At 63.0% G+C, this 57,328-nt stretch carries 53 protein-coding genes and 3 pseudogenes (2 of these 56 running past the window's edge); 31 read left to right on the forward strand and 25 right to left on the reverse strand.

From position 1 onward, the window contains the following. On the reverse strand, positions 1–1,061 hold the 5' portion of the coding sequence (locus tag E1956_RS44535; RefSeq protein WP_134760883.1) for an FAD-dependent oxidoreductase. The gene continues 646 nt to the left of window position 1, outside the view; only the first 1,061 of its 1,707 coding nucleotides appear in the window; it begins with the start codon at positions 1,059–1,061; its stop codon lies beyond the left edge, outside the window. Positions 1,062–1,336: 275 nt separating this feature from the next. On the opposite strand from E1956_RS44535, the gene E1956_RS44540 reads away from it, so the two are divergent. Next, positions 1,337–1,567: a hypothetical protein gene (locus E1956_RS44540; protein WP_134760356.1), complete on the forward strand. Its 231-nt coding sequence runs from the start codon at positions 1,337–1,339 to the stop codon at positions 1,565–1,567. Between the two features lie 39 nt (positions 1,568–1,606). Here E1956_RS44540 and E1956_RS44545 read toward each other — a convergent pair whose 3' ends face one another. Beyond that, the gene (locus E1956_RS44545) at positions 1,607–2,293 is read right to left on the reverse strand and encodes a hydrolase (protein ID WP_134760358.1); all 687 of its coding nucleotides are present in this window, start codon (positions 2,291–2,293) and stop codon (positions 1,607–1,609) included. 501 nt (positions 2,294–2,794) lie between these two features. Here E1956_RS44545 and E1956_RS47275 point away from each other — a divergent pair. After that, positions 2,795–3,061, forward strand: a pseudogene (locus E1956_RS47275) (IS630 family transposase); the annotation flags it as partial. 895 nt (positions 3,062–3,956) lie between these two features. Here E1956_RS47275 and E1956_RS44555 read toward each other — a convergent pair. The 6 genes from E1956_RS44555 to E1956_RS44580 form a co-directional block, all read right to left on the reverse strand. Beyond that, positions 3,957–5,501, reverse strand: a complete 1,545-nt coding sequence (locus E1956_RS44555; RefSeq protein WP_134760360.1) for a methyl-accepting chemotaxis protein — start codon at positions 5,499–5,501, stop codon at positions 3,957–3,959. A 571-nt stretch (positions 5,502–6,072) separates the two neighbouring features. After that, a complete protein-coding gene (locus E1956_RS44560) occupies positions 6,073–6,417 on the reverse strand; it encodes a zinc ribbon domain-containing protein YjdM (RefSeq protein WP_134760362.1) in 345 nt (114 codons plus the stop codon). 130 nt (positions 6,418–6,547) lie between these two features. Then, positions 6,548–6,736: a ribbon-helix-helix protein, CopG family gene (locus E1956_RS44565; protein WP_134760364.1), complete on the reverse strand. Its 189-nt coding sequence runs from the start codon at positions 6,734–6,736 to the stop codon at positions 6,548–6,550. 270 nt (positions 6,737–7,006) lie between these two features. Then, the gene (locus E1956_RS44570; protein ID WP_134760366.1) at positions 7,007–7,306 is read right to left on the reverse strand and encodes a class I SAM-dependent methyltransferase; all 300 of its coding nucleotides are present in this window, start codon (positions 7,304–7,306) and stop codon (positions 7,007–7,009) included. Next, entirely contained in the window at positions 7,303–7,482 is a 180-nt protein-coding gene (locus tag E1956_RS44575; protein WP_134760368.1) for a hypothetical protein, read from the reverse strand. The genes E1956_RS44570 and E1956_RS44575 overlap by 4 nt, the downstream gene beginning before the upstream one ends. A gap of 45 nt (positions 7,483–7,527) precedes the next feature. Next, positions 7,528–7,971 (reverse strand): hypothetical protein, encoded by a 444-nt coding sequence (locus E1956_RS44580; protein WP_134760370.1) that lies wholly within the window; start codon positions 7,969–7,971, stop codon positions 7,528–7,530. A gap of 264 nt (positions 7,972–8,235) precedes the next feature. On the opposite strand from E1956_RS44580, the gene E1956_RS44585 reads away from it, so the two are divergent. The 8 genes from E1956_RS44585 (at position 8,236) to E1956_RS47910 (ending at position 16,842) form a co-directional block, all read left to right on the forward strand. Further along, positions 8,236–9,075 carry a fused MFS/spermidine synthase gene (locus E1956_RS44585; protein WP_134760372.1) on the forward strand — a complete coding sequence of 280 codons (840 nt, stop codon included), beginning with the start codon at positions 8,236–8,238 and terminating at the stop codon, positions 9,073–9,075. A 25-nt stretch (positions 9,076–9,100) separates the two neighbouring features. Then, positions 9,101–11,110 carry a hydrogenase 4 subunit B gene (gene hyfB, locus E1956_RS44590; protein ID WP_134760374.1) on the forward strand — a complete coding sequence of 670 codons (2,010 nt, stop codon included), beginning with the start codon at positions 9,101–9,103 and terminating at the stop codon, positions 11,108–11,110. Next, positions 11,107–12,057 carry a respiratory chain complex I subunit 1 family protein gene (locus E1956_RS44595; RefSeq protein ID WP_134760376.1) on the forward strand — a complete coding sequence of 317 codons (951 nt, stop codon included), beginning with the start codon at positions 11,107–11,109 and terminating at the stop codon, positions 12,055–12,057. The genes hyfB and E1956_RS44595 overlap by 4 nt, the downstream gene beginning before the upstream one ends. Continuing rightward, on the forward strand, positions 12,058–12,717 hold the full coding sequence (locus E1956_RS44600; RefSeq protein ID WP_134760378.1) for a formate hydrogenlyase: 660 nt from the start codon (positions 12,058–12,060) through the stop codon (positions 12,715–12,717). Then, positions 12,710–14,173: a hydrogenase 4 subunit F gene (locus E1956_RS44605; protein ID WP_134760380.1), complete on the forward strand. Its 1,464-nt coding sequence runs from the start codon at positions 12,710–12,712 to the stop codon at positions 14,171–14,173. Before E1956_RS44600 ends, E1956_RS44605 begins: the two co-directional genes overlap by 8 nt. A 3-nt stretch (positions 14,174–14,176) precedes the next feature. Continuing rightward, complete coding sequence (locus E1956_RS44610; RefSeq protein ID WP_134760382.1) at positions 14,177–15,739, forward strand: hydrogenase large subunit; 1,563 nt, start codon at positions 14,177–14,179, stop codon at positions 15,737–15,739. Further along, positions 15,736–16,254, forward strand: a complete 519-nt coding sequence (locus E1956_RS44615; protein ID WP_232072500.1) for an NADH-quinone oxidoreductase subunit B family protein — start codon at positions 15,736–15,738, stop codon at positions 16,252–16,254. The genes E1956_RS44610 and E1956_RS44615 overlap by 4 nt, the downstream gene beginning before the upstream one ends. A gap of 228 nt (positions 16,255–16,482) precedes the next feature. Beyond that, positions 16,483–16,842 (forward strand): response regulator transcription factor, encoded by a 360-nt coding sequence (locus E1956_RS47910; protein WP_134760386.1) that lies wholly within the window; start codon positions 16,483–16,485, stop codon positions 16,840–16,842. Positions 16,843–17,167: 325 nt separating this feature from the next. Here the strand turns inward: E1956_RS47910 and E1956_RS44625 are convergent, their stop codons facing one another. From E1956_RS44625 to pstS, 3 genes are all read right to left on the reverse strand, one after another. Then, positions 17,168–17,431 carry a hypothetical protein gene (locus tag E1956_RS44625; protein ID WP_134760388.1) on the reverse strand — a complete coding sequence of 88 codons (264 nt, stop codon included), beginning with the start codon at positions 17,429–17,431 and terminating at the stop codon, positions 17,168–17,170. A 217-nt stretch (positions 17,432–17,648) separates the two neighbouring features. Then, positions 17,649–18,329, reverse strand: coding sequence for a response regulator transcription factor (locus E1956_RS44630; protein WP_134760390.1), 681 nt, complete (start codon positions 18,327–18,329; stop codon positions 17,649–17,651). A 151-nt stretch (positions 18,330–18,480) separates the two neighbouring features. Then, entirely contained in the window at positions 18,481–19,509 is a 1,029-nt protein-coding gene (gene pstS / locus E1956_RS44635) for a phosphate ABC transporter substrate-binding protein PstS (RefSeq protein WP_134760392.1), read from the reverse strand. A 446-nt stretch (positions 19,510–19,955) separates the two neighbouring features. On the opposite strand from pstS, the gene E1956_RS44640 reads away from it, so the two are divergent. The 6 genes and pseudogenes from E1956_RS44640 to E1956_RS46605 all read left to right on the forward strand — a co-directional run bounded on the left by E1956_RS44640 (position 19,956) and on the right by E1956_RS46605 (position 23,464). After that, positions 19,956–20,453: a transposase gene (locus tag E1956_RS44640; protein ID WP_134760004.1), complete on the forward strand. Its 498-nt coding sequence runs from the start codon at positions 19,956–19,958 to the stop codon at positions 20,451–20,453. Between the two features lie 41 nt (positions 20,454–20,494). Beyond that, a pseudogene (tnpB, locus tag E1956_RS47980) lies at positions 20,495–20,784 on the forward strand (IS66 family insertion sequence element accessory protein TnpB). A gap of 80 nt (positions 20,785–20,864) precedes the next feature. Continuing rightward, positions 20,865–22,175: pseudogene (locus E1956_RS44650) on the forward strand (IS66 family transposase); the annotation flags it as partial. Between the two features lie 108 nt (positions 22,176–22,283). Further along, a complete protein-coding gene (locus E1956_RS47280) occupies positions 22,284–22,394 on the forward strand; it encodes a transposase domain-containing protein (RefSeq protein WP_232072627.1) in 111 nt (36 codons plus the stop codon). A 28-nt stretch (positions 22,395–22,422) separates the two neighbouring features. Further along, a complete protein-coding gene (locus tag E1956_RS44655; RefSeq protein ID WP_134760884.1) occupies positions 22,423–22,725 on the forward strand; it encodes a DUF4148 domain-containing protein in 303 nt (100 codons plus the stop codon). 568 nt (positions 22,726–23,293) lie between these two features. Next, positions 23,294–23,464: a hypothetical protein gene (locus E1956_RS46605; protein WP_167760357.1), complete on the forward strand. Its 171-nt coding sequence runs from the start codon at positions 23,294–23,296 to the stop codon at positions 23,462–23,464. A gap of 110 nt (positions 23,465–23,574) precedes the next feature. Here E1956_RS46605 and E1956_RS44660 read toward each other — a convergent pair whose 3' ends face one another. The 3 genes from E1956_RS44660 to E1956_RS44675 all read right to left on the reverse strand — a co-directional run bounded on the left by E1956_RS44660 (position 23,575) and on the right by E1956_RS44675 (position 26,768). Further along, positions 23,575–24,840 (reverse strand): HEPN domain-containing protein, encoded by a 1,266-nt coding sequence (locus tag E1956_RS44660; protein ID WP_134760394.1) that lies wholly within the window; start codon positions 24,838–24,840, stop codon positions 23,575–23,577. A 59-nt stretch (positions 24,841–24,899) separates the two neighbouring features. Beyond that, positions 24,900–25,616 carry a hypothetical protein gene (locus E1956_RS44665; RefSeq protein ID WP_134760396.1) on the reverse strand — a complete coding sequence of 239 codons (717 nt, stop codon included), beginning with the start codon at positions 25,614–25,616 and terminating at the stop codon, positions 24,900–24,902. A gap of 576 nt (positions 25,617–26,192) precedes the next feature. Then, complete coding sequence (locus E1956_RS44675) at positions 26,193–26,768, reverse strand: Panacea domain-containing protein (protein WP_134760400.1); 576 nt, start codon at positions 26,766–26,768, stop codon at positions 26,193–26,195. 1,251 nt (positions 26,769–28,019) lie between these two features. On the opposite strand from E1956_RS44675, the gene E1956_RS44685 reads away from it, so the two are divergent. The 3 genes from E1956_RS44685 (at position 28,020) to E1956_RS44695 (ending at position 31,607) form a co-directional block, all read left to right on the forward strand. Further along, positions 28,020–28,280, forward strand: a complete 261-nt coding sequence (locus E1956_RS44685) for a helix-turn-helix domain-containing protein (RefSeq protein ID WP_028219235.1) — start codon at positions 28,020–28,022, stop codon at positions 28,278–28,280. A gap of 2 nt (positions 28,281–28,282) precedes the next feature. Beyond that, a complete protein-coding gene (locus E1956_RS44690; protein WP_134760402.1) occupies positions 28,283–29,623 on the forward strand; it encodes a type II toxin-antitoxin system HipA family toxin in 1,341 nt (446 codons plus the stop codon). Positions 29,624–30,275: 652 nt separating this feature from the next. Further along, entirely contained in the window at positions 30,276–31,607 is a 1,332-nt protein-coding gene (locus E1956_RS44695) for an MFS transporter (RefSeq protein WP_167760358.1), read from the forward strand. A gap of 22 nt (positions 31,608–31,629) precedes the next feature. Here the strand turns inward: E1956_RS44695 and E1956_RS44700 are convergent, their stop codons facing one another. Then, entirely contained in the window at positions 31,630–32,346 is a 717-nt protein-coding gene (locus E1956_RS44700; protein WP_167760359.1) for a Crp/Fnr family transcriptional regulator, read from the reverse strand. A 70-nt stretch (positions 32,347–32,416) separates the two neighbouring features. Between E1956_RS44700 and E1956_RS44705 the strand changes: the two genes are divergently transcribed. From E1956_RS44705 to E1956_RS44740, 8 genes are all read left to right on the forward strand, one after another. Then, the gene (locus E1956_RS44705; protein WP_134760408.1) at positions 32,417–32,947 is read left to right on the forward strand and encodes a thiamine pyrophosphate-binding protein; all 531 of its coding nucleotides are present in this window, start codon (positions 32,417–32,419) and stop codon (positions 32,945–32,947) included. A gap of 14 nt (positions 32,948–32,961) precedes the next feature. Next, a complete protein-coding gene (locus tag E1956_RS44710; RefSeq protein ID WP_134760410.1) occupies positions 32,962–33,570 on the forward strand; it encodes a thiamine pyrophosphate-dependent enzyme in 609 nt (202 codons plus the stop codon). Further along, positions 33,567–35,195 carry a GMC family oxidoreductase gene (locus E1956_RS44715; RefSeq protein ID WP_134760412.1) on the forward strand — a complete coding sequence of 543 codons (1,629 nt, stop codon included), beginning with the start codon at positions 33,567–33,569 and terminating at the stop codon, positions 35,193–35,195. Before E1956_RS44710 ends, E1956_RS44715 begins: the two co-directional genes overlap by 4 nt. Positions 35,196–35,210: 15 nt before the next feature. Then, positions 35,211–35,969, forward strand: coding sequence for a Crp/Fnr family transcriptional regulator (locus E1956_RS44720; RefSeq protein ID WP_134760414.1), 759 nt, complete (start codon positions 35,211–35,213; stop codon positions 35,967–35,969). Between the two features lie 171 nt (positions 35,970–36,140). Continuing rightward, positions 36,141–36,686 carry a thiamine pyrophosphate-binding protein gene (locus tag E1956_RS44725; RefSeq protein WP_134760416.1) on the forward strand — a complete coding sequence of 182 codons (546 nt, stop codon included), beginning with the start codon at positions 36,141–36,143 and terminating at the stop codon, positions 36,684–36,686. Positions 36,687–36,700: 14 nt separating this feature from the next. Beyond that, the gene (locus E1956_RS44730) at positions 36,701–37,321 is read left to right on the forward strand and encodes a thiamine pyrophosphate-dependent enzyme (protein ID WP_134760418.1); all 621 of its coding nucleotides are present in this window, start codon (positions 36,701–36,703) and stop codon (positions 37,319–37,321) included. After that, a complete protein-coding gene (locus E1956_RS44735) occupies positions 37,314–38,933 on the forward strand; it encodes a GMC family oxidoreductase (protein WP_134760420.1) in 1,620 nt (539 codons plus the stop codon). The genes E1956_RS44730 and E1956_RS44735 overlap by 8 nt, the downstream gene beginning before the upstream one ends. A gap of 73 nt (positions 38,934–39,006) precedes the next feature. Next, complete coding sequence (locus E1956_RS44740; protein ID WP_134760422.1) at positions 39,007–39,588, forward strand: cadmium resistance transporter; 582 nt, start codon at positions 39,007–39,009, stop codon at positions 39,586–39,588. A gap of 69 nt (positions 39,589–39,657) precedes the next feature. On the opposite strand, the gene E1956_RS44745 is transcribed toward E1956_RS44740, so the two are convergent. Further along, positions 39,658–41,988, reverse strand: a complete 2,331-nt coding sequence (locus E1956_RS44745) for an arylsulfatase (RefSeq protein WP_134760424.1) — start codon at positions 41,986–41,988, stop codon at positions 39,658–39,660. A gap of 350 nt (positions 41,989–42,338) precedes the next feature. On the opposite strand from E1956_RS44745, the gene E1956_RS44750 reads away from it, so the two are divergent. The 4 genes from E1956_RS44750 to E1956_RS44765 all read left to right on the forward strand — a co-directional run bounded on the left by E1956_RS44750 (position 42,339) and on the right by E1956_RS44765 (position 47,674). Beyond that, entirely contained in the window at positions 42,339–43,445 is a 1,107-nt protein-coding gene (locus tag E1956_RS44750; protein WP_134760426.1) for a porin, read from the forward strand. Between the two features lie 101 nt (positions 43,446–43,546). Then, positions 43,547–44,881, forward strand: a complete 1,335-nt coding sequence (locus E1956_RS44755) for an MFS transporter (RefSeq protein ID WP_134760428.1) — start codon at positions 43,547–43,549, stop codon at positions 44,879–44,881. A 736-nt stretch (positions 44,882–45,617) separates the two neighbouring features. Next, the gene (locus E1956_RS44760; RefSeq protein WP_134760430.1) at positions 45,618–45,806 is read left to right on the forward strand and encodes a hypothetical protein; all 189 of its coding nucleotides are present in this window, start codon (positions 45,618–45,620) and stop codon (positions 45,804–45,806) included. 482 nt (positions 45,807–46,288) lie between these two features. Next, positions 46,289–47,674 (forward strand): hypothetical protein, encoded by a 1,386-nt coding sequence (locus E1956_RS44765; protein ID WP_134760432.1) that lies wholly within the window; start codon positions 46,289–46,291, stop codon positions 47,672–47,674. A gap of 380 nt (positions 47,675–48,054) precedes the next feature. Here the strand turns inward: E1956_RS44765 and E1956_RS44770 are convergent, their stop codons facing one another. From E1956_RS44770 to E1956_RS44810, 9 genes are all read right to left on the reverse strand, one after another. After that, positions 48,055–48,357: a hypothetical protein gene (locus tag E1956_RS44770; RefSeq protein ID WP_134760434.1), complete on the reverse strand. Its 303-nt coding sequence runs from the start codon at positions 48,355–48,357 to the stop codon at positions 48,055–48,057. A 339-nt stretch (positions 48,358–48,696) separates the two neighbouring features. Further along, positions 48,697–48,855 carry a DUF1328 domain-containing protein gene (locus E1956_RS44775; protein ID WP_134760436.1) on the reverse strand — a complete coding sequence of 53 codons (159 nt, stop codon included), beginning with the start codon at positions 48,853–48,855 and terminating at the stop codon, positions 48,697–48,699. A gap of 1,278 nt (positions 48,856–50,133) precedes the next feature. Further along, on the reverse strand, positions 50,134–50,352 hold the full coding sequence (locus E1956_RS47285) for a hypothetical protein (RefSeq protein WP_232072502.1): 219 nt from the start codon (positions 50,350–50,352) through the stop codon (positions 50,134–50,136). A 245-nt stretch (positions 50,353–50,597) separates the two neighbouring features. Further along, complete coding sequence (locus E1956_RS44785; RefSeq protein ID WP_134760438.1) at positions 50,598–53,654, reverse strand: LPD7 domain-containing protein; 3,057 nt, start codon at positions 53,652–53,654, stop codon at positions 50,598–50,600. Beyond that, complete coding sequence (locus E1956_RS44790) at positions 53,644–54,045, reverse strand: plasmid mobilization protein (protein WP_134760440.1); 402 nt, start codon at positions 54,043–54,045, stop codon at positions 53,644–53,646. The genes E1956_RS44785 and E1956_RS44790 overlap by 11 nt, the downstream gene beginning before the upstream one ends. Before the next feature lie 90 nt (positions 54,046–54,135). After that, positions 54,136–54,462 carry a TrbM/KikA/MpfK family conjugal transfer protein gene (locus E1956_RS44795; RefSeq protein ID WP_134760442.1) on the reverse strand — a complete coding sequence of 109 codons (327 nt, stop codon included), beginning with the start codon at positions 54,460–54,462 and terminating at the stop codon, positions 54,136–54,138. A gap of 200 nt (positions 54,463–54,662) precedes the next feature. After that, positions 54,663–55,154 carry a hypothetical protein gene (locus E1956_RS44800; protein WP_134760444.1) on the reverse strand — a complete coding sequence of 164 codons (492 nt, stop codon included), beginning with the start codon at positions 55,152–55,154 and terminating at the stop codon, positions 54,663–54,665. Then, positions 55,151–55,885: a StbB family protein gene (stbB, locus tag E1956_RS44805; protein ID WP_232072505.1), complete on the reverse strand. Its 735-nt coding sequence runs from the start codon at positions 55,883–55,885 to the stop codon at positions 55,151–55,153. The genes E1956_RS44800 and stbB overlap by 4 nt, the downstream gene beginning before the upstream one ends. Before the next feature lie 33 nt (positions 55,886–55,918). Continuing rightward, positions 55,919–57,328, reverse strand: the 3' portion of a protein-coding gene (locus tag E1956_RS44810; RefSeq protein ID WP_134760446.1) for a DUF5710 domain-containing protein. The gene runs 1,242 nt beyond the window's last position; the window shows 1,410 of its 2,652 coding nt (coding positions 1,243–2,652); its start codon lies off the right edge, out of view; it ends in the stop codon at positions 55,919–55,921.

A 57,328-nucleotide genomic window follows, 5' to 3' on the forward strand; every position in this document is an offset into this window, starting at 1 on the left:
GCGCCGCTCGCAGCCACAACCGTGCGCGCGCGCACGTATTGCCCATCGGACAGCTCCAGCGTGAAGCGGTCCTCTGATCGCGTGATACACGCGACTTCGGTCGGTATCGCCACGTGAGCGCCAAATTTCAACGCCTGCTGGAACGCGCGCGCCGCCAGCGCCTGCCCCGATATCCCGGTGGGAAAACCCAGGTAGTTCTCGATGCGCGCGCTCGCGCCTGCCTGGCCTCCAGGTGCGCGCCGGTCGAACACCACAACCGATAGCCCTTCCGATGCCGCGTAAACCGCTGCTGCCAGACCCGCGGGTCCAGCTCCGATGATCGCAATATCATAGCACTGCGATGGGCAGAAGGTCGGCATCAAGCCCAGTCGCGTGGCGAGTTCCGCTTCGTCCGGCGCCCTCAGCACCGACCCGTCAGGGCAAAATACCAGAGGGAAGTCGTCCGGTTTCGAGGTCAGGCTCGCGAGAAACCGTACGGCCTCCGAATCATTGCGGGAGTCGATCACCGCCGCAGGATGGGCGTTTCGGCGCAAGAATCCCTGCAGTCGAACCAGCCGCGCGTCGTCGCCATGTCCAACGATGATGGGGCCAAGGCCCTGCTCGATCAGCCCCAGCCGCCTCAGGATCAATGCGCGCATGATGTGCTCGCCAAGCTGCGCGTCCGCGATGATGAGCGAGCGTAGTTGGTCCGGCTGGAGGATCAGTGTCTCGCAATCGGTCACCGCAATGGCGTCCACGAGTGAAGGCTTGCCCGTGAGCTCCGCCATTTCGGCCATGAAATGCCCGTCGTGGTGCTCGGTCACGAGCGTCATGCGTCCTTGCGGGTCGCGCGAATAGATCCGCACGCAGCCGCGCAGCAGAACGAACAGCCCATCCGAGACGCGCCCCGTTTCGAATATCAAATCGCCGGCCTTGAACGTTTTGGGGCGTCCAAAGCGCGTCGCACTCTCTATCTCCGCACGGGAAAGTCGCGGAAACATCTGGTGTTGCCGGTGCTCGAGGGACGAAAAAGGCGCTTCGGATTCGTGCGGGCTTACGCCGGTATTGCCTGGGTCTTTCATTTGATACCTCACCGGCCGGGCGGGTAACGCTCGTGCCCGCCAGCCTTGTTCAGTTCCCGTCTCGATGGTAGCGACGTCAAGCGTGAAATGCGTCATCGAAGACTGAATTGTTGTGAAGAGAGCGTCCGTTCGATGCGAAGCGCACCGAGACGGTTCCTCGTGATGCATTGCATACCGCGCAAGGCGTAATTGCGCTCGTGTCGTCTTCCGGCGCAGCGGTTTCGCGCGTAACCTCATTCTGATTTCGGACGCGCAGATGCCGCGTCGGCGGCGCAATGGATCTGCGCGTCGATCAATACCCGCACTTTGAAAAATATGTCACTGATTCACTGACCGAATCGCGCGCCGGGCACGCCGATTCAGAGGACAGCGATATCAGCGGTCTGCCTTACCTGCTGGCCGACCGTTCCTCCCGGGCACACATGCCAGATCAATGGCCTTGCGGACATCGACAAGAACCTTGTCACGCCGCCCACCATGCCTGTCAGCGCAGCGCGTTCGCATGAAACGCGTCGCGCTGGCAGGCACGGTCCCGCGGCGCTCGATCAGCGCGCCGGCACCGGCGGCAGTGCCTCATGCGGCGTGACCGTGCGCTGCGCTGCCTTGTGGACCATCGTGTAGGCGTAGTCGACTCCCATACCGTATGCGCCCGAGTGCTGCCTGGCAATTCCCATGACTGCGTCGTAGGTTTCACGGTGAGCCCAGTCGCGTTGCCATTCGAGCATGACCTGCTGCCACGTCACAGGCACGACGCCCGCCTGGACCATGCGCTGCATCGCGTAGTCGTGCGCGTCCTTGGACGTGCCGCCCGACGCGTCGGCCACCATGTAGATCTCGTAGCCGCCTTCGAGCATCGCGCAAAGCGCGAACGTCGTATTGCAGACTTCCGTCCACAGGCCCGCCACGATCACCTTCTTGCGGCTGTTCGCAGCAAGCGCGTCGCGAACCTTCTGGTCGTCCCACGAGTTCATTGACGTGCGTTCGAGCACCCTCTGGTTCGGGAAGACGTCGAGGAGTTCGGGATACGTGAAGCCGGAGAAGCTTTCCGACTCGACCGTCGTGATCGTGGTCGGAATATTGAACACCCTGGCCGCCTTGGCCAGGCCGACCACGTTGTTCTTGAGCGCCTGGCGGTCGATCGACTGAACGCCAAAAGCCATTTGCGGCTGCTGGTCAATGATGATCAGCTGGCTGTTTTGCGGGGTGAGTACTTCAAGTTTTGGGTTGCTCATGATGCGTATATCCTTTAAATCAAAATGAGAAGAGATAGCCTTGCGGGCACGACCGGGTGGCGTCTTCCAACATGCACGGCGTTGTGGGATCGTCGTCCAGCGTCCAATACTTGGCGTTTAATCCCGGAAAAACAATGAAAAAGATGGAATAAATGACATTTCTGTGATTTGTTAATTCGCACTACTAGTCATTGTTACTTAAATCATGAAAATCGCGAGATTATTTAACAAAACCGATGTATTCGGTCACCATTCGATCATCCTTAAAGCCGTCTCTCCTTAATGTGAGCGCTCCACATACAATTCAGAATATCAACTGCGCGCAAAGCAGCGTTGCGTCGCGGGCAAGCAACGCCTACATGACGTACCAGATCAGCGACGGCTCGACGCTACGGCCAGTCCTTTCCTGCTGGATCGTTTGGCCGGGTTATAGGAACCCGTATTCTGAGGATTCATGCCCAGTGTTCTGCGTGGCACTTGATACGAGGAGGCATCGATGAGCGGGCGCTGGCATTGCTGTCGCGCATCGTGCTGGCCCGTGCCGATGGGATGGACAACGAGACGGTCGCGGCGAGACAGCGCGTCACTCAGCAAACGGTTTCGATAGGGCTGGCGCGGTTCGCAATCCATCGTCTGGACGGACTGCTCGACGCACCTCGGCCCGGCACGCCGAGAACGATTAATGACACGGGTGTCGATGCGGTCATCGCAAAAACGCTTGAGTCCGTGCCTGTCGGAGCGACGCACTGGACCACGCGCACGATGGCTCCTCCAAACGAGCCTTGGTAAACGTCGCGCGCACCGGCTTCAAGAACGACTGCGTGACTTCCCGTGCGGACGCAAAATTTTTGTGCGGCCTCATACGCCACCTGGTTTGCGCCCGCTGTCCCCCTTGTCGGCGCAGCGTGTGCCGATACCATGTACTTCCCATTTCCGGTATCCATCACGTCGCTTGCCGTCACACCGCCGGTCAAAATGATAGGTGCGAACAGCATATAAAGAGTTTTCGTGATCTTCCCCGCTTTCCGTTATCGCGCATTATGAGTGGTCGCGACCAATCACAATGAGACCTGGATCCAGCCGCCGGATAAGAAACGCCTCGATTGAGGCAGCTTCGAAAGAGCTCTCGCCATGGAGTCCTATCATACGTACCGCATGTGCTCCGTCCAGCTTCGCCCTCGGGGGTGCGAACCAGGCACCTGGTCGAAGCGATGCCGACCAGCACGATGCCAGACTTCAGTCCGAAACCAGAAATCGGTCGTGGTTTTTGGGGCCCTTGATCCAGCCGGGCATGCGGAGCGGCAGGTCGCGCCACGGGTTTGTGCACGCAACGGCAGAAGTTACCGGCAGGAACGATCCCCTGCCGGCTGCGCAGCGAAGACCTCAATCGAAGGAGGCCGGCCCTCTGCGCGCTCGCCGCGCATTGCCCGCCGCTGAGGCTAGCGAGACTATGACGTGCCTCTCGATCGTGGCAGGCCAGCAGCGCTGGTGGTCACACTGTCGAACGCGTCTTCTGGATCGCAACCGGCATCGTGCCGGTCGTGGCCGATCACCCGCTGCCAGCATGAATGACGCGCGCGCGTTGGTGCACCCTGCTCCAGCCCGGCTGCCTCGACGATGCTTTCCAGTCCCTGCGACGTCCGCAAGTTTTTGCAGTGTGGCGTCAACGAAAGACGCTTACGGCCTCTACAAGTCTCGTAGCCTGCTGCCTGAGGCTATCTGATGCAGCGGTGCTCTGCTCAACCAGCGCAGCGTTCTGTTGCGTAATGGTGTCAAGATCGCTCACCGCCTGGTCGATCTGGGAAACACCACTGTTTTGCTCTTCCGTTGCAGACCGGATCTCCGCAATCAGGTCCGATACCCGCCTGACCTGCGTCACGATTTCATCCATGGTCCGGCCAGCGTCGTCGACCAGACTGGAGCCGGTCTCGACCTTTTCGACACTGGTGGAAATCAGGTTTTTGATCTCCTTTGCAGCGTTCGCGCTACGCTGGGCGAGCGCGCGAACTTCCCCGGCAACGACCGCGAAACCGCGGCCCTGGTCGCCGGCGCGTGCGGCTTCGACGGCCGCATTCAATGCCAGAATATTGGTCTGGAACGCGATTCCGTCGATGACGCCGATAATGTCCGCAATTCTGTGCGAACTCGCGGTGATTTCATTCATCGTGCTGATCACTTCCGCTACCGCCTTCCCTCCCTTCGCAGCCGCATCGCTCGCGGAGCCCGACAGTGTGTTGGCCTGCATCGCGGTTTCCGCATTGCTCTTCACGGTAGCGGTCATCTGCGTCATCGATGACGCGGTCTGCTGCACATTCGAGGCGGCTTGCTCCGTGCGTTTGCTGAGGTCGTTGTTGCCCTGTGCGATCTCCTTGATCGCGCGCTCGACGGTCATAACCTGCTCGCTCACGTCGTCAATGAGCCACCGGAACATGAGCCCGAGCTGGCTGATCGTACGCAGCGTCATGCCGATCTCGTCGACGCGGTCCATATGAACCGCCTTCTGGCTTTCGCCCGATGCCACGCGCAGAGCCTGTTCCAGCACCTTCTCCATCGGCCGGGAGATCTGTCTTTCGAGCCACAGTGATACGAGGAGCAGACATGTCAGGGCAAATGCACAGAATGCTGCGAACGGAATCTCCCTGACCCCCGAAAGCCAGGCAGCCCCCAGGATGAACGGCGCCGTCACAAGCAACGAGGCGCGAATTCGCCAGCGGACCGTCATGGTCTTGAGGATCGAAGTCCAACCCGCCAGGCCCGTGCGAACAATCAGACCTTTGTAGAATCGCTGGCTGCCCGCCTTGTGCTCGCGGAACTGACGATAAAGGGATTCGGCAGCCTCGACTTCCTCGCGCGAGGGCTTGGTGCGCACCGACATGTAGCCGGATGTCTGACCCTTGCGCACCACTGGAATGGCATTCGCGCGTACCCAGTAGTGGTCACCATTCTTGCGCCTGTTCTTGACCAGCGCGGTCCACGGCTCTCCTCCCTTGAGCGTCGCCCACATATCAGCAAACGCCTCTTGCGGCATGTCGGGATGGCGCACAAGGTTATGGGGTTGGCCCTGAATCTCGTCCTGCGAAAAGCCGCTCGCGTGAATGAACGCGGCGTTCGCATAGTTGATGTAGCTCTGCGTGTCGGTAGTCGACATCAACGTTGCGTCGTCCGGAATTTCGAACTCTCGCTGCGTGACTGGCTGGTTGTTGCGCATACCCTTTCCCCCGAAAAGAATGATGCGGGCCGCTTTGGCCATCTCATTGTGCGAGCCGGAACACCAAATGTGTCCTGCCCGGGCTGACGTCCCCTGTTTATCGTCAGCATTTGAACGAACTTTAATGCAGCGTGGGTTTCCCTCTAACCGCATCCAGACCAATCATATAAAGAGGATAACTTATCATATTGGTTATTTCAGGCATGTGGAAAGGTAGATGCCAGAGGCAGCTACTTTCATCGCACCCCAAACGCGTCATTGCCCATTGGCCGTCGCCCGGTCATGGCTGACCCGATTGTCAATCCATGATAATGCAATGATGCCAGTATGTGAATATCATTGGTTTGCGTGAACGAAGCCACACGATCGCCGCATCTGGACGATTGCCGGCAAACGGGTGCGCGCGATTCATCCGGCATCGGCCGCGTCAACCCGGGGCTGGGCCGGCTAAAAGGAGGGAATAGTGAGGCAATCGCGCCAGCACGGCGCGAAGCATGTCAAGCAAGAGAGGGGTCCGATGGCCAGGACCGCGGTCCCGGACAGCCAGCATTCCTGCGTCACGTGACGCAGGTCACGCCTTCCGGACAAATTCCGATTTCAGGCTCATTGCGCCAAAACCGTCGATCCTGCAATCGATGTCGTGGTCGCTGTCCACGAGGCGGATGTTCTTCACCCTGGTGCCCATCTTGATCACCCCTGCCGAGCCTTTCAGCTTCAGGTCCTTGATCACCATGACTGTGTCGCCGTCCTGCAGGACATTGCCTGCCGAATCGCGATAAACCTTCGCGGCAGCCTCGGCCGGCATGGTGGCTTCTCCCACGGCCCATTCGTGGGCGCACTCCGGGCAAATATAGAGAGCCCCGTCTTCATACGTGAATTCAGAATGGCATTTGGGGCACGGCGGCACTGCGTTCATCGATCAATCCTGGCGCCAGGCGCTGGCGCACTTTAATGGCCTCGAAAACCCCGCGCCATGCGCAACCGCCCCACCACGGACTGTCCGAACGAGGCCGTGAATGCGAAGGCGGCGGAACCGGGTGAGCAAGTCAACGGCGCGTCCGCGTGCCGACAGTACTCTTTGTTTTGTAGGTAACGCCGTGCTGCGCGAGATATTCGCGGATCAATTGACGGACGACCTGCGAAGGTGTCAGATCCTGCGCTGCGCACAGTTCTTCGAATGCAGCCTTCTTTGCTGGATCGATCAGAATCGTCAGTCGGGCGCTTTTGGTTTCCATCACGCAGAGATCGGTCGTTCCAATATGTTAATCAAATTATAATCGAAACCGGACGCCAGCGGGCGACTTGTTGCGCCGCAGCCGTCAGTACGCGGCATCGCGCGGCGGCCGCGACGCACCCTGTCGCTCCCAGTCGAATGACGCGCCGCGCTCGAGCGCGGCAATGACGACAAGCAGGTCCACCCTGCGCCAGCGAATCGCCGAACACGCTGCTCAGCGCGTATAGATAGTAATGAAAGCCAGCCTCGTCCGTGACGAGATTGACCACCATCACGCCGTCGTCGCCAAGGCGCTACCAGCATGCGTGGCAGCATTCACGCGTGCCGAGGCTTGCGGGCAGCCATTGACCCCGAATCCGTCGACCAGCTGCACGTCGGGCCGGTGGCCTCGCATGGCGACATACTCCGCACCGTCCGCGCACACCACAAAGAAGCACGTGTCATCAGCCGGCAAGTGAAACACATTGCGCAGCGCGATCACGTGCGGGTTGATTTCGACGGCGGCGATAACCGACTCCGGCCGATAGCGATAGCAGTACTTCGCGAGCGAGCCGCCACCGAGGCCGATCATCGTAATGCGTCCCGGCGCTGAAAGCCCATCATCATGCGCGTGTAGCCAGGCGCGAGCGCGCAGGGGTCGCGCCGCAACATTGCGCTCGGAACGACGCGCGCATCGAAGAACAGCGAGACAACCTGATCGTTCTCCACGATCAGCGGCGTGTCGCGCGCCTTTCCCGCGTGACGCATCGCCCCGCTATGCCCAGCATAGGTCTCCAGGCAGCCTCGCACCCATCATGCCGCATCCGCGCCGGCCTTCAGCAGGAACTCACGCAGGCGCCCATCCCAGTCGCTATCCCGCACGTTAACCGCGGTGGTTTCGATGCACGCCATCTGCCGGTCAAGGCGAATTGCGCGCAGCAGGTGAACCGGCAGCGCGTCGCCAAAGAACCGTCCGGCGTCGTCGAGCAGGAGGCTCGGCTTGCGCCTGTAGCGCGCCGCGATGACCGAAAGCGAGTCCTGAACGTGACGCGCGGACTGCGCCGGATAGACGAACACCACGTTGACACCCGACGCGTCGAGCCGGTCGCACGCGGCCGCAAAGTGATGGAGCATCTCGAACCCGCGCCCACTTGCCCGGCCCACGCCCACGGCAACGAGCCCCCGCTCACCGGCCGCCTCACGCAAAGGCAAACGCTTGTGTTCGTGCGTCAGCAATGGAACATCGACGTCGATCATGGCAAATCTCTTCCCGCCTTCGCACCGAATGCCAGCACGGCGACCTCGCGACCACCGCAAAGGATAATTACATGTTAATGCTATTTGCATATAATGTAAACGTCACCGGAGCCAGGCGAGGAGCACAACGATGCCCAGCATCCGTATTGATCCGGTCTGGTCACGCGTGAACGATTTTGCTAGCATGATAAGATCATTATCATAGTGTGGTAATCATATGCGCTCTCCACGAGCAGCATGACACAAGGCGCCTGAACATCACCCATGCCTAGCTGGAAGAATCCGGCGTTCCCATCCGGTCAGGATGTGCTCGACGCCTTTTTCCCGGAGTTGCCGCGCCGGCACCTCGATGTGCCGGTGGTTCGCGAGGGACTACGCACACGCAGCCTCTGCTTTGGCGTGCTCGACGTCCAGACTGCCATGTGCAAGAGCGACCCACTCGCGCTACAGCTCCCGTACACGCGGGCCATGATGGCGTTCGAACTCTTCCAGCCGGCCCCCTCGCACATCCTCGTCGTCGGACTGGGTGGCGGATCGCTCTCGAAGTACTGCCACTGCCGTTTTCCCAGGGCCGTCGTCACCACCATCGAAATCGACGAACGCGTCATTGCATTGCGCCGACAGTTTCATATCCCCGCCGACTCCGCGCGCTTTCGCGTGATCCATGCCGATGCCGCCGCGCATCTCGCCGAACTCCACAACGATGCTGATGTCATCCTGCTCGATGGCTTTGATGCTTTTGGCCTGCCGGCTAACCTGGCGAGCCACGCTTTCTACGACGCATGTCATGCCGCCCTGCGCGAGAACGGCGTACTGGTGGCCAATCTCCTCGAGCGCGGCAGTCGCGCGGCGGCCTGTCTCGAACGGATCGGGTACGCCTTCGGGCAGCGGCCCTTCTGCACGCATGCGGTGCGCGGCGGCAATCCGGTCGCCATGGTGGTAAAGACCGCGTCTGCGCCGGACTGGCCGGCGCTGCACGCCCGGGCGCGCGACATCGCGCTTCGCGGCGGGCTCGAATACCACGCGCACGTGAAGAACATGGAACGCAACGATAGCGGCCGCCCGGCGCGCAACGCTGTGGCGTGCGTCGTCCACGGCACGTGACTGACGCAATCGGAGACCCGGCTCGATGGACCATCGCTTCGTGATCCAGCTCGCACTGCTCGTTGTCGCCGGCTGGCTGACCATCGGGGCAACGGGGTTCGCGTTTATGCGCCGCACGCGCGTGGTGGCCCACGGCCTCTTCCCCGCCGGCGCGCTGCTCGGTGCGCTGCTGTGCGGCGTCGGCCTCGCTGGCGTATCTGGAGACGCGCAAGCGGTCGTGCTGCCGCTCGGCCTGCCCGGCTTGCCCTTCCACTTCAGGCTCGACGCGCTTTCGGCGTACTTTCTCGCGGTCCTTGGCATGGTGAGCACCGGCGTGAGCGCGTTCTCGGCCGGCTATTTCCGCAAGGGCGAGGGCACGCCACCCGGCCTGCTGTGCTTCGAGTACCACGTGTGTCTCGCGAGCCTCGCGCTCGTGCTGCTCGCCGCCGACGCCTACAGCTTCATGGTCGCGTGGGAAACGCTGACGGTGTCCGCCACGTTCCTCGTCATGACCAATTACCGGATCGCCGAGATCCGCGCTGCCGCCTTCCTCTACTTCCTGATCTCGCACGTCGGCGCCCTTGCGCTCCTGCTGTGCTTCGGCCTGCTGCAGGCCAACACTGGCGACTACACGTTCGCCAACATGCGCGTGCAGCATCTGGACGCGTTCTGGGCGTCGGTCGCTTTCATGCTCGCGCTGGCAGGCTTCGGCGCGAAGGCGGGCATCTTTCCGCTGCACGTGTGGCTGCCCGATGCGCATCCGGCCGCCCCGTCGCCCGTATCGGCACTCATGAGCGGTTTCGTGCTGAAGGCCGGGCTCTACGGCCTGCTGCGCACGGTGTTCGACCTGCTGCACCTGCAGATCGCCTGGTGGGGCGTGCTGCTGCTCGCGCTCGGCCTGTTCACGGCACTTTTCGGTGTGGTGTTCAGCGCGATCCAGACGGACATGAAGCGGCTCCTCGCATACTCGTCGATCGACAACATCGGCCTGATGTTCGTGAGCATGGGGCTCGGGGTGCTGTTCCGCGCCTTCGGCATGAACGGGCTCGCGGCCCTCGCCCTCACCGCGCTGCTTTATCAGGTCGCGAGCCACGCAGCATTCAAGAGCCTGCTGTTTCTCGGCACCGGCGCCGTACTGCATGCCACCGGGGAGCGCAACCTTGGCCGCCTCGGCGGCCTGATCCGCACCATGCCCTGGACCGCCTGGACGGCGCTCGCGGGCGCCTTCGCAAGCGCGGGCCTGCCGCCGTTTTCCGGTTTCGTCTCCGAGTGGCTGCTCCTGCAAAGCTTCCTCTTCACCCCCGGGCTGCCAAACTCGTTCCTCAACATGGTGGTGCCCGTCATCGCGGCGCTGATCGCGCTTGTCGCCGCGCTGGCCGGCTACACGATGGTCAAGTTCTTCGGCATCGTCTTTCTGGGGCAGCCGCGTGAAGCCAGGCTTGCGCGCGCCCGCGACGCCGGCGCCTGGGAGCGCGCAGGCTATGTCTGGTTCGTTGCGGCGAGCGTGCTGCTCGGGCTGCTGCCCGTCCAGGTCGTCGGCGTGCTGGACCAGGTCACCCGGCAGATCGCCGGCGCCGACCTCGGCTCGGCCGCGCGGGGACACGGCTGGCTGCTGCTCGTGCCCACCAGCGTCGATCGCGCGAGCTATATGCCCGCCGTCTTTCTCGCGTTCTTCGTGTGCTCCTGCGCGCTCGCATGGGTGCTGGTGCGCCGCTTCTATCACGGCCGTGTGCGCCGCGCGGCGCCCTGGGCCTGCGGCTTTCCGTTCGTGACTGCGCGGATGCAGGACACGGCCGAAGGCTTCGGACAGCCGATCCGCGAAATCTTCACGCCGTTCTTCCGGATCGACAGGCAACTGCCCTCGCCGTTCGATACACAGCCTGTCTACCGCGTCGTCGTCACGGACCGCGTCTGGAGCGCGCTCTACGCGCCGCTCGCGCGCGCCGTCGCGCGCATCGCGCAACTCGTCGGATCGCTGCAGACCGGCCGCATCGCCATCTATCTGACCTACAGCTTTTGCGTGCTGATCGTCCTGCTCGTCGTGGTGCGCCGATGATCACGCCATCCGGACTGCTCTCGCAGGGGCTCGAAATCCTCGTGGCGCTCGCCGCCGCGCCATTGCTGTCCGGCTGGGTCGGAATCTGCCGCGCGCGGCTGCAGGGACGCCGCGCCCCCAGCCTCTGGCAGCCGTACCGGATGCTGCACAAGCTCTTCCACAAGGAGTCGGTCGTCGCGGAGCACGCCAGCCCGCTACTGCGCCTCGCGCCATATGTCGTGTGGGCCTGCATGACGCTCGCATGCGCGATCGTGCCAACGCTTTCGACCGATCTGCCACTCTCGCCAGCCGCCGACGCCATCGCCCTTGTGGGCCTCTTTGCCCTCGCGCGCGTCACGATCTCGCTGGCCGCGATGGACGTGGGCACCGCCTTCGGCACGCTCGGCGCGCGACGCGAAATGCTGGTGGGCTTCCTCGCCGAACCCGCATTGCTGATGGTGCTGTTTTCCGCCTCCCTGATTACGCAGTCGACGCTGCTCACGCGCATCGTGGACACGCTCAGTCACCGGGAACTCGCCATCTATCCGAGCCTCGCGTTCGCGGGCATCGCGTTCTCGATGGTGTCTCTCGCGGAAAACGCGCGCCTGCCGGTCGACAATCCGGCCACGCACCTCGAGCTCACCATGATCCACGAAGCGCTGATCCTCGAGTACTCGGGCCGTCATCTCGCACTGATCGAATGGGCTTCGAGCCTGAAGCTCTTTGCCTACTCGTGCATCGGCCTCGCGCTGTTCGTACCGTGGGGTATCGCCGAGGCGGGCAACCCGCTCGCGCTCTTGCTGGCCGTTCCCGCACTGTTCGCCAAGCTGTTCGCGGGCGGCGCGCTGCTCGCGCTCGTCGAGACGCTCAACGCGAAAATGCGGCTCTTTCGCGTGCCGGAGTTCCTCGCGACGGCCTATCTGCTCGCCGTCATCGGCATGCTCGTCCACTTCCTGCTGGGGGCCTGAATGCACGGCTTCGCCACGCAGATCGTCAACTTCCTCGCCGCGATCCTGCTGCTGCTCTCGTTCGCCATGCTGAGCCAGCGACGCATGCTCGCGCTGATCCACCTCTATACGCTGCAGGGTCTCGCGCTCGTCCTCGCCGAGCTCGTACTCGGCTTTGTGACGGGCGATGCGCACCTGTATGTCTCCGCTGCGCTCACGCTCGTGCTCAAGGTGGGGCTGATCCCCTGGATCCTCTACCGTCTCGTGCATCGACTGAACGTGACTAGCGACGTCGAGTCGCTGCTCAACATCCCCATCACGCTGCTCATCGGCATCGGGCTCGTGATCGTCGCGTTCAACGTTGCGCTGCCCGTGAGCCAGCTCGCCTCGTCGGTCGCGCGCGGCACGCTCGGCATCGCGCTCGCCTGCGTGCTGCTGTCGTTCATGATGATGATCACGCGCGCGAAAGCGATCCCCCAGGTGATCGGCTTTCTCTCCATGGAAAACGGCCTTTTTTTCGCCGCTGCGGCCGCCACCAACGGCATGCCGATGATCGTCGAGCTCGGCGTAGGGCTGGACGTGCTGGTGGGCATCCTGATCCTGGGCGTGTTCATGTTCCAGATCCGTGAGCAGTTCGACAGCCTCGACATACACCACCGCGAGAAACTCAAGGATGAGTGACGCCACGGTCCTGATGCTGGTTCTCGGCCTGCCGCTCGTCGCGAGCGCCAGCCTCGCGCTTGCCGGCGCGCATCGCGCCGCCTCTGGTCTGAACGTGGGGTTCAGCCTGCTGACCTTTGCCGCCACGCTGCTGCTTGCCCGGCAAACGGTCGCGCACGGTCCGGCCTTCGCGTCCGGCCACCTGTTCTTCGTCGATCCGCTGAACGTTTTTCTCGTAGCGCTCACTGCCTTCGTCGGCTGGACCACGTCGGTCTTCTCGAAGCCGTACATGCTCACCGAGCGTGACCGCGGCCGCATGAGTGCGAAGCGCATGCGGCTGTTCCACTGCATGTACCAGCTGTTCATCTTCGCGATGCTGCTCGCGCTGCTGACGAACAACATGGGCATTCTGTGGGTCGCCATGGAGGCGGCCACACTCGCGACGGTCCTGCTCGTGAGCCTGTACCGCACCGCGGCGAGCCTCGAGGCCGCGTGGAAATACTTCATCCTGTGTGGTGTCGGCATCGCCCAGGCGCTGTTTGGTACGATCCTGCTCTATCTCGCTGCCAGCCGGGTGCTGGGTGGGGGCGACGCGCTCCTGTGGAGCAGCCTGAATGCCGCGAAGGCGAGCCTCGATCCCACCATCGTCTCGCTCGCATTCGTGTTCCTGCTGGTCGGGTACGGCACCAAGGTCGGCCTCGTGCCGATGCACAACTGGCTGCCCGACGCCCATGCCGAAGGCCCAACGCCCATATCCGCAGTGCTCTCCGGCCTGTTGCTCAATGTCGCGCTCTATGCGGTGCTCCGCTGCAAGGTGCTCGCCGACGGCGCGCTCCAGAACGGCCTGCCAGGACGGCTGCTCGTCGGATTCGGGGTCGTCTCGGTGCTTGTCGCAACCTTCTCGCTGTTCCGGCAGAAAGACGTGAAGCGGCTTTTTTCTTACTCATCCATCGAGCACATGGGCCTGATGACGTTCGCGTTCGGGCTGGGCGGCCCGGTCGCCACGTTCGCGGGCCTGCTGCACATGACCGTCCATTCACTCGTGAAGTCGGCCATCTTCTTCACGGTCGGCCATGCGTCGCAGAAAGCCGGCACCCAGGCCATCGAGGGCATCCGCGGGCTGCTGCGCGTGAGCCCCGTTGTCGGCTGGGGCATGATGCTCGGCGCGCTCGCCATTCTGGGCATCCCGCCGTTCGGCGTGTTCGCGAGCGAATTCCTGATCCTCACAACGACGATGCACGCGCTGCCATGGGTGGCGCCGCTGCTGCTGATCGCGCTCGCGGTAGCGTTCGCCGCGATTTTCGTGCGCGTGCAGGGCATGGTGTTCGGCGATACCACCACGGCAAGGACGCTCGAGCATCGACCGGCACTGCTGCCGGTGTTCATTCATCTGGCCATCGGGCTGATGCTCGGGCTCTATGTTCCCCCCTGGCTGGCAGCGTGGTATCGCGAGGCCGGCGCCATGATCGCAGGATGACCCATGCGAATCGACGCTTTCGGATTGCCGGGCCTTGATCCCCTCGCCACCTTTACCGGAACGCCCGCGGCGACGCTCGCGCAGGTCGATGCTGCCGCATGGATCGGCACGGCGGCCGCCGTCCACGAAGGCGATGGACGGCTGATCACGATGTGGGGCACGCACGATCGCGATGGCGCGTTCACCATGTGCGCCGCCTATGCGCTCGAGGACGGTCTGCTGTGGGTCCGGCTGCCGCTCGGGGACGCCTCGCACGGCGTGCGCGCGTATCCGGATCTCTCGGCGCGCTTCCCGGGCGCGACCCGCATGCAGCGCGCCGTCTACGATCTGACGGGGCTGCGCGCGAGCGGCGCCGCGGACGAGCGCCCCTGGCTGAACCACGGACTCTGGCCCGCCGACTATTTCCCGCTGCAAAAGTCCGTGTCCGGCACGGAGCGCTTCGAATCGCATGAAGGCGAATACGCGTTCACGCAGGTCGCGGGAGACGGCGTGCACGAAATCGCCGTGGGACCGATTCACGCGGGCGTCATCGAGCCCGGACACTTCCGCTTCTCCGTGGTCGGTGAAAAGGTCCTGCGGCTCGAAGAGCGGCTCGGATACACGCATCGCGGCATCGAGCGCCTGTTCGAGCGCACGCCCGCCCTCGCGGGTCACCGCGTGGCCGCGCGGATAGCGGGCGACAGCGCGGTGGCGTTCACCTGGGCGTACTGCATGGCGCTCGAACGTGCACTGGGCATCGCCATTCCCCCTCGCGCGCAATGGCTGCGCGCCCTGCTCCTCGAACGCGAGCGGGTTGCCAACCATCTGGGCGACCTCGGCGCGCTCGGCAATGACGCCGGATTCGCCTTTGGACTCATGCAGTTCTCGCGGATGAAGGAGGACTGGCTGCGCATGAACGAGCGCGCCTTCGGCCATCGCTATCTCTTCGACGTGATTGCGCCCGGCGGTCTTGCGGGTGACCTCGAACCGGACACGGCCCACGCCATCTCCGACCAGTGCGAGCGCATCGAGCGCGACGTCCGCTCGTTGCGGCGCATTTACGACGACCACCCGGGTTTGCAGGATCGTTTCGCGAATACCGGCACACTCACTGCACAGGTCGCGGCGCATTTCGGCGTTTGCGGACTGGCCGCACGGGCTAGCGGCGGCACAATGGATCTGCGCGTCGATCACGGCCCGACGCCTTACCGCGAGATCGGCGCGCGCGCCGTCAGTGAAGCACGCGGCGACGTGGCGGCACGCGTCGCGCTGCGCTTTCGCGAGATCGAGGAGTCGCTCCGGCAGATCCGCGCGATCCTCGCAGGGCTGCCCGCGGGCGATATGGCCGTACCGTTGAATGCGGACGCACCGCCCTCCCATGGCGTCGGCTGGATAGAAGGCTGGCGCGGCGACGTGCTCGTTGCGCTGGAAACGGGCACGGCCGGCTCCCTGGTCCGTTGCCATTGCCACGATCCGTCATGGCAGAACTGGCCCGCGCTCGAGCACGCCATCATCGGCAACATCGTGGCCGACTTTCCGCTCATCAACAAATCGTTCAACCTGAATTACGCGGGGCACGACCTGTGACGTGGCAACTTCTCAAGCGGACCGCCAGCACGCGCGTGCCGGCCACATCGATCCCGCAGGATGGTGACGACTGGCGCACGGAGTCCCAGCGGCTGCACCAGCAAATTCTCGACGTGCTCGGGCACGCGCTGTGCATCCGGCAAATCGACGCCGGATCCTGCAACGGCTGTGAACTCGAAATTCACGCCCTCAATAATCCGTACTACAACATCGAGGGACTGGGGATCCGCTTCGTCGCAAGCCCCCGGCACGCGGACATGCTGCTGGTGACAGGACCGCTTGCGCTGAACATGCGTGATGCGCTTCGGCAGGCATACGAAGCGACGCCTGAGCCCAAGCTGGTCGTTGCCGCCGGCGAGTGTGCATGCACGGGCGGCATATTCAAGGACAGCTATGCCGTCTGCGGCCCGCTCTCGCAACTCATTCCCGTCGATGTCAGCATTCCGGGCTGTCCACCTTCGCCGGTTGATCTTCTGAGAGGCATTTTCGCTGCACTGCGCGCCGCGAAAAGCTAGCGGTGCACCTCGCCCCTGTCAAAGCCATTTTCAAATCTCCCCTTCGGGGGTGCGGCGGAATCGAGCAGTTGAACATCAGCCTCATGCATCGGCAAATTCACACTCTGGACCCGCAACGGACCATCAGATTCATGACATCGAGTGGCCTAAACTGAAGCTTGTGCAGGCTTTTGCCGTATCCACTGGCTCGGCGTAGCATTTCATTATCCAAATCAATCCCCCTGGCTCATGCAGACAATTCTTATTGTGGATAACGATCCCGCGATCATCGTTGCGTGGAGGCGCATATTGCGCTTGAAAGACTTCGAGGTCGCGACCGCTAGAGACGCTGACGCGGGTCTGGCTGCCGCGAACGATCTACTCCCGGCCCTGATCATTACAGATCGGAATATGCCTGGAATGAATGGTATTGAATTTTGCCACCGACTCAGACGTAATTCGAAGCTGACTAAAATTCCCATCATCCTGGCCAGTGCAGGCGAGAAACCAACCTTGAGCGAACCTCTATGGGATGTGTATTGGCAGAAGCCCGTGACCTCGAATGTCATGCTCGGGACGATAGAGCGGCTTCTGGCGAGACCCCGCTAGTGGCGCCGGAAACGGTCGCTCTTGCGAGACGCTACAGATGAGCGACGCTCAACAGCGGTCGTTCGCCACCCCAACATTGAATTTCCGTGGGTTGCCGAGAGCACCAGTTCGACGAGCCTCCACGGACCGGGACGTTGAAATCGTCGAAGGCAACTTTAGGGCGGTTTCTGTGAATGAGTACAGTCGGCCAAGTACGAAGAATGCCCACTTTCCCACGCGGACATTCGGACGTCGGTTCCGCCCCAGACAACGGACTTCCGCGTAGATCATGTTAGTCGAGTCGTCGGCCATTACGGTCGGTCCATTTTGGCACTGGTACACCCGCTCAGCTTAGTCGTTCGACAAGGCCAGCGCGAACGGCTGCTAATCGCATTGACGAATATACTTTCGTCCTAGCAACCGCTTCGAGGAATTCGCGAGCCACGTTGGTAACTTCATAGATTTCGACTTGCTGCTCGCCGGTGACGCCGAGCCGCGACTCGAGTCGATTTTCGACAGCTATTGAAATAGCCCGAGAGTTTATCCCCTGACGAGCCTCGATAGCTCGCCCGAGAACCTGGCCGCGCGACATGCGGCGTTCGAGCGGCATGGGTCTCTGCTACCGCCCCAATCGCATGATGCATCGTTTCGCGCGCCGACGGAATCGGTGAAGCGCGAACAAGGCATGATGCGGGCCGCTCTCAAGATTTCGAACTGTGATAAAGCAAATTCATTTTCTTCATCACTTCATTCTACCGCCGCCTCCCCATCAACCTGAAAGCGCCTTCTAACTGTATTTTCATAGGGCGCCCGCTTTTTGATCAGGATTACCGAGTGAGATGACAGGGACGCGCTGCCGGGCGCATCCGGTATCCGACGCCCCGGACCGTCACAATCTTCTGCGCACCCAGCTTGTGCCGCAAACGGTGTATCAGCACATCGACCGCGTTCCCTGCGGCTCCCTGGGGGCGTCCGTAGATTTGCGTCGCCAGTTCGGTACGTGTGAATACGCGCGTGGGCTCATTCATCAGCGCAGCCAGCAGCCGGTATTCGCTGGACCTTAATGCCACGGGCAGCCCGTCGAGCGATACCGAACAATCGAGCGGGCGCAACGCCAGATTCCCGATCGTGACTGGCTCCTTATCGTCGGGCGATCGGCGAAACAACAGGCGAACCCTCGCGCCAAGGTCTTCAGGATCCAGCGGCTTCATGAGATAGTCGTCTGCGCCGAGGTCCAGCGCCACCGCCGGGCTTTCAAAAAGACCGTGGGGAAGGATTGCGATGACCGCGGCACGGCCCCCCATTCTTCGATAGCCTCTCAGAAGGCGGAGCGGATCCAGACCCGGGGTCCCAAAATCGAGAAGCACGAGTTCATGGGTTTGATGCTGCAGGCCAAGCTCTGCCTCGTATGCGCTGCTCGCCCAGTCAAGCTCATACCCTGAGCGATGCGCCCATTCCATGACCGGCAGCGCACCCGCATCATCGTTGACAACCAGTAGCAGCCTCACACGATTCTCCAGTCACCTTGACCGGATTGTCACCGCAAGGTGCTTAAGCTCCGCTTAACGGGTTCAATCGCTTATGTATGAAATATCGCATTGACATCAACTGAAATGGAGCAGGTACGGATGCGCAAACCCGCACCTGCACAGATCAGGCTTACTGGGCAATTTCCTTGCCACTGGAATCCTTGACCTTTGCCTTCCATTGAGACTCGATTTCGCTCACGACCGAATCCGGCAGCGAGATGTAGTCGAGGCTGTCAGCGGCGGACGCGCCGTTCTTGAAGGCCCACTGGAAGAACTTGAGCGTTTCCCTGCCCTGCTCCGGCTTGTCCTGCACCGTGTGCAGCAGCACGAAGGTCGCGCCGACGACCGGCCACGCGTCCTTGCCCGGCTCGTTCGTGAGGATCTGGTAGAACGACTTCTTCCAGTCCGCGCCAGCCGCTGCGGCCTTGAACGTTTCGGTTGCCGGCTGAACGATCGCACCCGACTCGTTCTTCATGGCCGTGTAGACCATGTGATTTTGCTTCGCGTAGGCCCACTCAACGTAGCCGATCGCGCCCGGCAGACGCTGCACGAAGGCCGCGACGCCGTCGTTGCCCTTGCCGCCCGTGCCCGTCGGCCAGGACACGGTCGTGCCTTCGCCAACCTTGGCCTTCCACTCGGGATTGACCTTCGAGAGGTAGTCCGTCCATATGAAAGTGGTGCCCGAGCCATCGGCACGGCGGACCACGGCGATGTCCAGATCAGGCAGCTTGACCTTCGGGTTCAGCGCGGCGATGGCCCGATCGTTCCACTTCTTGATCTTGCCGAGGTAGATGTCGCCGAGCACCGGGCCCGAGAGCGTGATTTCGCCGGCCTTGATGCCCGGCACGTTGATCGCCGGCACGACGCCGCCGACCACCGTCGGGAACTGGAACAGGCCGTCCCTGGCGAGTTGATCGTCCTTTAGCGGCGCATCCGAGCCCGCGAAGTCGACCGTCTTCGCCTGAATCTGCTTGATGCCGCCCGACGAGCCGATGCCCTGATAGTTGACCTTGCCGCCGCCCGACTTCTGATAGGCATCCGCCCATTTCGTGTAGATCGGCAGCGCGAAGGTACTACCTGCGCCTGTGATATCTGCAGCATGGACGGTCGATACCGACAGCAACGCAAGCATCAAAGCTGGAATAGATTTCAGTTTCATTCTGGCACCTCATTTGGATGACTAAGTAAGTGCCGCCGGACGATAGTCCCAATGTGTGACTTTCCAGTGAACCTGGAATCGTTCTAAGTTTTGCTCAAGCTCAAGCAATTGGCGAAGCCAGGGTGAAATCCGGTGCCATCAAGTGCAGGCCGGTTGCGGGCCGTTTCGTGATGAAGCTGGCTGATTCACGCTCGCCAGGACGTCACGGCCGTTAACGTTGACATAAGTATTCCGTCCCAGAATTGGACACAGATTCGCCCGGTACGACCCGAAAGTAAGGAGGCTTATATGAACGCGACAATCATCAGGATCGCCTTTACCGGCGCTCTGATCACACCACTGGCTTCGTTTGCTCAACGGTATGCGGTCGAGGAACAACGTCCTTCCAATGAGTGGCTGAAGGTCTGAACCTAAGTGTCCGCGTGGACACATGCACTCAGACCGCAATGAACGAGAATCGAGACCTTCGCAGCAGGCTGGTCGTTGGCCAGAAACGGGATGGCCGGCGCGAATTCAATGAGGACGCTGTACGGGAACTGGTCGCACTGTGCCTGAAGCCGGGCGTGTCGATCGCGCGCGCGGCCATGGATCACGACGTCAACCCGAACCAGTTACGTCGGTGGATCGCGCGCTATCAGCCGCAGATCCTGCACGATCCGCGAGAGCCAGACTCAATGGTTATCGATGGCGTCTCGATCGACATTTCTGCGCCGACGGTCAGAAGCGCCGGCAACGCAAATGCCTTCCCGGCGTTTGTTCCCGTCATCCCTGCGCCTGTGTCGCCGTCGACACCGTCTACGCCGGTTCGGTCGATGGCGCTCGCGCTACATGTTCGGTTGCCCAACGGCGTCGAACTCGACTTCGGCGAGGCGGGCGTCGAAGAGATCACGACGATCATCCATGTGCTCGGGAGGCTGGCGTGTTCCGGTTCGACGAAGGTCTGAACGTCTATCTGCACCGCGATCCGGTTGATTTCCGCTACGGAATGAACAGCCTGTCGATTCTCGTGGAACAGGCGATGGGCCTGAACCCGATGGATTCGTCGCTCTACGTGTTCACGAACCGGCGATGTGATCGTATCAAGATCCCGGCTGGGACAACAACGGGTTCTGGCTATTGCTCAAGAGACTCGAAGCGAAGGACCGCTTCGTCTGGCCCGACAGTAGTACCGGAGTCGTCGCGCTGGACGTCGAACGGTTGCAGTGGCTGCTCAAGGGTGCTGACATTGCCGCGCTTCGGCACCATCCAAAACGACATTATGCTCGTGTGAGTTGAACACGACATTGGCGTGCCGGTCTAACCGACATGCCGATCAACGTCACCCTCTCTGCCGACGAGCTCAAGGCACTCCGGCGATGCGCGAGGAGCACGCTGCGCTTCAGCGGGAACGTGACGAGCTGCGCAGCACGCTGCGACTCGTGACAGCAGAGCGTGACCTCGCCGAAGAGCGCTTACGCGCTTACCGCCGCGAGCTGTTCGGTGCAAAGAGCGAAGCGCGGGATTCTGATCAATACGGCTTGTTCAACGAAGCTGAAGCGCTTGGTGCAAACTCCACGCCCGCGCAGGAAGACACACCGGAAACGAAGGTTGGCGCACACACGCGCAAGAAGCGTGGTCACCGCAAGCCGCTCGATCCCAGTCTGCCGCGCGATGTCGTACGGCACGAACTGCCCGAAGCCGATCGCTTCTGCGCCAACGACGGACACGCGCTTGTGGAGATCGGAGTCGAAACCAGCGAACAGCTCGACGTGATCCCGGAGCAGCTCCGGGTCATCCAGCACCAGCGCGTCAAGTATGCCTGCCCGTGCTGCGATCTTGGCATCAAGGTCACGCCAGCGCCGCCGCGCATCATCCCGCGTGGACTCCTGAGCGAATCGGCGCTTGCGTGGATCGCTGCCGGCAAGTATCAGTTCGGGATGCCACTCTACCGTCAGGCCGGCCTGCTGCGACGCTTCGGCGGCGATACCTCGTCGAACACCATCGCCGCGAGCATCGTCCGTGTCGGGCTCGCGACGCAACCCGTGATCAACCTGATGCGCGATGCGTTGCTCGATGCCGATCTGATCTACTGCGACGAGACGACATTCCAGGTCCTGAAGGAGAAGGGGCGCAAGCCACAAACAAAGAGCTATCTCTGGTCGCAGATGACCGGTTCGGGCACGCCGATCTGCTGCTTCACCTACACGCCCGGAAGAGGTGCAAAGCTAGCTGACAAACTGTTCACGGGGATCCGTAGGGCGCGGTCCTGATGACCGATGGCTATGAGCCCTATAACGGTATCGCCGAGCGATACCAGCTCGTGCACCTCGGATGCTGGGTTCAGTTGCCGACGCTACTTCGTCAAGGCAGAAGACAATGTGCCCAAGGCAGCGCGCTCGCCCGATCTGCTCGCGACGCGCTTCATCAAGCTGATCGGAAAGTTGTTCGTTGCCGAGGCGCGTAGCGCGGAGTGGGTGGCCGAACGTCGACAGCGATTGCGACGACGGTACAGTACACGCGTGCTCGATGTCATCGAAAAGCTGATGCTCGAGCAGTCGCCTGGCGTCGTGCCGCAAAGCTTACTCGGCAAAGCGCTAACCTACCTGCGCGAACAGTGGCCGAAGCTGGTCCGCTACATCGAGAATGGCGACTGGCCTATCTCGAACAACCCGTGCGAAAACTCAATCCGCCCCTTCTGCGTCGGGCGCCGCGGATGGCTGTTCTCGGACACCGTCGACGGTGCGAACGCTAGCGCCAACCTGTACTCCCTCGTCGAGTCGTGCAAGGCGAATCGCATCGACCCATACCGATATCTCACCTGGCTGTTCCAGCGGTTACCTCTGGCGAAGACTGTCGACGACTACGACGCGCTGCTTCCCTGGAAAATGCCTGCCCACTTCCGCTGACCCACACCGCTACCACACATCACGCGCTCTGCCACCTCGCTCTGAGGGGCGTCCTTCGTGGACCGCATACGCTCAAACGACCACGCCACTGACCCATGCGCAGGTACGCGCCCAGCTCGTGCAGCTTGAAAGCTCGGGTTATACCCCCGCCCGGCGCAACGACGCCACCTATCCCGCGGATATTCAGGCAGCCGAGGAACGTGTCCAGGCGCGGGAATCGGCCGGCACGCTGGTCGCGTCAGGCATGGGCAGCGGCACCGGGAGCACTTCGCAAGCCGGCGGACACGACAGTGCGTACCGTGGCACGTCGAAGCTCTTCGAGCACCACTAACAGTTCTGGGTCCAGGTGCCATGCGCCGATCGTGAGTCCGTCCCGAACCTCATACACAGCACGCGCCGTACACTAAGGCGGAATGTCTGGAATGTGCCAATGACCGCGGCCACGCGACACCTGCCGCCGTGGCCGCAGCCAGTGCCGAGCGCTCCCGGAATGTTCGCCTTCGCCGATTGCCACCACGTAACCGGGGTTGTCACGGCGGCAGGTTGGGCGCCGCCGCGCATCGAGAAATTCGACATGGACCTCGATTTTGGCGCCGGCCGCCTGCTGAGTGAAGCGGTGGTTCAGCCAACCCAAATCGGCACCGTGAACAGTGGGTCGCGCAACCAGCCCGCAGAGGTCGTCTCCACCGCCACCGCCCGGGCATGCGTCCGCGAGACATCCGGACTGATGGCTGCACTCGTGCTAGGATTTTCCCGACAACGGAGGAAACGCGATGGCAGTGCACGCTATTACGGCGGTTCGGATGGACGGGAGTTCGCAAAGGATCACACACGTGCTTTGGGGGCAGGTGTCCGTGAGCGGAAGGGCAAGCCCGCCTCGAATTACAAGAGGAAGTTGTTTGAAACGTTCCCTCTTCGTCATTGCCTTCGCGCTCGCAGCCCGCGCGCAAGCCCCGCAGACCGAAACCAGCACCAACACCAACATGGCGTGGCAGCTTTGCAGCATGCAGGCTGTCAGCGCCCAGACCGGCCATCACGACGCCGTCATGGATGCCCTCAAGCAGGATTAGCATCACTGCCCGGACAGCAAATGACGGCGCCCATTCGCCACAGCCCGATAAAGACGTGTTTCAAGGCGGCCTCCAAACATCCAGTGTGGCCGAAGCGATATTGCTCGGCGCTACGTCGCCGCTTCTGTGTCGATTGTGTAGTCGGCGCCCACGAGTAATCTGCTCCAGTCCGGATAGCCGCTGGAATCAATCACGCGTCGAATTGCCGAGGCACATAGGCGCAAGCCGTCCTTCAGCGTGGCCTCAACCTCTGCGGCCGGCGTCTTCGATGGTTCCACGGCGCCGCTGTGAGCAGCGAGCGACCGGTAGGTGTATAGGGTCTCGAGTTGCTTGTACAGTGCGGTGCGTTCGTTGCCGTCTTTCCCCAGTAGCCACGCACCGCGCAGGCGGAACTGCAGGCTAAGTTGATCCTTCGATTGTTGCTGTGAAAGCAATAAAGACTCCAGTGCAATGCCAAGGTCCAGTGCACGGTCAACGCTATTGCGATGTCTAACCGCCTCGTTCAGTCGATGTAGCGGCACTTGCAGCTGTTTTTCTATGCGCTCGGGCAGAGCCAGGTAAGAACGAATGGTGGGAAGGAGATCCCGAATTTCCTCGGTAGACACTGCCACGTTTTCGACGATGCGGGTCTCTTCGGGGGGATTATTCCAGCTGAATCCCGTACGCCCCTTGAGCAGTTCCCCGTCCGCCAGCTCTGTATACGCACTCACAATGAACGGGGAAGACGGCCCAATGAGCGTTAGCAGGTTCGCAACCGCAGTCAGAGAGATGGCATCCTGCACAAACGGAAGGGGCTCACCGTTCACCGGCTGCCGAAACCATTTCGGCCTGACCTCCTTCAGTCGGTACAGTGCGGCCTCCAGAGGCGGACGCTTCTCGTCAACTTGAACGGGCGTCATCCCGGGGATGACAGCGGCCCCCATACTGCGGCGAGCGATGAATTGCTGCAGGGAATCTGAGGGGACGGCCGCCAATGGGCCAAGAAATATTTCATTCGAAAGCTCGATTTGCTCCTTTACGCTGATGCCCCGCAAGAGACAGACCTCGACGCACCGGGAGTAATCTTGCTCGAAAAACCGGTAAAGGTCCGCAACGGCGTCCGCTGGGCTCGTTTGAATTGCCCTATGCACCAACCCCTCCGCGATCGCACCAGGTTGCACTGTGGCTGCCATCGACCCGTGATTTAGCATGTGCCCTTCTCGCTCTTTTACCTCCGGTATGGCGGCCACTGCTTCTCGAAACTCTTCGGGAACGTGGATACGCATATAGCCTAGCGAATCGCCGGGAAAGGCGAACCTAAGCGATGTGGGGTCTTTGGTAAGCAACAATTCGGTGAGGACGCGAACTAGATCTTCTCTGGGCATAAGTGAACTCATGATCGGAAGAGGTTTCTTTCACCCACAACCGCAGACCCGACGTTGGGTCTGGGCGTCATTTACATGGCCGCTTGCACGGCGTCGACAACCTGCCCGAATTGCGGCTTGTAAATCAGGATGCGTTCGAAGGGCGATTTCGCAAGCGCGACCCCGTCAGGCCATTCGATGAACTGATCCTGCGCAGGGTCCATGAAATCGACCACCAGCAGAAGCCAGAACGCCTGGCAGCCCTTGTCATAGTCGGCGACTTTCGCCGTCTTCTCCACTACCAGTTGGCGCACACGTTCCACCGAGACGAACGGAACGGCATAGCTTTGCACACTGCGCCACCTGGCGCCTGCATATTCCTTGCCGCTGTGATAGAGAAAGGTCAACTCGGGCACGTGGTCGAACGTGAGCGAATCTACCTGCCCTGAGGAGCCTTGGACGCGCATTGCGATTTCAGCAAGCTTGCGTGCGAGTGGGTCGATTTCAAGAATCGGCACGCCAGGATCAAACGCGGCTGACAGCTCGATACGTCGGCCACCTGACGCCAGATGAAGCGATTGCGCGCGCTCAAGGACCTGCTCCCTGCGGCGCCGTTGAACCTGCTCGCTTGCCGGATCGCTGCCATCAGCAAGGTACAGATTCGCGATCTCGATGCCGAGCCGACGTTCGCCGTGCAGGATTACGTCCGGCTTGTCCGCGTATTCAATCCGTCCGGCCGGTAAAGCGTAGTGTGACCTGAACAAGTCGAAGTAGTACTGCTCGATCTCGCTGTTGGTAGGACGAGGCATGCAGCACCCAGGCGCGGTCAGAGCGGACAACTATAGCGCAGCGCCCCGTTGAAGGCATGATCCACAGAATGCCGGTGAGAATGCCAGCGCATTCGCGTCAAGGTCGAATGCCCTGCGCCCCTCCTCCCGAAGAAGCCCGTCGTGAAGAGGGTGAAGGTGTTGCACGCTAAATCTTGAGACTCTTCAGATACCTCGAAGTGTGCTGCGAGGCAAAGAGCCCATCCTTCAATCGCTTGACTTGGTTCGCATCAAAATCCGGCGGCTTCGGGGTCCATATTCCCGATGCGATGTTCTTTTCAACGTCGCCGGCGAACAGGGCTTGCGCATACCTGTAGTAGGCGAAGCTCGCATGAACGATAAATGGATGGTCGCTAGCTTGAAAGACGCACGTGGTGTCATACGTCGTGGACGACGACGGCACACTGGAGAACCCAACGACGCACACACAGCCCTGCGCACCCATTGATGGGAACGGCATTGGGTCGTTCAGAATGACGAATAGATGCGAGTGGTTGCCCGGCCCAGACGGCGCAAGGTACGCCGCCCCGGCATGCGCCGTCCAGGAGGGGGTAGAGCTCACGCGTGGCTGAAAGTAGCCCGGATATGGTCAGCCTCTTCAAGACGAGACAAAAGCTCGTTAATGGCTGGCTGATCATAGTTGAGTGCCTTGAATAGCCGCTGGTAAGTGACCTCCGACGGTACGCCTTTGCTGTCCGTCCATTCGAGGCACTTCGAATGGATGTAGTCTGCGAGAGTCCAGTGGTTCATCCCGCCAAACTCATCCCAGATTGCATCAAGCACTGCGATATCGGCGTCGCTGAGTTGCGTGGAGTGCTCAAAGTATGCTTCGGGCTCTTCCGAAAGGATCGGCCGTCGCACGTTGAGTTCGTGGTTGGCAAGATTCTCGATGCGGTCTTCCCAGCCTGGCACATCGCCAGCCAATCGCTGATACGTGCCATACAGCACCGGGCTCTTTTCGAAGACAAGCAATTGATCACCGGTCAACGGCTCGCCGTACTTAGCAAACGACGCCCGCTCGGCAAGGTACAACAAGCGATTCAGCTTTGCCGCGTTCATCGGCGCACGGGCACGGACGAGCAGATACATCGCGGCATCGGCTGCTTTCCTTTCGTCGTACAGGTGCGTGAACATAATTGCCTCCAAAACCCGGCCGTCTCTGCTTTCCACGAGGCTATCTGGGCCAGAAACACGTGTCCATAGGGATAACGGCCGCGCCCTCGTAAAACTTGTGTCGTCGTGTCTCGTAGACCACATATGAGACACAAGCTACCCTGAATCCATGCATCGGGCATGCCAGCACGCCATTTCAGACACGGATTCGTTGTTCGACCGGCAGATTTTCGCATCCACTTGGAAAACGCGTACGAGACCCAAAAAATTCCACGCCCGCTCGAATCAGCGCGCATGCAATCCGTTGCTGGACAGCCAACAGTCTTAATTCTGTGAGTCCGGATTTTTTCTTTTTGGGGGGAAACATTGGGGAGCCCCAACATTCGATAGCACCAGTCCCATCAGGAGTCCCACGCGACGGGGTCGGAACGTCTGTGTGCAGCCGCGTCGTGTGCCGGATGTTAGGAAACGAGACATCACGCCAGAATGCCTCGTGAACATCTGCAACGCCGTGCTACATAGTCCAGGAGGTCGCGCTGCATACACCGCTGACGTGTCCGCATTCACCGGGAATGCCTACACAGTGCCTACACGACCGCCAGAAAGCAAAAAGCCCGACTAGCAATACCGGGCTAAGTGCGTGATTCATTGGCGCGACAGGAGGGGCTCGAACGCCCGACCCTCAGCTCAGAAGGCCGCTGCCCGACTCGCAAGGCGAACTGGCGCATAGCACACAACGGCTAGGGTGCTGCGTGAGCGCCTTTCCTCCCGTGTTCCCTCGCCGCCATTTCCACTTCACATCGTGGGATTTGACATTACACCCCGAATGTTTGGGATTTAAACCGCCGTGCGGACTGTTTTCCCGGCTTGCCGGCGAAGGGAGTCGCGAAGTTCATGCGCACAGGAGAAGTGGAGTCACGAGAAAGAGTACACCTCTCTTCCAGGTTCATTCTTTGTCGACCTGGTCCGTATAACGCAACTTCGCCATGCTTCATCCTCGTGGAACCGCGCAAGAACTTTAAGAGTTGGCAGCACGGGCGCGCTGCGACCGTGACTGCAGCGGGACTGCCTACCGACCAACCGGGCAACGGTCTTTCGGAGGGGGCTGGTGTGAGCCCACGTAGCGGCAATGCCTTTGTAGCCCTTGGGCTACAAAACAGACCAGTTCTCCGATTTTTGTAGCCCAAGGGGCACAATCGCACCTTGCCGTCTTGTAGCCGCTGGGCTACAATTTCCTCGTTTTTAGCCAATTGTGACGCCCCGGGGCTACAAGTGACGAATCTGGCAGACGTTGGAGAGATGCTCAAGCAGGCGCGCAGCGACGCGGGCCTCTCGCAAAAAGACCTTGCTGAACGCGCAGGCGTCGCTCGCACCACGCTCGCGCGCATGGAGACGCTCGCGCGTGGCGACATGAGTGTGGCGGTGCTCGTCCGGCTTCTCGAAGCGGCCGGCTACGACCTGCGGGTCGTCAAGCGCGGTCACGCCCGCACGCTCGACGACGTGCTCACAGAACAGAAACAGTCCGGAGCCTGAGCATGCGCCTTCACGTCTACGTCAAGGGCAAGCCCGTCGCGCAGTTGTACCGCCATCAAGACAACTATGCGCTTCGGTACAGCACTGACGCGTCACCCGAGGACTTCGTCAGCCTGACCATGCCTGTTCGCGAAGAGCCGTGGGTGTGGCCACGCGATTTGCACCCATTCTTTCGCCAGAACCTGCCCGAAGGATTCCTTCTTGAGGTCATTCGTGAGGAATTCGGCCCCCTCCTCGACGGAACGGACCTGTCGTTGCTCGCTGTTATAGGCGGCGCCGGCATTGGCCGCGTGACAGTGGCGCCTGAGGGCGGCCAGCCCGGTGGTGAGCTCGACCCGCTTGACCTCAATACCCTGCTTCATCAGGACGTCTCGACCCAGCACTTCGCGGAGCTGGTGAGGTACTACGCGCGCGCCGCCATCTCGGGGGCGGTGCCGAAGTTCCTGGCGCCGGAGGTTTCCTCCGCGCAAACGCCAGTCGGCAAGCAGACGCTGCGCACCAGCCGGCACATCATCAAGGGTTCCGACGAGCAGACGCCGTACCTTGGGTTCAATGAGCATTACACAATGCGGGTGCTCGCAAGGCTCGACGTCGCTCGAGTGGCAAAAACAACCATGTCTGACGACGGGCGTGTGCTGGTCGTCGACCGCTTCGATGTCGATGAAAATGGCATGCCTGCATACGGCGTCGAGGACGCATGCAGTCTCCTCGGTCTCCCACCGCATGAGAAGTATCGGCCCTCGACAGAGCAGGTGCTGAACGCAACGAAGCCCTACATCAGCAGCGCGAACTGGAGACAGCAGGCCGAACATTGTGGCTGGCTGATACTGACCAACTACGTTGTTCGCAACGCGGACTGCCACTCGAAGAACGTTGCTCTTCTCTACTCGAACATCGACGACGTCGTGTACACACCCGTGTACGACATCGTGACCACCCAGGCTTACCCCCGCTTTGCAAGCAATCCACCCGGGCTTAGCGTCGACGGGCGCAAGACCTGGGCGCCGGGCAAAACGCTGGAGCGATTCTTTAACACGCGGCTGGGCATCCCGCCGCGGCGCTATCGCGAGATGGTCGAGGCACTCTGCAATTCGGCCGTATCAACAGGGAAAGAGGTTGTCGAAGCCGCGAAGAACGAACCCCGATGGCACTGGATAGCGAAGCAGATGCTGCACGCGTGGAACGAGGGCATGGCGACGGTGCGAAGCGCCAAGCCACAAGCAGAGCTCAAGGGCCTCACACCCATTCTTGAGGCGGCCGGATTCTCGGATTCAGACAAGCCGGAGAGCACGAGAGACGTGATTGGACGTTCCGAGCTTCTCGCTCCTGCGAGAAAGAGCTGACCCCTGCAGATCCGGGTTCTGCACCGGGTTGCATTTCGGAATGTTTTTGAATGGCAGCTTACGGCGAAGTCGGCGAGCGCGTACAGTCGGCCACAACCGGTCAATGACTCGCTGCCCTGATATGACTGAAAACGTGCGCAAAGCGGTCATATTTTTTTAGGGACGAACCATACACCGATGGGTCGGACTCGCCCCGTCGCTCGCATTCGCGAAACCTTGGCATCGCCCTGCGGTCGATAACGAAATACGAATCGAGCCAGCATTCGTCGGCCACTAACGCGGGCTGTCCATCGGCGAAGGCAGCCTCGTGGGGTTCAGCTTCGCGCGCGCCCACCTTGTACGTCCGGCCGGCGCGAACAAGGTGCCAAAGCGCGTGACACGACAAGAAAGACGCACGCGTTCTACTGGTAAGAACGATACTTTCCACGTCAACGCCGAGAGCGGTGCCTAAATGCTTCAAATGGACCGCGGATGATGGAAATCGCCGCACCTTGAATGTGTTCGCTTTTTTACAGAATTTCCTCGCCGGCAAATGGACGATACAAATGGCCGCGAGTCTATCCGGACAGCCTGCGTGGTCCACGCGGACGGGCCAGTTCGCGTGCGATCGAGCCGCGCGCCGTCGCGGCCGGACACAAATCAAGGAGACACCATGGGGGCACCCCACGATGCACGCAAAGCCTGGCAGGTCACGGTCTTCCTGTTCTTGTTCATGGTAGTCAACTTCATCGACAAGATCGCGCTCGGCATGCTGGCTGTGCCGATGATGACTGAAATGAAGATCACGCCAACGCAGTTCGGCCTGATCGGCAGCAGCTTCTTCTGGCTGTTCGCCGTCTCGGGCGTGGCAGGCGGTTTTGCGACGACACGCTGGTCAACGACACGGCTGTTGCTCGTCATGGGCGTGGTCTGGTCTTTACTGCAAATCCCCATGGCCGTATCGGCCAGCCTGGTGTCACTCGTGCTGTGCCGCGTGCTGCTCGGCGTTGCGGAGGGTCCCGCTTTCCCGATCGCGGTGCATGCCTGCTATAAGTGGTTCCCGGACAGCAAGCGCGACCTGCCGGTTTCCATCTTCGCTCAGGGTGGTGGTGTCGGTTTGCTATTGGCGGGTGTCTCGATTCCGCAGATCTCGGCGCACTGGGGGTGGCGCGCCAACTTTTATGTGCTGGCCGCGATTGGCGCCGCATGGTGCCTGCTGTGGCTGCTCTTCGGTCGCGAAGGTCCGCTCGAAACTCACACCACACGCACTGCGGATGCGCTGCGCCCCGGATATGGCCGCCAGGAGAAGGGGGCGTCCTTTCGCACGCTGCTGTGCACACCCACCGTGCTCGCGTGCTTCCTGTTGCATTTCGTCGCCTACTGGAGCCTAGCCCTTTCGCTGACCTGGCTGCCTGCCTATCTGCAACTGGGGCTCGGCTATAACGGCGTGACGTCCGGCCGTCTGTACGCGCTGATCGTCGGCGGAGGCATTCCGCTGTCTATCGCCGTCTCGTGGCTGGTCGGCCGGCTCTTGGCCCGGGGCGTTTCTTCGCGCATCGCGCGCGGATTCATGTCCGGCGCTGTGCTCACGGTCGCGGGAATTTGCCTGATCGCGCTGGTATTGGGCGATTTCGCTCCCTCGCTGCACGTCGGCCTGATGTGCATTGCACTCGGCCTGGTGCCAACCGTCTATGCACTGGTGCCGGCTCTATTGGCCGAAATTGCGCCGCCGTGGCGTCGTGGCGCGTTGCTCGCGATCGATAACTCCATTGCTTCGATTGCCGCGGTCATGGCGCCGGTGCTGACCGGCATGCTGGTTGAGCACGCAGGCGCCCGCGGCAGTGCGGGCTATGCGGCGGGATTCGCCGTCTGCGGCGCGATGATGATCATCGGCGGCTTGCTCGGCGCGGCCTTCATCGATCCGCGGCGCGTGACGGATACCAGGGTGGATGCGCTCGGGCAGCGAGAGCCGCAGCCTCGAGCAGAGCTTTCGCAGTCAGACTGAGGTTGCGTCGTTCTGCGCAGCCTCAGTGACCCGCCGCGATGGCGCGCAGGCGTTCGATATTGATGATGCTGTAGCGCGAGTACGTCATGGAGATCGCACCCTCCTTCTCCAACTCCTTCAACTCGCGGTTAGCCATCGGCCGCGAGCAGCCGATCATGTCGGCCAGTTCTTCCTGGGACAGCTTCAACGAAATCGCCACACCTTGTGGCGCCGGGACGCCATAGGGCGAGACGAGCTCCAGCAGTGTCTGCGCGCAGCGCTGACGCAACGGCAGCAGCAGGCTGTCGGTCAGGCGCGCGTAGGTCCGGCGTGAGCGCAGGCACAGCGTGCGCATCAGGCAGCGTGTCAGCGCCGGCTCGGCCGCGGTCAGCCGCTCGAACAGTGTTCGATCGAGCTGCAGCACCAGCGAGTCCTCGTGGGCGGTGACGTCGTGAACCGATCCACCTTCGTCGATGAACGGAATCAGGCCAATCAGCTGACCGGGCTCGAGATAGTTGGTCACATGCCGCTTGCCGGTTGCGCTTGTGGCACTGACCTCCAGCGCACCGTCCAGCACCATGTTGAGCTTGCCGACGGGCTCCCCGCAACGCATCAGCATCTCGCCACGTCCCAGCCGCTTGATCGAGGCATGGTCCTGGATTGCCTGCAGGGAGGCGGCGCTGCAGTCCTGGAACCAGGACGCGCGCTGTAACACGTCGGCAATGAGTCGCGCGAGCGCGGCAGGAGGGGAATCTGTCATGTTATTTACAGAAATGCGGAGTGGGGTTCCATAGACTGGATCGGTCGAAACAGACCATGAGGAGATACCGATGTCGGAGCAGCAGCGTGGCATCCCCGCGTCCGCGATGATCGAGGCGTTCGGGCGTGCAGGGGTGAGCCATTTTGTGACAGTGCCGGACTTTGTGCAACTTGCTCTGCACCAGGCCGTCGAGCGCGGGGACGGCGGGATGACCCTGGTGCGCGCGTGCAACGAGGACCAGGCGGTGTGTACCGCGGCCGGTCTCACGATCGCCGGTGCAAAGCCGCTGATCGTGGTGCAGAACCAGGGCTTCTATGCATGCATCAACTCGGTACGCGCGGTGGCGCTGGATGCGGGCATCCCCAGCATCTTCCTGATCGGCCAATTCGGCCGCGAGCACGATAACTACGGCCAACCCACCACTGCGTCGCGCCGACGCGTCGTGAACCTGCTGGAACCCGTGCTCGGTGCGCTCGGCGTGCCGCACTGGCCACTCGAGCAGGAAGCCGATCTGGACGCAGTCGAAGCGGCTGTTCACTCAGCCCGTACGCGCGGCGGCCCCGCCGCGCTGGTGATCGGTCGGCCCCTCGCCTGGCATTGAAGGAGGAAAGGAAAATGCGGATTACACAGGCATGCCAACTGATCGCGCAGGCGCGCGGCGAGCGGGTGATCGTTTCCACGATGGGTGCGATGCGCGCCTTCGACATGCTCGATGAGCGCGAGCGCCGTCTCAGCTCGGTGCCGCTGATGGGGGGCGCGGCGAGCCTGGGCCTGGGCCTCGCGCTGGCGAGCCCGGACGTGGGCGTGGTGGTGGTTGACGGCGACGCGAGCCTGCTGATGCAACTGGGCGGACTCGTCACCGTTGCCGACGCATGTCCTCGGCACTACCTGCATGTCGTCATCGACAATGGCGTGCAGTTCGGCGGTGCGTCCAATCTGCTGACGCCGGGCGCGGGCCGTGTCGACTACGCGTCGTTGGCGAGCGCCGCAGGCTATGCGCAGGTGGCCGGTTTTGACGAGGCCGACGCCTTCTCCAACGCACTACCTTCGTTGCTGGCGCAGGACGGACCTGTATTCGTCGTGCTGACGATCGAACCTGAGCCGCCGAGATTTGGCCCTGAACTGCCGCAGCCCGAAATGCCGGACCATCAGTTCACGCGCATGGGGGAAGAGGCCAGGACATTGGGGCACTGGTATGCCAGCCGGCAAAAGGAGCGCTCATGAGCGAGATCGTGACGGAACAGTTCGACTACGTGGTCGTGGGTGCGGGCTCGTCGGGCGCCACGCTCGCCACGCGGCTTGCCGAGCGGTGTCGCGGCAAGGTGCTGCTGCTGGAGGCTGGCGCACGGCGCGAGCGCGACTTCTGGGTACGGGTGCCGATCGGGGTGGCCAAATTGCTGCAGAACGCGCGCTACGCGTGGCAGTTCTTTACCGAGCCGCAAGCGCAGCTCGCGGGCCAGAAGATCTATTGGCCGCGTGGCCGCATGCCGGGCGGCTCCAGTTCGATCAACGGCATGATTTACGTGCGCGGCGAACCGGCCGAGTTCGACCACTGGGCGTCGTTGGGCAACCGCGGCTGGGATTATGCGTCGCTGCTGCCCTACTTTCGCCGCCTGGAAAGCTATGCGGGCGGTGATGATGCGCGTCGCGGCCGTGACGGGCCGATCGCGATCTCCTCGGTCGCCGGCCTCAATCCCAATCCGCTCAGCGATGCATTCATTGGGGCTTGCCAACAAGCCGGCATTCCGGCGACACCGGACTATAACGGTGCACAGTACGAGGGTGTCAGCTATCTGCAGCTCTCGATCGGGCGTGGCCAGCGCTGTAGCACGGCAATCGGCTATCTGCACGGGCAGCCGCAGTCAAACCTGCGCCTCGAGACCGAGGCGCAGGCCACACGTCTATTGTTCGATGGCCGACGCGTGAGCGGCGTCGAGTACGTGCAGGACGGGGTCACGAAGCGTGCGCTGGCCGCGCGCGAAGTCGTGCTCAGTGCGGGGCCGATCAAGTCACCACAACTGCTGGAATTGTCTGGCATCGGCGATGCCGCTCGACTGCGCGCGCTGGGCATTGCGGTCAAGGTCGATTTGCCTGGCGTGGGAGAGAATCTGATCGACCATCTGCAGTCGCGCTTGACCTTTGCGTGCACGCGCTCCATCACGCTCAACGAGATCATGCATAGTCCGCTGCGCCAAGGCTGGATGGGCTTGCGTTACCTGCTGACGCGGCGCGGCATCATGGCCACGCCATCGGCCAGCGCGCACGCATTGGCGCGGCTTGCGCCCGAGGACACGAGGCCGCGTGTCAAGATTCAGGTACACCACTTATCGGGTGCTGATCGCTACGCCGGCAAAGGCTACGGGCTCGATGCCTTCCCCGGTTTCGCGGTGGGTTTCTTTCAGCTGCGTCCCGAATCGCGCGGTCATCTGCACATCCGTAGTCCGGACCCCTTCGCCGCTCCGATCATCGAGCCGGGGTACCTCAACGCAGAGACGGACCGACAGACCATGCTCGGCGCACTAGGCCTGGCGCGCAAGGTGATGCAGCAGTCCGGCATCACGCCGCTGGTGGCCCGCGAGACCCGCCCGGGCATCGATGTGCAGGATCGCGAGAGCCTCCTCACTTACATCAAGCAGACGGGGCAAACCAGTTGGCATCCGATCGGCACCTGCAAGATGGGTACCGACTCGATGGCTGTTGTCGATCCACTACTGCGAGTCCGTGGCGTCGATGGGTTGCGTGTGGTCGATTCGTCGGTAATGCCGACCATGTGCTCGCCCAATACCAACGCCGCTTCAATCATGATTGGTGAGAAGGGGGCTGATATGATTCTGGGTTCCACAATCTAATCGGCCCCGAACGCAATGAGTAGCACGAAAGCCGAAACGGCCGACAAAAACACCAGGGCTCTGGCGCGTGGCGTCGTAGGTCGTGTCCAGTGGATTGGCGATTGCCGGCCGGAAACCCTGGACGAGCTGGTCGCGTGCGGCCAACTGCGAAAGTACGGCAAAGGCGAATGTGTCGCCCAGCGCGACCAGGCGTTCGACTTCATGGGCGTGCTGATCAAGGGCTCGCTGGAAGCGAGTTTCACGCGCCCCTGGGGCCACCGGCATCTGGTGGGCATCCTGCGTCCCGGCACGCTCGTCGGGCTTGTGCCGACGATGGACGGGCTCGGCCATGTCAACGACCTGTGGTCCCGGGAGCCGTCCACGGTCCTGTTGATTCCCCGCGACGACGTGCGCAGGATCCGTGACGCGGATCCTGCGCTGGCGCGCGCGCTGGAGCGCCATCTGGCATTTCGTTGCCGGTTGCTGTTCGATCGCCTGATAGCGGATTCCGGGTTGTCGCTCGAAGCGCGTCTGTGCAACTTGCTGCTGACGCTATGCTCGTTGCACGGCTCGCCGCGCGGCAACGTCGTCGAGCTCGACTTGAAGCTCTCGCAGACCGATCTCGCGGACTGGCTCGGCGTGAGCCGCCAGCGCATCAATTTCGTCGTCAAGCAGTTGCAGGCGGCCGACATTCTCGAATTGCGCTACTTCGCCATCACGATCGTCGATTACGCGTTGCTCGTCGAGCGCGCGGCCGATCCGTTGGCAGGCAAGGCACCGAATCCCGTCTCGTGACGCCGCGCCGGAACGCTTCGGCACGCTAATCATCACGCACTTGTCTCCGATTTGACAGATCCCGTCTGTCGCTTCTCCTAAGCTGTTGCGCTGGAGGGAAAGCGAACCTGCGGCGCGAGCGCCGTGCTGCGTTCGCTCCCGTCGTCGGCATCGATCGCGAGGAGACAGCGAATGAACCATCAACCCACCCCCAATCCCCCGGGCGGCCCCAGCGCAAGCGGACTCCTGTCCGCGTTGCGCGCATCCGGCACGACGCATGTCGTCACCGTTCCGGACTTCGTTCAGTTCGCGTTGCATGAACGGCTGCAGGACGCCAGCAACGGCGTGCAGCAAGTATTCGCGTGCAGCGAGGATCAGGCGCTCACCGTTGCGACGGGCCTGTACGTCGGCGGCGCGAGCCCGGTCGTGATGATGCAGAACCAGGGCCTTTACAAGTGCATGAACACGCTGCGCGCAACCTGCCTCGACGCAGGCGTGCCCATGGTGTTCCTGGTCGGCCAGTTCGGGCGCGAAGCGGAGAACTTCGGGCAGCCGGCTCGTCAGTCGCGGCGCAGCATGGTCCGCCTGATGGAGCCGGTGCTCGACGCCATGGGCGTGCGCCACTGGAACATCGACGAGGCGCACGACGTCGAGCGCTGCGCGCAAGCCTTCGCGCATGCGGCCGCCACCGAAGGGCCCGCCGTGTTGCTGATCGGCCGTCACATCACCTGGAATTGATCGGAGCGCTCACCATGAAACTTGGACAGGCATGCGCTGCGATTGCAGCGGCACGCAATCAACACGCTCCGCAGAGCCCGCTGGTGACGACGATGTCGGCGCAGTTCGCATTCGACCTGATCGGCGAAACCGCGCGGCGCATCGACTCGGTGCCGCTCATGGGCGGAGCCGCGGGCCTCGGCCTCGGCATCGCGCTCGCGAAGCCCGCGTTGCCGGTCATTGTCGTCGATGGCGACGCCAGCCTGCTGATGGAGCTTGGCGGCCTCGTGACCGTCGCTCACAACAAGCCGCGCCACTTCGTGCATATCGTCGTTCACAACGGCGCGCAGTTCAACGGCCTCGTCAACCTGCCCACGGCGGGCACGGAGCCCACGTGCGATTTTGCCGGCATGGCGCGCGCCGCGGGCTATGATCGCGCCTTGCGGATCGACAGTCTCCCGGCCCTTGCAGAAGCGCTGCCGCAATGGCTCGCCGAAGCGGGCACCACGTTCGTCGAGCTCGTGGTCGAAGCCGATCCGCGGCGGGTCGGCAATGAAGCGCCGCAGCCGCTGCTGCCGGACAGGCAGTTCATGCGCATGCGCCTCGCGCTCCGGCAGTTGCGCGCAGCGCTCAACGATGAGCCGGCCCATGAGTGACGCTACAACATTCGACTACATCGTGGTGGGCGCCGGCTCCGCGGGGGCCGCGCTCGCCGCGCGGCTCAGTGAGCGCGCGCAGTTTAGCGTGTTGCTGCTCGAGGCGGGACCGCCCGATACCGATATCTGGACCCGCGTGCCCATGGGCGTGGCGAAGGTGTTGCAGCAGGGCAAGGTGACACGCAGCTTCTTCACCCAGCCGGACCCGCAGATGAACGATCGCCGCATCTACTGGCCACGCGGCTGGGTGGTGGGCGGGTCGTCGACGGTCAACGGCATGCTCTGGGTGCACGGCACCCCGCGCGAATACGACTTGTGGGCGCAAGACGGATGCCCGGGCTGGGCCTACGCGGACCTGCTGCCGTGGTTTCGCAAGATCGAGTCCTTTGCGGGCGGAGACGAGCGGTATCGGGGTCGCCATGGGCCGGTGAGCGTGACCGAGTTCAAGCCCGTCGATGCGTTGCCGGACGCGTTCCTCGATTCGACCACGGCAGCCGGGGTGGTGCAGCGCGTCTCCGATTACAACTCGGGCGGCCTCGGCGGCAGCTATCTCCAGTTCAACACGCGCAATGGCAAACGGTGCAACACGCGGATGGCGTATCTCGACGCCGCGCTCGGTCGTGCGAATCTGCGTCTCATGACCGGCGTGCTGGTCGAGCGCGTCCTGTTCGAAGGCACGCGCGCCATTGGTGTTCGCGCGAAGGCAGGCGCCACGCAAACCGACTTTCGCGCAAACCGGGAAGTCATCCTCTGCGGCGGCGCCTTCAATTCGCCCCAACTGCTGGAGCTCTCGGGCGTCGGGCGGCGCGAAGTGCTGGCAGGCGCAGGCGTGCCGCTGCTGCATGAATTGCCGATGGTGGGCGAGAACCTGAGCGAGCATGTCTATAGTCCGCTCAATTACCGCACGACACGCGAGGTGAGCTGGAACGGCGCTCTATCGAGCCCGCTGGGTCAGGCGCGCCTTGCCGCCCGCTGGCTATTGCGGCGCGACGGGCCGCTCGCTTCCAGCTCGATCACCGCGCAGGCCTTCGCGCCGATGCAACGGGGCGGCCAGCACGCGGAGCTCAAGCTCCAGATCCAGCAGGTCAGCAGCCCGGGCAATCGTGGGGCCGGCAAAATCACGCTCGACACGTTCAGCGGTGTGACGCTCGCGTCGTTCCAGATCCGCCCGCGCTCGCGCGGCAGTTCGCACATCGCCAGCGCCGACCCCGCCGCCGATCCGGTGATGTACTCCAGGCACTTCACGCATCCCGACGACATCGATGCCTGTCTGAAGGCGCTGAAGCTCTCGCGCCGGATTGCCGAAACCGGGCCGTTATCGAAGTTGCTGGAAGGCGAAGTGCGGCCGGGCCCGCAGGCGGCGAGCGACGAGGCATTGGTCGCGTATCTGCGCGCGACGGGCGCCACCGCCTACCATCCGGTGGGCACCTGCAGGATCGGCAGCGACGCCGCGCAGTCGGTGGTGGACCCGCGCCTGCGCGTGCACGGTCTCGAAGGCCTGCGCGTGGCTGACGCCTCGGTGATGCCCACGATTGCTTCGACGAACACGAACGCGATCTCGATCGTCATTGGCGAACGCGCGGCGAGTTTCATTCTCGACGAAGCGGCATAAACCTCAGGTCGAGGTGACGCGCGCGCAGGCCGCGCGCGTCTTTCGCCACCTCCCCTCCCAACGCAACATTCGCATGGCCGCACTCATCGTTCTCACTGTCGTCGCGTTTGGGTCGACGAACGTCGACAACACGCTCGCATTGCTCGCATTTCTTGTGGAGGCCCGTGACGGCGGACGACGCGCGATCATCGGCGCGTTGGCCGGCTCCTGCGCGCTGGTGGCGTTCTCCCTGTGCGTTTCGGCGCTGATGGTGGCCCTGCCGCATGGCGCGCTTCGCTGGCTCGGCGTGTTGCCTTGCCTGCTGGGTTTGCACAAGGGCTGGGCGTTCTGGCGGGGGGAGACGCGTCCCGAGCCGCACGCGCAAAGCGCGACGCCGCCTGGCACATCTTCGTCGTGGACCGTTGCCGCCGTGACGGTGGCAAACGGGACGGACAATATCCTCGCCTACGTCGCCGTGCTTGCCGGCCGCTCAGGGTGCGAGCGCGTTCTCATTGCCTCGATGCTGTTGGCGCTGATCGGCCTGATGTGCGGCCTCGCCGCGTGGCTGGGCCGTCGCCGGTTTCTCGACGCGGCACGAAGCCGATACGCGGCGGCGTTCCTGCCAGCGTTGCTCGTCTTCGTCGGCGTTTCCCTGCTGATGCAGCGCGCGGCGTAGGACCGCGGCCGGCACGGCGCGTGCCGGCCGCCGCGTGCCGATTTGGCACGCGGCGCGCGGCTTACCGGTTCATCGGCTTGCGCGTGCCGCGCGCATGCGTTCCTGCACCGCCGCCTCGTCGATGAGCATCGGCGTGTCGGCCGGCTGCGGTCCCGGTTCGAGGCGAACGACATCGATTTTCCCGCTGTAGCGGAACAGACCGCGATCCGCGTACCGCTCGCAGATGGCAAGACGCCGGTTGATGCCGACGTCCATGCCGCCGGAGGGCAGGCGCACCAGCGTCGGCGAAAGCTCCACGCCTTCGCGTACCGGGTTGCCGTTCAACTGAAAGTCGCCACATCCGCGACGTTCGCCCAGCGCACGATAGCGCAGCACGAAGTCCTGCTTGCCCGGCGCAAGCGGGATCGGCGCGAGCTCGATGGGCCGATACCAGAGCTGATAGACGAAATACAGTGCACCGTCCATCACGTACGCCACCATGCCCGCGAAGCGGTCGCCCATGGCGAAAATCACGCCTTCGTTGCCTGCCGCGTAGTCGAAGCGGGCACGCAGCGTGAAGTCGCGGTCCGCGATGAGCGCAGAGACGACGACGCTCGGGATGGTTTGTCCGAGCGGGTAGAACTCACGCGGCGTGGATGCGTCAACCAGCTCGTGAGGCGGGAGCGTGACGGCCCGGCGGTCGTCTCGCGTATCGAGCGGGTAGACATAGTTCGCGCTCGCTTCGGCTTCGAATTCGTCGATCAGCCGGCGCAGCACATCCGGCCGCTCGCCTGCGAGATCGTGGATCTCGGTGGGGTCGTTCGCGAGATCGAAGAGCATCCAGTTGTCGAGATCGGCCGGCTGGGTCGGTGCCTGCAACGAGACGATCTTCCAGGTGCCGCTGATAAAGCCTCGATTGCCCTGCAACTCATAGTATTGCCGATCGCGACGCTGGGGTGCCGCGGCATCCGTGAAGGTGGGCGCGAAGCTCGCGCCGTCCATCTGGCGCGTGCGATAGCCATTGAAGACCTGCGGATACGCGATGCCCGTGAGGTCGAGCAGGGTCGGAAGCATATCCGTGACATGGACCCATTGGCGCCGGCACGCCATGGTCTGGCCGATGCCCTGCGGCCAGTGCGCGATGAGGGGAACGCGTATGCCGCCCGCCATCGGCGTGCGCTTGTAGTACCGATAGGGCGTATTGGAAACCTGAGTCCAGCCGCTCGGGTAAGCCGCGTAGGTGTCTTCGCTGCCGAGGCGGTCGCGTTCGAGCAGCGAGCGCACAACGGCCGGGTCCTCGCCGAACCCCTGGCGCCGGTCCTGCAGGTTGGCCACGCCACTGGGGCCGCCGATCGAGTTGGCGCCATTGTCCGACGTGATGAGGATCAGCGTGTTCTCGAGCTGCCCCGTCGATTCGAGGAAGTCCAGCAGCTTGCCGACATTCTGGTCGACGTTGTCGACGAGCGCGGCGTACACCTCCATATAGCGTGCGAAGAGCGCGCGCTGGTCCTCGGGCAGCTCGTCCCAGGCCGGCACGCCGGGATTGCGCGGCGGCAGTTCGGCGTTCGGCTCCAGCAGGTTCATCTCGCGTTGTCGCGAGAATCGTTGCGCGCGCATGCTGTCCCATCCGGCGTCGTAGCGTCCGCGGTAGCGCGCGAGATCTTCCGGCTTGGCTTGCAGCGGCGTGTGTGGCGCCTGGAACGCGAGGTAGAGAAAGAAGGCCTTGTCCGGCGCGCTGCTCCGGTGTTCGGAAAGCCAGCCGATCGCGCGATCGGTGTAGTCGTCGGTGGCGAAATAGCCTTCGGGGTAGCTGTCCGCGGCGGCGAGCTGATTGCCTTCCATCATCCGGTCGGGGTGAAAGTAGCTCGTTTCCGCAGCAAGAAAGCCATAGAAACGGTCGAACCCGCGCTGCAGCGGCCACGAGCTGCGGTCGCCCGCAGCGTGCAGGTTGCGATCGTAGGTGTTGTGCCACTTCCCGACGGCCATCGTCGACCAGCCGTGTTCGCGCAGCAGTTCGGGAATCGTGGGCGCATCTTTGGAAATCTCGCCACCACGGTAGCCCGGATAGCCCGGCATGTTGTGGGTCAGCCAGCCGCAGCCCACGCTGTGCGGATTCTTGCCGGTCAGCAATGCGGCCCGCGCGGGTGTGCACATCGGCACGGTGGTGTAGTTCGTATAGCGCAGTCCGTTCGCGGCGAGCCGGTCGATATTGGGCGTATCGATCTCGCCGCCGAAACAGCCGAAGTCCCCATAGCCGAGGTCGTCGAGCAGGATGACGACGACGTTCGGACTGCCTGCCGGCGCGCGGCGAGGCGACGGCCAGTCGGGCATCGATTCGGCGAGGGTCGGTCCGATACGGCCGTTGAAGCCGGCGCCGGGGTCGGCATTCAGAGGGGTGAAGTTGGGCGAATCAGCGGCCATCTTTGCATTCCTTCGTCGGATGAGCGGGACAAGTCAACAGGAGACTCAGACGGGGCAATCGGGGGACGGACTGCAAGGGCCCGGAGCGTGCTCGTGTGGCTGCCGCGCGCTGGCCCCGACCCCATCTGAACGGCTTGCTCCGATCTTAGGGAAATCGGCGCGCTGATGCTGTCAAGGATGTGACAGACGAAGGCCTGGCCGTTCCCGGGTGCCGGATTGGGGTAGTCCCCATTTTGTCCAGGATTTGACAGCGATTGCCCTGGCGCCACCGATAGTCTTGGCGGGACCGTGTGTCGAGTCAAACAGGCTTCGTCCACGCGAATAACAATCGCCAAAAAATAGGAGACATCGTGACGAAATTGAAGTGCCAGCTTCTCGTAGGAGGCATCGTGCTCGGGACCCGCGTGATGGCTTTCGGACAAACCTCGACGGTGCAGTTATCGGGGCAGATCGGCAGCGGCGTGACATGGCAGAACAACCAGGCGGGGGGCGGTTCGGCTTTCTCGATGACCGATAACCTGATCGCCGCTTCGTTCATGCGGATCAGCGGCGCGGAGGACCTGGGCGGCGGCAGGCAAGTGCTGTTCAGACTGGAGTCCGCGCTGAACGTGTCGAATGGCAACGCTGGCGGAAAGGCCGCGGGCGGCACGAGCTTCTGGAACCGGCAAAGCTACGTGGGCCTTGCCTCGGACGCATTGGGCAGGCTGACACTCGGGCGGCAGTTCACCGCCGCAACCGACACGGCCATTCGTACGCTCGATGTGTTCCAGTTCAACGGCAGTTCGGCGGTGGTCGTGCCGATGGCGCTGTTCGGCGTCGATCGGTTCGCGAGCAACGACACGCGCCAGAACAACACGGTGAAGTACTCGTATGGCGTGCCGGGAATTGTCGACGCTGGCGCCAGCTATTCTTTCGACGACGGTGTCTCGGGAAGAAATTACAGCGCGGGGATTGCACATACGGCCGGGAATTATGCGCTCGCTGCGATGTATACACGCTATTTCGATGCGGTCGGCACGACGCCGACCGGCGGGGTGCCCGAGCATTCCCTCTGGGGACTGGGCGGATACTACGTGTTCGGACCGGTGAAGGCTTACGCGTCGTGGTTCCAGAGCGCGCTCGACGCCACGATCGCGCATCGCGTCGGGCAGCGGGACAATATTTTCGATCTCGGCCTCGCGTGGCAGATCGGAAACCGGGCGAACCTCAGAATCGCCTATTACAACGATCGTGGCAGGGATCTCGATGGCGTAGTCCGCCGCGATGGCACGAAACAGACAGTTGTGATCGCAACGGAATATACGCTGTCGACACGCACGTCGATCTACGCGACGGTGTTCCAGAACCGCTTCTCCGGTGGGTACAAGCTGGAGACCGTGAATCTCGCGGCGCTGAACCGCAGTGCTGGCTCATCGGTGTCCACGGGCGCCTCGGTTGGCGTCAGGCACGTGTTCTGATTCGAGATTTATCCAATACGACGGGGGATGCCGGGTTCGCGCACCAGCATGAGCGATGCGGCATCTTCCGGGCGGTGCAGCAACAACGAAGGATTGAAGTGATGACTACGTATACGCCACGAGTGAAGCCGGTGCCGGCACTGCGCGAGACAGACGACGCACAGCTCTATCGAAAGGTGCTGCTGCGCTTGATCCCGGTGCTCTTCATCAGCCAGATATTCGCCTTTCTGGACCGCGTGAATATCGGCTTTGCGAAGACGCACATGACTGGCGATCTCGGTTTGAGCGCCGCGCAATACGGGTTGGCCGCCGGGGTGTTCTTTGTCGGCAACATGCTGCTGGAGATTCCGAGCAACCTGTGGCTGCATCGCTTCGGAGCGCGCAAGTCGCTATTTCGCATCATGTTGCTGTGGGGCCTCGTCTCGTCGGCGACGATGTTCGTGCGCACGCCGCATGAGCTCGTGCTGATGCGCTTTGTGCTCGGCCTGTGCGAAGCGGGTTTCTGGCCCGGCGTGCTGCTCTATTTGACCTACTGGTTCCCCGCTGCGCGCAGAGCCAATGCCGTGGCTATCTGCCTGCTCGCGCCGACTGCGGCGGGCGTGCTCGCCGGTCCGCTTTCGGGGTGGATCCTCGGCAACCTGGACGGTGCGGCGGGACTGCATGGATGGCAGTGGATGTTCCTCATTGAAGGCATACCCGCCTGCTTCGTCGGCGTGCTGTTGCGTATTTACCTGCCCGATGGTCCGCGGGATGCGGGCTGGCTGCGCAGCGACGAGCGTGCTCGTCTCATGGCGGCACTCGCCGATGAAAGCGCCGAAGGCCGGGGCTCGGGCTCGCATACCGGGTTCGACCGCGCCCATTGGCGAACCACCGCCCTGTTCGCTTTTCTCCTCGCCTGCGTGCTGAGCGGCGTCTTTCTGAATGTGTTCTGGCTGCCGACCATCATTCGCGAGGCCGGGGTCCATGGCGATCTGCGCATTGGCCTCTATTCTGTCGTGCCGTATCTCGTGAGCGGGCTTGTGATGGTGCTCGTCAGCCGCCATTCGGATGCACACGGCGAGCGCCGCTGGCATTTCGCGGGCTCGATGTTCGTGGCAGCGATCGGCCTGGCGATGATCGCGCAGGGACACGCTTCACTTGCGATCGCATTGCCGGGCATCTGCCTGCTCGGCAGCGGGTTGTCCGCTGCGCTGGCGGTGTTCTGGGCGCTGCCGCCCGCGTATTTGCCAAAGTCGTCGCTGCCGGGTGCAATCGCGGCGATCAACATGATCGGTGGCATTGGCGCAATGGCGGGACCGTGGCTCATCGGCCTGTTGCGCGATCGGACGGGGAGTGTGTCCTTGGCAATGGCACCGTTTTGCGTGCTGCTGCTGATCGCGGCAATCTGTGCGGTGGTGGGGACACGCAAGCGGTCAATGATTCGAGAACCTTTGTAAATGCGATGCGCCTGTGCCGCCAAACGATTGCCGGCGACTCGGCCAGCGAGTCGATTGACGGTTCTCGGCAGAGGCCAAGTGGAAACTGGATTTTCTGGCGTGGGCGGAGGCGAGCCACCCGACGATGCGGTCGATTGGGGCTTGACTTGGGCGGAAACGCGAGCCATGCCAACTTTAACGGGCGACGCGTTCACCTTGGCTCCCGGGAGCCTCCAAGTCCCGAGAATCGGACGCCACGAAATTCGAGAGTGCATGCGCGGATGGCTTCGCAGGCCGGCTCGCTGAAAGCAGAGTTCGCTGTGCCGGTGGCAAGGTCAAAGGAGTTTGAAGGCGCAACGCGGTCAAGTTTCCTCGAGAAATGTCGCGAACAATGCAGTTATAAATATACGTTTTCATATATCAATCTTCCGAATTAATCGTCATATATCGCTCGTCCAGATTGCTGCCTTTTCACCATTACTATGCGTACCTAATTTAATAAATAGGCCGATAGAATTTTTTGAGCACGGCGACCGACAATCGTTCTTCCACTTCGAGCAAGGAACAGGCGGGCTTCCAGTTGTCGCTGGCCGTTTTTATGGCGCCTTGCTGGAGATTTTTCGGCGAATTTCCCCCGACCTTATACAGGCAGACGTCAGGCGGAAGAGGCCATCCTTATAGGGCCGGAGGAACAATAAAAAGCCAGCAGAAAACATGCGGGATGAATAGAATCAACTCACGACACGGGGAGAGCGCAATGCCCAAAGTTCGCGTGCAGCAGTTTCATGAGACGGATGACGAGTTCCACGAACTCGGTGGTCTGCAAGTCATTGATCTGACCGAAGCGGAGCTAGCCGCGCTCCAGGACCACGACGGGGAAATCACATGGCTCGAAAGCCGAAGGGGATATTTTGGGCTCGCAGACGAGGAGTACGCGAAGGAGTGATCCAGGCCAGCGACGCCTGGGGCACTAGCGCGCCCCGCGTTATACCAGGGGCCAAAAAAAGGCCGCAGGGCAGCCACGCGGCCACACAAATACACACGTCGCGGTTCAGGAGTGAGCGCCGCGCTGCAAGTCTATGCATGCGTACCGTCCCAAGGCAAGGTTACGTAACCTCGCCCATACCGACACCGCAAATTCGAGGTCGTGAGTGATTCATGACGCGCGACCGCGCACGCTTTCGTACAGGACACGCACAACCCGGTCAACACGTTCCCGGTGGTCAGGCGCGTGTACTGCATCAGCCGCTTCGTTCCCGATCGCTTCGCGTTGGTCCAGCTGCGCCATCGAGGTGACCGCAAGAGCGAGCAGGCTTCATAGCCCTGTAGCGCGCCGCCGGTGTCGTAGAGCGCGTCGTGCAGGGGCGAGAGCCGTGCTGTCTATAATGGCAAACTCACGATGCCAACGATTGCATGGAGCACTACTTTATGAGTCAAGCCCGCGGGCGATATGCGGGGTCCCGGGACAGCGGCCAACGCCAACCTCGCCACGAAAGGCAATCTCCGCCCAACCGGCAGAGACAACCGTATGTGAAGGCGCCTCCCCGAGACTCCACCCAGACTGCCTCCATTTTCAAAACACGATCGTTTCAGTTTCTGGTCGATGCGGTAGGCGCGGAGAATATCGCGATAGCACTTGAATCCAGCATGACGCGCGTGGCCGAACTCCTGAAGGGCGAGAGGTTCACGCCAGAGACCGCCTTTCATATGGAAACCACGCTTGGATTACCGCATGGCTTTTTTGACCAGCCCAATCCCGGGCTCTCGGCCGAGACCATCGCTCGTCTGAAGTCACCGCTCGACCTCATTCAAACGGTCGACGGACCAGACGACGTGTCTGAAGCACCGGAGCCGGCTTCTGCCCTGGACGTCGGCCAACAACCCCTTTTTGAAGATAGTTTGTCCGAGGAAGCGCACATGCCGAAGAAAGCAACTGCCGGATCGCCCACGACCGTCAAGAATCGTCGAAGCGAAACGGCCGGACAGACCAAACCTCAAGCGCCGCGAAAAGCGTCACCATCGAAGGACAAGACGTCGCCTGAAACGACCCAGCAGCAACCGCTGGCACTGAACGATGGCGCGGAGGTAGAAAGCATCCGGCGCGCCAACCTTCACGTTCTCACGAGTCGCAACGGATCGAAAGCAAGATTGGGTGTGGTCATGGCGATGAGTGGATCCAACATGGCCCATCGGCTACATGGCAAGAAGCGCATGGACAGTGTCGAAGCAAACCGGTTCACGGAGCGCCTTGGTTTGCCAATTGGCTGGCTGGACACCCCACGCTCCGAAGCCGAGATTCCGGAGTCGGTATCGCGTATGCTCGCCCCTGCTCCGCGTGGTCGCGTTTCGGCTCAACAACACGAGCCGCTTGCGCCCGTAACAAACGCTAGCGTGCCAGGGAAGTCCGCCGATGCGAAGGCGCACAGGGGGCGCGGGCGGACCCGCGCCCTGGGCGATTCGGAAAGCCCCTCACCTGTGTCGGCGGATGTCGCGGGAGAGAAAGACACGATTGTCGTCAACTCTCAAGATCCGGTCAGTGATCTTCCCGACGACCTTGCCGGTCGCTCACTTGCAGAAAGTCTTGGCGAGACCCCGCCAGCCACACCGGCAACCCTGGAGTCGTTATCCGCCTCCGCAATATCGCAGCGAAACCCGGTAACCCTCCCCGTCGCTTCGGTGACCAGCCTGGACGATCTTCACGGTATTGAACCGATAGCGGAAGCATTGCTCAAGACGCTGGCAGGTAAAGCACGCACGGGTCGCCTGGACGAATTGAAAGCGCTGGAACTTTTGCAGCAGGCGATCTTGTTGTGAGCCGGTGGTAGTGTGCCAGGCCCCCTCGCGCCGCGACGCATCAAGCGCATCGAGGTGGCCTGGGCCCGGTGTGCACGAAAAATCGCCGTGTTCCGGGTCGACGAGGTCACGCCGAATGCCGCCGAAGGGTTCGTCTTTTCCGATGCACCTGGCGCGCCGCCTGCTGCCTCATCGCCGAAATGCGGCGCGTCAGCCAGCGCGAGCAGGTCAAGGTCACGACTCCCATATGGGGTTACCATGCACGAAGGCTCGCACGGGCGCACACCGCGATTCAGGTTTGTCGTGCATTGGGCCCGGCTTCCCGCCGCGCCGTCGGGGCCACTTGCCCCTTGCAACTGCCGACCGGTAGATCGCTTTGCGCGCGACCTTCATCGCACCGTTCAGACGCTGCCCCTGCGTGTAATCCATGCCCAGCCCTCGGCGAGGGCATCAGCATGCGCCTGCTCGCGCAAAAACGCACCCCACGCATCGACGGGCCGGGCGCTCTTCGCCTTCTCGAGCCAATGTGCGCGCTCATGCGCAGCGAGCCCGTTCCACCAGTCAATGCCCTCCTCCTGTGCGGCGTCGGGGTCGGCCGGATAGACACCGCTGCCCATCTCCTCGCCATCCATGTAAAAGCGAAGTTGATAGCCGCCGCCGGGTTCAGCGGTGCGCGGTGAAACCCGGTAGGTGTATTTGGGCATGCGGGTCCTCCGTGATCAATCTGGGTGTACCCACCTTGACGCGTGAACGTATCGCCGTGTCATGGTACTTCGGCTTGGCGTTTCCGGCCGACACCCGATGCCTGCAAGCTGAATGCCTTTCGGTCCGAAAATGCGCGGCGGTGACATGGTGCGTCCGCATCGTGTCGTTTCCGTGTCGATTGCGAGTGCGGTGACCTGAGATCCGCTCCTGCGCCGGATTCACACCCGTCGTCCATTTTGTGCACCCCGACGATGGCTGACACCTTCCGACACGGATGCCGTCGGCGCGAGCGGCGGCAGCCAGCCGACAGCCACGCCCTGACAGCCGTTGGCCTCCAGTCAGCGCTGCCTTCTGCGGAAGTCCAGGGCAAGCGCGAAAAGCATGACAAAAACAATGAAAACCGCCCTGGCGACGCCCCCCGCCTCCTTGGCGAAACCACTGAAAGCACACACGGCCGAAACGGCCGCAACCAGGAAAAAGGCAATGGAATAGATCACTTAGGTATCCAGAATGAATGCATCGCTTTCGACGGACAAGCCCCGCTTCGGGCATCGGGCGATGGCCACTGCGCCAGAAACGACGATCCACGTTCATGCGGGGCAATCCATCGTCAGGCCGCACCGTTCCCGTCGCGAACCGCCTGGCCGGCGGTCGGGCCACCGTTGCCCGACCCGATAAAAAACGGCGTGCGCTCACGCCAGGGCACGAGGGGGACGCCGTTGTCGGGGGCCTGCGCGCCCTTCGTGGGCCACGCAAGCCCGTTGTGTTTCCTGCACCCGGCACCGTTGCCGCGTACCCTACGCATCAAGCAATATTCGCGCCATTTTTATGGATCTCTTCAACGGCAGGGAATTCCGCAGAAATGCACCACGGGCCATGCATCCTGCCGCCCCGAAGCGGTGCGCGGTGACGCGATCCGCACCCGTTCTGCGCAGCGCGCGTGTCGTCCCGGTAGCACGGAGGCGCACGGTGCGCGGGTTCACACAACCCCGGAACGGGGCCGACACGCGCCCCGCCGTCGCCGCCTGCCCCCCTGCCTGCCCATGGCCTCCTGCATCAATGGCTGGTTGATGCCTGGTATTCCTGATTAAATACCCGACTGAAATCCGGCAGTCCGGCTTCCGGCGTCGACAGGAGACGGGCGCGACTGGTGGCGCCGGGGGGCGGTCGACCGGTCTGCAGTCCGGAACACCGTTGACCTTTGCGGGCCGCGCAGCGGCGGGTGGGGTGGCAGGGGAATGACCGTTAGTTGCGACGCTGGTCCGGCCCGTCGGACGGCCGGCATTTGACATAGTGTCGCATTATCGCATTTCGGATTGCAAAATTGGACAATCGCTCGACTATCAGGCAACCATATTTATAATATAAATCAACATGTTGCACCGTTTATTAATGTAATCTCTCAGGATTCGCCTAAAATCTAGGCGTGCGTGAGGTACCCCGACCCGCGCACACGCTCAAAGCCCGCGCCCCTGTGCGGGCGTTTTTTCGTCGGCCCGGACAATCGCCAGCCTCGCGGGGCGCTCCGGGGTCTCAGCGATCACACCTGTCCTCGGCGTTCGCGCGTGCCGCCGCCCTTTTACGTTAGTGAGCGCTCACCAGGGCGACGCATTTCACGCATCCCCCCGGGGCCGCCAGTGCGCCGCAGCATACGCCCAGATTGGGGCAAACAGACAGGCGGCCACACATAAATCGGGGCGTTCCCGTGCGGACCCCGGATGACGTTGCGCACCTGCAGGTCATACAAGCGACCGGAGAGACGGCAAGGTGCACAGCTATGGTTCTTCAGGGTCCTTGCTGCGCCGTGACCAGGCCGGCGTGCAACAGGTCGCGGGGCGCTCGCTCGGCCCGCCGCACGGGCAACGCACGCGTGCCGGGCAAGGAAGGGGCAGCGTGAGGCTCATGAAGCCGCCGCCACGCTGCGGGATGCCGACACGCAGGCTCGCCAGGTCGAGGTAGCTGAGCGTCACGCGCAGCAGCTGCACGCATGCCATGCGCCGCTCGCGGCGTTGCTGGCGATGACTGCCGCTCGGCGCGTTGAGGGAAGGCAAATGGCGGCCGGATTCGTCCAGGTATGCATCGAGGCGATCCTGCATTTCCTGCAGGATGTGTGGGCGACCACCGCGCCGGGCGGCTTGATTGTCAGCCCGGTGCATTGCGCCCGCGCGTGACTGTCCCTGCCCGGCATCGGGCGGCAGCGTGGCGCAGGAGGCGGAAACGGGCTGTGGCCGATCGTGCATCAATGGGTCGGCTTGCCGTCGTCGGAGAGTGTCGGCCAGTCCTGCGCCGGACGTCCGGGTTGCGGCTGTGGACGAGGATCGGCGGACGGGCTGGCACCGGGCGTGCCGAGCACATCCTGCACCTGCTGGTCGACGCGCGCGTGGCGATACTGATCCATCGCCCGGTTCAGGCGCTCGTCGCTGAACTGCACGCGCAGCCCGGCATCCACCACCACCCTCGCGGCCGCCAACTGGTGCGCGTCGTCGCCGGTCAGTTCGAGCGTGCTGCCGAACTTGGCCTGCGCGAGGCGAAGCCCGGTCTCGATGGCGGCCCGGTCAACCCGCAGCACCTGCACGCTGGTGCCGCGATCGCGAACGACGTCGCGGCCATCGTACCGGTAGGTGACGTGACCACGCTCATTGACCGACCACGACAGGCCGGGCGAGCGGAAAATGATCGCGTTGTATTCGTCGTGCCCATGCGGGCGCGGCGTGTTCGGCCGGATCACGTTGAACGCCCCGCCGCCGGCGGCGTCCTCGAGCCCAACGGCTACCCGCTCCGGACCTGCGGTGCGACGCAACTCCTCGAGCGCCCGCTCATCCCCCTGTTCGGCCCGCGTGCGCAGCCAGCCGGAAAAGCTCGGGCCGCCCGCGGATCCGAATTCGGCCCTGAGCGCCGCCCGCTCGCGCGCGATGGATTCGCGCAGCGCGTCCTCATGGCCAAGGCGATCGGCACGGGCGAGCGACGTCGCCGCACGCCGCCCGGCCGGCTTCAGACCCACGTCCTGCCTGATCGCCGCCCGTCTCGTTCCGAACGCGGCGCGGATCTCACCGCGGCGCTGCTGTTCGCTCGCGCGCTGTGCAAGCCACGCGTCGATGCGGGCCGCGACATGCGCTTCGCGCGCGACCGAATATTCACGCCAGAGTGCGGCACGCGGCCGCTCGCGCGGAGCCGGGACCAGCTCACCGGCCTGCTGTCGCTGCCAGACCTCGCGCAGCAGCGGAGCCGCTTCCCGCCACGACAGATTCAGTTCCTTCGTGAGAAAGTCCGACACGTTGAGGTTGCGCGAGCCTGCGCGGATGCGATCGGCGCCGTCGCGGCCGGTGACAACCTGGTATTTCGCGGGCCGCACGCCGTGTGTGTGGGACAGCTCGGCCAGCAGACGGCGGGCGTCGAGACCCCGGCGGATCTCATTAAATTCGGCATGCTGATTACTCTCTTCCTTGCGCTGACGAATCTCGCGCGCCAGTTGCGACAGCACGTTGTCGGACGCCCGTCCGGTGTGACGCGGTGTAGCAAACGCGGCGTCGCCAGCGCGCGAGCGGCGCGACCGGTACGGTGGCGCGTCGTCTGTGAGCCCGGGCAGTGGCAGGTTGAATGGCCGGCCAGCCTCGAAATCGAACGGCACATCGATCGCGTCAAGCCGGTCCGCAAACGGATCGTGTCGCAGACCGGCAAACCGGCCAGGCGGCGACATACCGGCCGGTGCGTCTGTCGCCGGCGATCGAATCGGCGGCAGGCTGTTGAATGGATCGATGAGTGGATCGCCGAACGCGTAGTGCGCTTCAAGCGCACGGTGGTACGCATCCAGGTGGCCGGGAGGCAAGGCAAATGCAGGGGCAACTGCGGGGCCGCCTACTCGTTGCGCTGCAGGCTCTCCATGGCGATCTGCAGTCCATCGCAGGCGATCCGCGGATACGGTGCCATCTGGCTCCAGCTGGTAAAGCGCATCACCCGGCAATAGCACTGCAGATCGATGTCCGATGCCGTCCACAGGGCGGCCGGACAGGTCTCGCAAAGCGTCGAAGGATTCGGGCGACGGGTACGCCCCACCTGCGACAGGGTCAAACTCGGCATCGAGCCCGCCGTATCCATCGTCGACGCGTCCTGCGGCGTCGAGTTCGGTTTCGCGCGCCCCGGGGCCGTCGATTGCGTCGGGCGGCTGGGCGCCGAATTCAAATGCGCGTCCGGATCGTTGAAGATGTCCGTCGAGGCCTGGGAGGGAGTCGTCTGCTCGGTCATGATATGCCTTCAGGTGTTGTGCGTAAAAACCGCGTTCAAGATCCGCGAGCATCAGCTCGCGGTCGTGGGGAGAGGATTCCTGGTAGCGCTGGTACTGACGGCTACCGCTGTTGAGATACTTCACCTCGCGCGCGCGCCTCGCGTACCACTCGTTGAGTACGGCGGTGATGTGCCCCGGCGTGCGGCGCGGCGCAACACCCGCTTCGTAACGGTCGACGGCATCGGCCGAGAGCGCCTGCAGCTTTTCGGCGGTCGGCAATGCGATGAATTCAGGCGTGAACACGTATTCCTTGAGGTTCACGCCCTTGCCGGCGCCGGCGGGCTTCACGTTCGGATAGGCATTGTCGCGGCTGGCGTTGCGCATGCGTACGGCGCCGTGCTCCTGCAGCAGCGCCATGAAGTCGGTGTGGTTCTCGATCTGGCGATCGAGCACCGCGTCGAGGATCTGTTCCTTGAGCTCGCGGCTGTTCGCGCGGAACAGGTCGCCGCGATAGCGGCTGATCATTTCCGACGCATCGGTGAGCAGCGTGCGCCGGTTGTCCTTCGGGCTCGCGAGCCCGTATTGCGCGTTCACGTGCTCCTGGAATGCGTCGATGAAGCTCAGGTTTGAACGCACGTAACCGAGCGGTTCAAGGTGCTTTTCAGCCAGCAGATTCCAGCGCGGAATGACGATATGGATGTGCGGCTTGCGCTCGACCAGTTCACCGCTCGACTGGTCCACATAGCTCTTGATGCGGGGCAGGTGCGCTTCCGCATAGAAGCTGTATTCGTCCGGGCGATATGCGTGCAGCGCGAACGCTTCGAAGTCGCGCACGATCTGGAACAGCGTCTGGCGATCGACGTGATCCTCCTTGAAGGAGAGCGTGATCGACAGGTAGCGCTCGACACCTGGCGCGGCATTGATCGACTGGATCACCGCGTTGGTCAGGTCGAGATCGCCGGCGAGCACCACGCGCTCGTCGAGGTCGTCGCGATCGATGTCGCGGTCGACCTTGCGGCCTTCCTCGAGGTACTGCTTGACGCCGTCGTGGCGGCCAGACACCCTAATCAACACGATGGAGATGCGCCTTCAGCAGTTGGGTGATCAACTCCAGCTCGTCGACCAGCGCAACGAAGGTGGATTCGGACAGCCTGCCGGACACGCGCGCGCTGTTCGCCACGTGCGCCAGCTGGTTGAGGTTGTTGCCGGTCCTGTTGATCACGTACATGATCCGCTGCCGCTCGACCGTCGCCGGCGGCCGCGCGACGATCTGCGTGCGGTTCGTGAGGATGCAGTCGCGCAGGAACTCCGACGGGCTCATGCCCGAACGCTCGACCTTCTCATTGAAGATCCGCCACTGCTCGTCCGTCAGGCGCGTGCTGACCGGCTTGCCGAGTGCCAGGTGCGCTTTCCTGCGGCCGCGGCGTTTCGGTTCGGTCACGACATGGTGATCGTCAGCGCTCATGGCAGTTGCCGTCGATAATGGGAAGTCGGTGCCGGCTGGGATCTGCTGCAGCCGGCACGCGCGGGTTTCATCGGCTCAGCAGGCCCCCGGTCAGGGTCCGTTCTGGACGGCGCCATATTTCGAGTTGACCGGCCCCTTCACGTCGCTGCCGACCGACTGGCACTGGTTCAGGAAATCGCCGCGCGCACTGGACGTGCCGCTGAGGTCGAAGTGCCCGTTGTGAAATTTCACGATGGAAAAGTACGAGGCCTCGTATCCGGCGCACGTCTTGCCACCGTTGCCGCCCATGATCAGACCTGCCAGACAGAGCACCGCGCCACACGCATCCTGGTCGTCGTCAGCGCGTGCCGTCGGCGGTGCGAGCGCACAGGCGAGTGCCACGCCGCACAGCGCGGCCACAATCGATCGTCGTTTCATGGCATGACTCCTGGCTAACTTCCGGTCAGTGAATGGGTGTTCCATCGCGTTACTCCTCGAGACGGTGCGCATATCAGTCTCCGTATCGATGCTCACGGGAACCTTCTTCAAGCTCTCCTGCCTGCGTTCCATGATGTCGTCCTCCATCAGCCCCGAAAGATTCCGGCCGCCTGCGATCAGCCGTCTACTTCGATGCTTCTCTAGATCAGCGTGTGCGCCAGACGCGAGACGATCCAGATGAGTGCGCCGCCTGCGCAAAATGCAATACCCATGCGCGCGGCGATTGAGCCGGTTGCCGGCACCACTGGCTTCGTGTTGACCGCACGATCACGCGATTCAACGGCGACCCGCAGCCGCGCAAGTTCGTCCGCCACGTCCGCGGTTGCGGCGCGACGTGCCTGGTCGGCCGCCTTCGCAGCGATCTCGCCGATGAAGGCCTGACGCGACTGCGTGAGCAGCTTCGCCAGCTGCGCGTTCTCCTCGCGCAGCGCCTGCACCGTCGCGGTCAGCTTCTGGTCGGTGGACTCCATCAGCGCGACAACATGGTGCTGCGCGTCCACCACCTTCATCTGCTCGATCAGGATCTCCGCGAGCACGGCCAGCTCGTTGGACGCCGGCATCGTGGCGATCAGCTGACTCAGGCGCTCCGACGCCTTGCCCGCATGATCCGGTTGCGGCGTCGGCTCGTTCATGCATGGACTCCGGCCATCAGCGCGTTGAACGCCTGATCAAGCAGCGGCTCGATGGACAGCGCCTTGCGTTTGAGGCCGACCAGCCGCACGAGACGGTCCTTCTCCGGGGCGGTCGGGGCGTCGATCAGCTGCGCCTTGTAGTCGACCCCGTCGGTCGCGATATCGTGGATCGTGCGGCCCGCCGCCGCCGCGAGCGTGAAGACGTCGTTCTTCGGCACGAGCGCATCGTGGTTCAGCCAGAAGGAAGCGTCGTGCTCGTGCAGCTCAAACAACTGTCCGAAGAGCCGGCGCAGCGTCACCTCGCGAGCTTCGCTCTTCACCAGCTCGACCTTGTTCAGCAGCACGCGGATTCGTTTGGGATCCACTCCGAGATCCGCGAGCAGGTTGATCGTCTTCATCGTGTCCTTCATCTGCTTGCTCTCCGGTTCGACCGGCACGATGAAGCACGTGTAATCCTCCTGCGCCCCTTCGGACGAGTCGAGGCGATTGAGATATTCCTCGACGTTCGACGCACCGATATCGACCAGCAGCGCCCGGCCGAGCATCAACTCGCCGTGCAGTTCGTCAAAGCGGGCGGCAATCATCACCTCGACCCTGGGGCCCGCCGAGTCATCGGTATTGATCGACTCGACCTGGCGCACCGACATATGCGGCATCCGTGGCGCGAGCAGTTCGCGGGTCACGGTGGTCTTGCCGACGTTGCCGGAGCAGTTCACGATGGCAATACTCATTTCGGAATCCTCATAAACTGGGGTGGGCACCACTTACATTGCGATCGTCGCCGGGTCACCCGTCTGCTGCTGATCAGGCTTCGGGCTGTTTGACGGTCCCGGCGCCGGCGCGGCCTTCGGCGCCGTCCAGGCTGCGTGCAGTTCGGCCGCGCGCCGGTCGATCTCGGCGGCGCCGGCGTCACGGCTCAACTCGCCCCGGGCAATACGCGCCTCGATCTCGGTGCCCGCCTGGATGCGCGCGTCGAACCGGCGAATCACCTCCGCCCGCATGCGCGCGGGCGCCCGCTCGAGCGATTTTTCGAGCACCTCGCGCAACTGCGCGACGGTCTTCGGTGCTTCGCCTGGTGCCGACGCTGCGCTCGCCGCTACCGGCGCGGCGGCCGTCGCCTGCGGTTTCGCGTTCGCCTGCGCGGGCGCCGGATTCGCGCTCGCCGGGCTGGCCTTCGGCGCGGGGGCCGGCACGGGCGACGCCCCGGCCCGGATCGTCAGCGCCGCGCGTTCACGCCTGGCCGCCTCGAGCAGGGCCTCGTCGCTTTCGGCCGGTTTGAAGCCCTTCACGTCCACACCCGCGAGGGACGCTTCGATCCACGCATTGCGGCGGAACGTTTCGCTGCCGCGCACGACGATCATGTCCCAGTTCTTGGCCTTCGCCACCGCGACCATGTCGGCAATCGTTGCGCGATCGTTCTGCCGGGAGTTCAGGCGTGCGCCGACGTCCTCAAAGTGCGGCTGCGTGACCGGTGTCGCATCCGGCCGCATATCTGATTGCCCCGCCGGCTTCGCCTCCATGGCATCGAGCTTCCAGAACCGGCCGTCCTTCACCATGTAGCGCGACGCAACGTGGGCGGGCACGTCGTAGCCGTCTTTCGTCACCACCGGCTTGCGGGAGGCCGGATCGGCGCCGATCTGGTTGTCGCGGGTGTCGGTGCTACGCGCCTGGCCTGCCCGGGGCGCAGCTTCCGGTGCGCCGTCGCCGCCGCCCTCCGGCACTGGCGCCGGCTTGCCCTGCTCGCGCAGCAGCTTCCCGGTGGCTGCATGATCGCCTTCCCGCACCGTGCGCACACGCTCCAGATCCTGCGCCGACACGGTGTCAGCCTCCGGCCGCTGCGGGTCGTTCGCCGGATTCCTGGCGTCGGGTTCGTTCTGCGCAGGCGTCTGCGCGCGCTGGACCTGCGTGTCGAGCACGCCGGACACCGCCGCAGCCTCCATCGCCGTATCGTTGGCGGCCTGCCCCGGCCGGGCGACGGGCTCATTCGCGACCGCGGCAGTGACAGCCGATGGCTCAACGTGCGGGTTGCCCGGTACCGCGCTTTCCGTCAGACCGCGCCGGCGCATCGCGTCATCAATCGCCGCATGGTCAATCACCGTATCGCCGACGTCGGCAAACGTCACCGCGTCGCCCCCGGCCTTGACCGCCGGCGCCTCCTGCGGCACGGACGGGAC

Origin of the sequence: Paraburkholderia pallida (assembly GCF_004524855.1) — a bacterium.
GTDB classification, from domain to species: Bacteria; Pseudomonadota; Gammaproteobacteria; order Burkholderiales; family Burkholderiaceae; genus Paraburkholderia; species Paraburkholderia oxyphila.

Bases quoted from the DNA above. Each gene is read 5' to 3' on its own strand.
- E1956_RS44540 (WP_134760356.1), top strand. From the start codon at position 1,337: ATGGATCTGCGCGTCGATCAATACCCGCACTTTGAAAAATATGTCACT.
- E1956_RS44545 (WP_134760358.1), bottom strand. From the start codon at position 2,293: ATGAGCAACCCAAAACTTGAAGTACTCACCCCGCAAAACAGCCAGCTG.
- E1956_RS44555 (WP_134760360.1), bottom strand. From the start codon at position 5,501: ATGCGCAACAACCAGCCAGTCACGCAGCGAGAGTTCGAAATTCCGGAC.
- E1956_RS44560 (WP_134760362.1), bottom strand. From the start codon at position 6,417: ATGAACGCAGTGCCGCCGTGCCCCAAATGCCATTCTGAATTCACGTAT.
- E1956_RS44565 (WP_134760364.1), bottom strand. From the start codon at position 6,736: ATGGAAACCAAAAGCGCCCGACTGACGATTCTGATCGATCCAGCAAAG.
- E1956_RS44570 (WP_134760366.1), bottom strand. From the start codon at position 7,306: ATGATCGGCCTCGGTGGCGGCTCGCTCGCGAAGTACTGCTATCGCTAT.
- E1956_RS44575 (WP_134760368.1), bottom strand. From the start codon at position 7,482: ATGCGTCACGCGGGAAAGGCGCGCGACACGCCGCTGATCGTGGAGAAC.
- E1956_RS44580 (WP_134760370.1), bottom strand. From the start codon at position 7,971: ATGATCGACGTCGATGTTCCATTGCTGACGCACGAACACAAGCGTTTG.
- E1956_RS44585 (WP_134760372.1), top strand. From the start codon at position 8,236: ATGCCTAGCTGGAAGAATCCGGCGTTCCCATCCGGTCAGGATGTGCTC.
- hyfB (WP_134760374.1), top strand. From the start codon at position 9,101: ATGGACCATCGCTTCGTGATCCAGCTCGCACTGCTCGTTGTCGCCGGC.
- E1956_RS44595 (WP_134760376.1), top strand. From the start codon at position 11,107: ATGATCACGCCATCCGGACTGCTCTCGCAGGGGCTCGAAATCCTCGTG.
- E1956_RS44600 (WP_134760378.1), top strand. From the start codon at position 12,058: ATGCACGGCTTCGCCACGCAGATCGTCAACTTCCTCGCCGCGATCCTG.
- E1956_RS44605 (WP_134760380.1), top strand. From the start codon at position 12,710: ATGAGTGACGCCACGGTCCTGATGCTGGTTCTCGGCCTGCCGCTCGTC.
- E1956_RS44610 (WP_134760382.1), top strand. From the start codon at position 14,177: ATGCGAATCGACGCTTTCGGATTGCCGGGCCTTGATCCCCTCGCCACC.
- E1956_RS47910 (WP_134760386.1), top strand. From the start codon at position 16,483: ATGCAGACAATTCTTATTGTGGATAACGATCCCGCGATCATCGTTGCG.
- E1956_RS44625 (WP_134760388.1), bottom strand. From the start codon at position 17,431: ATGCCGCTCGAACGCCGCATGTCGCGCGGCCAGGTTCTCGGGCGAGCT.
- pstS (WP_134760392.1), bottom strand. From the start codon at position 19,509: ATGAAACTGAAATCTATTCCAGCTTTGATGCTTGCGTTGCTGTCGGTA.
- E1956_RS44640 (WP_134760004.1), top strand. From the start codon at position 19,956: ATGAACGAGAATCGAGACCTTCGCAGCAGGCTGGTCGTTGGCCAGAAA.
- E1956_RS44660 (WP_134760394.1), bottom strand. From the start codon at position 24,840: ATGAGTTCACTTATGCCCAGAGAAGATCTAGTTCGCGTCCTCACCGAA.
- E1956_RS44665 (WP_134760396.1), bottom strand. From the start codon at position 25,616: ATGCCTCGTCCTACCAACAGCGAGATCGAGCAGTACTACTTCGACTTG.
- E1956_RS44675 (WP_134760400.1), bottom strand. From the start codon at position 26,768: ATGTTCACGCACCTGTACGACGAAAGGAAAGCAGCCGATGCCGCGATG.
- E1956_RS44690 (WP_134760402.1), top strand. From the start codon at position 28,283: ATGCGCCTTCACGTCTACGTCAAGGGCAAGCCCGTCGCGCAGTTGTAC.
- E1956_RS44695 (WP_167760358.1), top strand. From the start codon at position 30,276: ATGGGGGCACCCCACGATGCACGCAAAGCCTGGCAGGTCACGGTCTTC.
- E1956_RS44700 (WP_167760359.1), bottom strand. From the start codon at position 32,346: ATGACAGATTCCCCTCCTGCCGCGCTCGCGCGACTCATTGCCGACGTG.
- E1956_RS44705 (WP_134760408.1), top strand. From the start codon at position 32,417: ATGTCGGAGCAGCAGCGTGGCATCCCCGCGTCCGCGATGATCGAGGCG.
- E1956_RS44710 (WP_134760410.1), top strand. From the start codon at position 32,962: ATGCGGATTACACAGGCATGCCAACTGATCGCGCAGGCGCGCGGCGAG.
- E1956_RS44715 (WP_134760412.1), top strand. From the start codon at position 33,567: ATGAGCGAGATCGTGACGGAACAGTTCGACTACGTGGTCGTGGGTGCG.
- E1956_RS44720 (WP_134760414.1), top strand. From the start codon at position 35,211: ATGAGTAGCACGAAAGCCGAAACGGCCGACAAAAACACCAGGGCTCTG.
- E1956_RS44725 (WP_134760416.1), top strand. From the start codon at position 36,141: ATGAACCATCAACCCACCCCCAATCCCCCGGGCGGCCCCAGCGCAAGC.
- E1956_RS44730 (WP_134760418.1), top strand. From the start codon at position 36,701: ATGAAACTTGGACAGGCATGCGCTGCGATTGCAGCGGCACGCAATCAA.
- E1956_RS44735 (WP_134760420.1), top strand. From the start codon at position 37,314: ATGAGTGACGCTACAACATTCGACTACATCGTGGTGGGCGCCGGCTCC.
- E1956_RS44740 (WP_134760422.1), top strand. From the start codon at position 39,007: ATGGCCGCACTCATCGTTCTCACTGTCGTCGCGTTTGGGTCGACGAAC.
- E1956_RS44745 (WP_134760424.1), bottom strand. From the start codon at position 41,988: ATGGCCGCTGATTCGCCCAACTTCACCCCTCTGAATGCCGACCCCGGC.
- E1956_RS44755 (WP_134760428.1), top strand. From the start codon at position 43,547: ATGACTACGTATACGCCACGAGTGAAGCCGGTGCCGGCACTGCGCGAG.
- E1956_RS44760 (WP_134760430.1), top strand. From the start codon at position 45,618: ATGCCCAAAGTTCGCGTGCAGCAGTTTCATGAGACGGATGACGAGTTC.
- E1956_RS44765 (WP_134760432.1), top strand. From the start codon at position 46,289: ATGAGTCAAGCCCGCGGGCGATATGCGGGGTCCCGGGACAGCGGCCAA.
- E1956_RS44770 (WP_134760434.1), bottom strand. From the start codon at position 48,357: ATGCCCAAATACACCTACCGGGTTTCACCGCGCACCGCTGAACCCGGC.
- E1956_RS47285 (WP_232072502.1), bottom strand. From the start codon at position 50,352: ATGGCATGCGTGCAGCTGCTGCGCGTGACGCTCAGCTACCTCGACCTG.
- E1956_RS44790 (WP_134760440.1), bottom strand. From the start codon at position 54,045: ATGAGCGCTGACGATCACCATGTCGTGACCGAACCGAAACGCCGCGGC.
- E1956_RS44795 (WP_134760442.1), bottom strand. From the start codon at position 54,462: ATGAAACGACGATCGATTGTGGCCGCGCTGTGCGGCGTGGCACTCGCC.
- E1956_RS44800 (WP_134760444.1), bottom strand. From the start codon at position 55,154: ATGAACGAGCCGACGCCGCAACCGGATCATGCGGGCAAGGCGTCGGAG.
- stbB (WP_232072505.1), bottom strand. From the start codon at position 55,885: ATGAGTATTGCCATCGTGAACTGCTCCGGCAACGTCGGCAAGACCACC.